This is a genomic window from Spirosoma horti (assembly GCF_054776595.1).
The window spans coordinates 1-57,022 of record NZ_BAAHBQ010000008.1 but is presented as its reverse complement, the minus strand read 5'-3'; the positions used below and the strand labels follow the sequence as shown (position 1 = coordinate 57,022).

General features: G+C 49.5%; 55 protein-coding genes and 1 rRNA gene (1 of these 56 cut by a window edge). 27 read left to right on the top strand and 29 right to left on the bottom strand.

Going from position 1 to position 57,022, the window contains the following annotated elements; translation table 11 throughout:
• The 5 genes from ACYVAM_RS23955 to ACYVAM_RS23935 all read left to right on the top strand — a co-directional run.
• A protein-coding gene (locus ACYVAM_RS23955; RefSeq protein WP_461071799.1) for a hypothetical protein crosses the window boundary here: on the top strand, positions 1-996 show its 3' portion. Its footprint begins 495 nt before the window's first position; the window shows 996 of its 1,491 coding nt (coding positions 496-1,491); the start codon falls outside the window, past its left edge; its stop codon occupies positions 994-996.
• Positions 997-1,097: 101 nt separating this feature from the next.
• Positions 1,098-4,532, top strand: a complete 3,435-nt coding sequence (locus ACYVAM_RS23950; protein WP_461071797.1) for a hypothetical protein — start codon at positions 1,098-1,100, stop codon at positions 4,530-4,532.
• 32 nt (positions 4,533-4,564) lie between these two features.
• Positions 4,565-5,932, top strand: a complete 1,368-nt coding sequence (locus tag ACYVAM_RS23945) for a hypothetical protein (RefSeq protein ID WP_461071795.1) — start codon at positions 4,565-4,567, stop codon at positions 5,930-5,932.
• Positions 5,925-6,500 (top strand): retropepsin-like aspartic protease family protein, encoded by a 576-nt coding sequence (locus ACYVAM_RS23940; RefSeq protein ID WP_461071793.1) that lies wholly within the window; start codon positions 5,925-5,927, stop codon positions 6,498-6,500. Before ACYVAM_RS23945 ends, ACYVAM_RS23940 begins: the two co-directional genes overlap by 8 nt.
• A gap of 81 nt (positions 6,501-6,581) precedes the next feature.
• Positions 6,582-8,015, top strand: coding sequence for a WG repeat-containing protein (locus ACYVAM_RS23935; RefSeq protein ID WP_461071791.1), 1,434 nt, complete (start codon positions 6,582-6,584; stop codon positions 8,013-8,015).
• A 305-nt stretch (positions 8,016-8,320) separates the two neighbouring features.
• On the opposite strand, the gene ACYVAM_RS23930 is transcribed toward ACYVAM_RS23935, so the two are convergent.
• The 3 genes from ACYVAM_RS23930 to ACYVAM_RS23920 are packed head-to-tail and all read right to left on the bottom strand — an operon-like array spanning position 8,321 to position 10,673.
• Positions 8,321-9,169, bottom strand: coding sequence for a hypothetical protein (locus ACYVAM_RS23930; protein ID WP_461071789.1), 849 nt, complete (start codon positions 9,167-9,169; stop codon positions 8,321-8,323).
• 55 nt (positions 9,170-9,224) lie between these two features.
• Positions 9,225-10,331 carry a hypothetical protein gene (locus tag ACYVAM_RS23925; RefSeq protein ID WP_461071787.1) on the bottom strand — a complete coding sequence of 369 codons (1,107 nt, stop codon included), beginning with the start codon at positions 10,329-10,331 and terminating at the stop codon, positions 9,225-9,227.
• A gap of 6 nt (positions 10,332-10,337) precedes the next feature.
• Positions 10,338-10,673 (bottom strand): PKD domain-containing protein, encoded by a 336-nt coding sequence (locus tag ACYVAM_RS23920; protein ID WP_461071785.1) that lies wholly within the window; start codon positions 10,671-10,673, stop codon positions 10,338-10,340.
• Between the two features lie 247 nt (positions 10,674-10,920).
• Here ACYVAM_RS23920 and ACYVAM_RS23915 point away from each other — a divergent pair, with 247 nt between their 5' ends.
• Positions 10,921-14,601, top strand: a complete 3,681-nt coding sequence (locus ACYVAM_RS23915) for a PAS domain S-box protein (protein ID WP_461071783.1) — start codon at positions 10,921-10,923, stop codon at positions 14,599-14,601.
• 112 nt (positions 14,602-14,713) lie between these two features.
• On the opposite strand, the gene ACYVAM_RS23910 is transcribed toward ACYVAM_RS23915, so the two are convergent.
• The gene (locus ACYVAM_RS23910; RefSeq protein ID WP_461071781.1) at positions 14,714-15,247 is read right to left on the bottom strand and encodes a collagen-like triple helix repeat-containing protein; all 534 of its coding nucleotides are present in this window, start codon (positions 15,245-15,247) and stop codon (positions 14,714-14,716) included.
• Between the two features lie 457 nt (positions 15,248-15,704).
• Between ACYVAM_RS23910 and ACYVAM_RS23905 the strand changes: the two genes are divergently transcribed.
• The 3 genes from ACYVAM_RS23905 to ACYVAM_RS23895 are packed head-to-tail and all read left to right on the top strand — an operon-like array spanning position 15,705 to position 19,140.
• On the top strand, positions 15,705-16,031 hold the full coding sequence (locus tag ACYVAM_RS23905) for a PadR family transcriptional regulator (protein ID WP_461071779.1): 327 nt from the start codon (positions 15,705-15,707) through the stop codon (positions 16,029-16,031).
• A 3-nt stretch (positions 16,032-16,034) separates the two neighbouring features.
• Entirely contained in the window at positions 16,035-18,758 is a 2,724-nt protein-coding gene (locus ACYVAM_RS23900; protein WP_461071777.1) for an ABC transporter permease, read from the top strand.
• A 16-nt stretch (positions 18,759-18,774) separates the two neighbouring features.
• Positions 18,775-19,140, top strand: coding sequence for a hypothetical protein (locus ACYVAM_RS23895; protein ID WP_461071775.1), 366 nt, complete (start codon positions 18,775-18,777; stop codon positions 19,138-19,140).
• Positions 19,141-19,228: 88 nt separating this feature from the next.
• Here ACYVAM_RS23895 and ypfJ read toward each other — a convergent pair whose 3' ends face one another.
• Positions 19,229-20,080, bottom strand: a complete 852-nt coding sequence (ypfJ, locus tag ACYVAM_RS23890) for a KPN_02809 family neutral zinc metallopeptidase (RefSeq protein ID WP_461071773.1) — start codon at positions 20,078-20,080, stop codon at positions 19,229-19,231.
• Between the two features lie 93 nt (positions 20,081-20,173).
• Positions 20,174-21,244 carry an NADPH dehydrogenase NamA gene (gene namA / locus ACYVAM_RS23885; protein WP_461071771.1) on the bottom strand — a complete coding sequence of 357 codons (1,071 nt, stop codon included), beginning with the start codon at positions 21,242-21,244 and terminating at the stop codon, positions 20,174-20,176.
• Positions 21,245-21,325: 81 nt separating this feature from the next.
• On the opposite strand from namA, the gene ACYVAM_RS23880 reads away from it, so the two are divergent.
• A complete protein-coding gene (locus ACYVAM_RS23880; protein WP_461071769.1) occupies positions 21,326-21,583 on the top strand; it encodes a DUF6582 domain-containing protein in 258 nt (85 codons plus the stop codon).
• Positions 21,584-21,654: 71 nt separating this feature from the next.
• On the opposite strand, the gene ACYVAM_RS23875 is transcribed toward ACYVAM_RS23880, so the two are convergent.
• The gene (locus ACYVAM_RS23875) at positions 21,655-21,939 is read right to left on the bottom strand and encodes a hypothetical protein (protein WP_461071767.1); all 285 of its coding nucleotides are present in this window, start codon (positions 21,937-21,939) and stop codon (positions 21,655-21,657) included.
• Positions 21,940-22,064: 125 nt separating this feature from the next.
• Positions 22,065-23,120, bottom strand: a complete 1,056-nt coding sequence (locus ACYVAM_RS23870) for an SDR family NAD(P)-dependent oxidoreductase (protein WP_461071765.1) — start codon at positions 23,118-23,120, stop codon at positions 22,065-22,067.
• A gap of 153 nt (positions 23,121-23,273) precedes the next feature.
• Here ACYVAM_RS23870 and ACYVAM_RS23865 point away from each other — a divergent pair, with 153 nt between their 5' ends.
• Both ACYVAM_RS23865 and ACYVAM_RS23860 read left to right on the top strand, forming a co-directional pair.
• The gene (locus ACYVAM_RS23865) at positions 23,274-24,575 is read left to right on the top strand and encodes a T9SS type A sorting domain-containing protein (RefSeq protein WP_461071763.1); all 1,302 of its coding nucleotides are present in this window, start codon (positions 23,274-23,276) and stop codon (positions 24,573-24,575) included.
• Between the two features lie 152 nt (positions 24,576-24,727).
• Positions 24,728-25,495 carry a cupin domain-containing protein gene (locus tag ACYVAM_RS23860; RefSeq protein ID WP_461071761.1) on the top strand — a complete coding sequence of 256 codons (768 nt, stop codon included), beginning with the start codon at positions 24,728-24,730 and terminating at the stop codon, positions 25,493-25,495.
• A gap of 39 nt (positions 25,496-25,534) precedes the next feature.
• Here the strand turns inward: ACYVAM_RS23860 and ACYVAM_RS23855 are convergent, their stop codons facing one another.
• The 3 genes from ACYVAM_RS23855 to ACYVAM_RS23845 form a co-directional block, all read right to left on the bottom strand.
• Entirely contained in the window at positions 25,535-26,446 is a 912-nt protein-coding gene (locus ACYVAM_RS23855) for an alpha/beta hydrolase (RefSeq protein WP_461071758.1), read from the bottom strand.
• Positions 26,447-26,581: 135 nt separating this feature from the next.
• Positions 26,582-27,037, bottom strand: a complete 456-nt coding sequence (locus tag ACYVAM_RS23850) for a YybH family protein (protein WP_461071756.1) — start codon at positions 27,035-27,037, stop codon at positions 26,582-26,584.
• Between the two features lie 108 nt (positions 27,038-27,145).
• Positions 27,146-27,838, bottom strand: a complete 693-nt coding sequence (locus ACYVAM_RS23845; protein ID WP_461071754.1) for a YMGG-like glycine zipper-containing protein — start codon at positions 27,836-27,838, stop codon at positions 27,146-27,148.
• Positions 27,839-28,122: 284 nt separating this feature from the next.
• On the opposite strand from ACYVAM_RS23845, the gene ACYVAM_RS23840 reads away from it, so the two are divergent.
• Positions 28,123-28,620 (top strand): DinB family protein, encoded by a 498-nt coding sequence (locus ACYVAM_RS23840; protein WP_461071752.1) that lies wholly within the window; start codon positions 28,123-28,125, stop codon positions 28,618-28,620.
• 109 nt (positions 28,621-28,729) lie between these two features.
• Here the strand turns inward: ACYVAM_RS23840 and ACYVAM_RS23835 are convergent, their stop codons facing one another.
• The 3 genes from ACYVAM_RS23835 to ACYVAM_RS23825 all read right to left on the bottom strand — a co-directional run bounded on the left by ACYVAM_RS23835 (position 28,730) and on the right by ACYVAM_RS23825 (position 32,603).
• Positions 28,730-29,887, bottom strand: a complete 1,158-nt coding sequence (locus ACYVAM_RS23835; protein WP_461071750.1) for a T9SS type A sorting domain-containing protein — start codon at positions 29,885-29,887, stop codon at positions 28,730-28,732.
• A gap of 134 nt (positions 29,888-30,021) precedes the next feature.
• On the bottom strand, positions 30,022-31,164 hold the full coding sequence (locus tag ACYVAM_RS23830; RefSeq protein WP_461071748.1) for a DEAD/DEAH box helicase: 1,143 nt from the start codon (positions 31,162-31,164) through the stop codon (positions 30,022-30,024).
• A gap of 101 nt (positions 31,165-31,265) precedes the next feature.
• Positions 31,266-32,603 (bottom strand): DEAD/DEAH box helicase, encoded by a 1,338-nt coding sequence (locus ACYVAM_RS23825; RefSeq protein ID WP_461071746.1) that lies wholly within the window; start codon positions 32,601-32,603, stop codon positions 31,266-31,268.
• Between the two features lie 76 nt (positions 32,604-32,679).
• Here ACYVAM_RS23825 and ACYVAM_RS23820 point away from each other — a divergent pair, with 76 nt between their 5' ends.
• From ACYVAM_RS23820 to ACYVAM_RS23805, 4 genes are all read left to right on the top strand, one after another.
• Positions 32,680-34,005 (top strand): DEAD/DEAH box helicase, encoded by a 1,326-nt coding sequence (locus tag ACYVAM_RS23820; RefSeq protein WP_461071744.1) that lies wholly within the window; start codon positions 32,680-32,682, stop codon positions 34,003-34,005.
• 187 nt (positions 34,006-34,192) lie between these two features.
• The gene (locus ACYVAM_RS23815; RefSeq protein ID WP_461071742.1) at positions 34,193-35,374 is read left to right on the top strand and encodes a cystathionine gamma-synthase family protein; all 1,182 of its coding nucleotides are present in this window, start codon (positions 34,193-34,195) and stop codon (positions 35,372-35,374) included.
• 28 nt (positions 35,375-35,402) lie between these two features.
• Positions 35,403-36,452: a class A beta-lactamase gene (gene bla, locus ACYVAM_RS23810; protein ID WP_461071740.1), complete on the top strand. Its 1,050-nt coding sequence runs from the start codon at positions 35,403-35,405 to the stop codon at positions 36,450-36,452.
• 45 nt (positions 36,453-36,497) lie between these two features.
• Positions 36,498-36,776 carry a hypothetical protein gene (locus ACYVAM_RS23805; RefSeq protein ID WP_461071738.1) on the top strand — a complete coding sequence of 93 codons (279 nt, stop codon included), beginning with the start codon at positions 36,498-36,500 and terminating at the stop codon, positions 36,774-36,776.
• Positions 36,777-36,888: 112 nt separating this feature from the next.
• Here ACYVAM_RS23805 and ACYVAM_RS23800 read toward each other — a convergent pair whose 3' ends face one another.
• The 9 genes from ACYVAM_RS23800 to ACYVAM_RS23760 all read right to left on the bottom strand — a co-directional run bounded on the left by ACYVAM_RS23800 (position 36,889) and on the right by ACYVAM_RS23760 (position 43,468).
• Complete coding sequence (locus tag ACYVAM_RS23800) at positions 36,889-37,575, bottom strand: hypothetical protein (protein ID WP_461071736.1); 687 nt, start codon at positions 37,573-37,575, stop codon at positions 36,889-36,891.
• Complete coding sequence (locus ACYVAM_RS23795; RefSeq protein ID WP_461071734.1) at positions 37,572-37,952, bottom strand: GntR family transcriptional regulator; 381 nt, start codon at positions 37,950-37,952, stop codon at positions 37,572-37,574. Before ACYVAM_RS23795 ends, ACYVAM_RS23800 begins: the two co-directional genes overlap by 4 nt.
• 2 nt (positions 37,953-37,954) lie before the next feature.
• Positions 37,955-38,791: a hypothetical protein gene (locus ACYVAM_RS23790; RefSeq protein WP_461071732.1), complete on the bottom strand. Its 837-nt coding sequence runs from the start codon at positions 38,789-38,791 to the stop codon at positions 37,955-37,957.
• On the bottom strand, positions 38,788-39,660 hold the full coding sequence (locus ACYVAM_RS23785) for an ABC transporter ATP-binding protein (protein ID WP_461071730.1): 873 nt from the start codon (positions 39,658-39,660) through the stop codon (positions 38,788-38,790). The genes ACYVAM_RS23790 and ACYVAM_RS23785 overlap by 4 nt, the downstream gene beginning before the upstream one ends.
• 161 nt (positions 39,661-39,821) lie before the next feature.
• Positions 39,822-40,043, bottom strand: a complete 222-nt coding sequence (locus tag ACYVAM_RS23780) for a hypothetical protein (protein WP_461071728.1) — start codon at positions 40,041-40,043, stop codon at positions 39,822-39,824.
• Between the two features lie 103 nt (positions 40,044-40,146).
• Positions 40,147-40,479 carry a hypothetical protein gene (locus tag ACYVAM_RS23775; RefSeq protein ID WP_461071726.1) on the bottom strand — a complete coding sequence of 111 codons (333 nt, stop codon included), beginning with the start codon at positions 40,477-40,479 and terminating at the stop codon, positions 40,147-40,149.
• A gap of 101 nt (positions 40,480-40,580) precedes the next feature.
• Positions 40,581-42,176: a peptide chain release factor 3 gene (locus ACYVAM_RS23770; RefSeq protein WP_461071724.1), complete on the bottom strand. Its 1,596-nt coding sequence runs from the start codon at positions 42,174-42,176 to the stop codon at positions 40,581-40,583.
• A gap of 118 nt (positions 42,177-42,294) precedes the next feature.
• A complete protein-coding gene (locus tag ACYVAM_RS23765; protein ID WP_461071722.1) occupies positions 42,295-42,672 on the bottom strand; it encodes a DUF423 domain-containing protein in 378 nt (125 codons plus the stop codon).
• Between the two features lie 136 nt (positions 42,673-42,808).
• Positions 42,809-43,468: a YggS family pyridoxal phosphate-dependent enzyme gene (locus ACYVAM_RS23760; RefSeq protein ID WP_461071720.1), complete on the bottom strand. Its 660-nt coding sequence runs from the start codon at positions 43,466-43,468 to the stop codon at positions 42,809-42,811.
• A gap of 180 nt (positions 43,469-43,648) precedes the next feature.
• Here ACYVAM_RS23760 and ACYVAM_RS23755 point away from each other — a divergent pair, with 180 nt between their 5' ends.
• From ACYVAM_RS23755 to ACYVAM_RS23715, 9 genes are all read left to right on the top strand, one after another.
• A complete protein-coding gene (locus ACYVAM_RS23755; protein WP_461071718.1) occupies positions 43,649-44,590 on the top strand; it encodes a hypothetical protein in 942 nt (313 codons plus the stop codon).
• A gap of 159 nt (positions 44,591-44,749) precedes the next feature.
• Entirely contained in the window at positions 44,750-45,124 is a 375-nt protein-coding gene (gene rpsF, locus ACYVAM_RS23750; protein ID WP_046575574.1) for a 30S ribosomal protein S6, read from the top strand.
• Between the two features lie 2 nt (positions 45,125-45,126).
• A complete protein-coding gene (rpsR, locus tag ACYVAM_RS23745) occupies positions 45,127-45,378 on the top strand; it encodes a 30S ribosomal protein S18 (protein ID WP_018620831.1) in 252 nt (83 codons plus the stop codon).
• Positions 45,379-45,468: 90 nt separating this feature from the next.
• On the top strand, positions 45,469-45,912 hold the full coding sequence (rplI, locus tag ACYVAM_RS23740; protein WP_046575577.1) for a 50S ribosomal protein L9: 444 nt from the start codon (positions 45,469-45,471) through the stop codon (positions 45,910-45,912).
• A 238-nt stretch (positions 45,913-46,150) separates the two neighbouring features.
• Positions 46,151-47,173 carry a GSCFA domain-containing protein gene (locus tag ACYVAM_RS23735; RefSeq protein WP_461071716.1) on the top strand — a complete coding sequence of 341 codons (1,023 nt, stop codon included), beginning with the start codon at positions 46,151-46,153 and terminating at the stop codon, positions 47,171-47,173.
• Positions 47,174-47,211: 38 nt separating this feature from the next.
• Positions 47,212-48,315, top strand: coding sequence for an Mrp/NBP35 family ATP-binding protein (locus tag ACYVAM_RS23730; RefSeq protein WP_461071714.1), 1,104 nt, complete (start codon positions 47,212-47,214; stop codon positions 48,313-48,315).
• Between the two features lie 41 nt (positions 48,316-48,356).
• A complete protein-coding gene (locus tag ACYVAM_RS23725; protein ID WP_461071712.1) occupies positions 48,357-48,623 on the top strand; it encodes a NifU family protein in 267 nt (88 codons plus the stop codon).
• Between the two features lie 106 nt (positions 48,624-48,729).
• Positions 48,730-48,870 (top strand): DUF433 domain-containing protein, encoded by a 141-nt coding sequence (locus tag ACYVAM_RS23720; protein WP_461071710.1) that lies wholly within the window; start codon positions 48,730-48,732, stop codon positions 48,868-48,870.
• Between the two features lie 231 nt (positions 48,871-49,101).
• Positions 49,102-50,754, top strand: coding sequence for a D-alanine--D-alanine ligase family protein (locus ACYVAM_RS23715; RefSeq protein ID WP_461071708.1), 1,653 nt, complete (start codon positions 49,102-49,104; stop codon positions 50,752-50,754).
• A gap of 65 nt (positions 50,755-50,819) precedes the next feature.
• Here the strand turns inward: ACYVAM_RS23715 and ACYVAM_RS23710 are convergent, their stop codons facing one another.
• Both ACYVAM_RS23710 and ACYVAM_RS23705 read right to left on the bottom strand, forming a co-directional pair.
• Positions 50,820-51,902, bottom strand: a complete 1,083-nt coding sequence (locus tag ACYVAM_RS23710) for a Gfo/Idh/MocA family protein (protein ID WP_461071706.1) — start codon at positions 51,900-51,902, stop codon at positions 50,820-50,822.
• Between the two features lie 92 nt (positions 51,903-51,994).
• Positions 51,995-53,122 carry a glycoside hydrolase family 43 protein gene (locus ACYVAM_RS23705; RefSeq protein WP_461071704.1) on the bottom strand — a complete coding sequence of 376 codons (1,128 nt, stop codon included), beginning with the start codon at positions 53,120-53,122 and terminating at the stop codon, positions 51,995-51,997.
• 257 nt (positions 53,123-53,379) lie between these two features.
• Here ACYVAM_RS23705 and ACYVAM_RS23700 point away from each other — a divergent pair, with 257 nt between their 5' ends.
• The gene (locus ACYVAM_RS23700; RefSeq protein ID WP_461071702.1) at positions 53,380-53,754 is read left to right on the top strand and encodes a DUF3244 domain-containing protein; all 375 of its coding nucleotides are present in this window, start codon (positions 53,380-53,382) and stop codon (positions 53,752-53,754) included.
• Between the two features lie 50 nt (positions 53,755-53,804).
• Here ACYVAM_RS23700 and ACYVAM_RS23695 read toward each other — a convergent pair whose 3' ends face one another.
• The 4 genes from ACYVAM_RS23695 to rrf form a co-directional block, all read right to left on the bottom strand.
• The gene (locus tag ACYVAM_RS23695; protein WP_461071700.1) at positions 53,805-54,101 is read right to left on the bottom strand and encodes an antibiotic biosynthesis monooxygenase family protein; all 297 of its coding nucleotides are present in this window, start codon (positions 54,099-54,101) and stop codon (positions 53,805-53,807) included.
• 53 nt (positions 54,102-54,154) lie between these two features.
• Entirely contained in the window at positions 54,155-56,299 is a 2,145-nt protein-coding gene (locus ACYVAM_RS23690) for a xanthine dehydrogenase family protein molybdopterin-binding subunit (RefSeq protein WP_461071698.1), read from the bottom strand.
• 2 nt (positions 56,300-56,301) lie between these two features.
• The gene (locus tag ACYVAM_RS23685; protein WP_461071696.1) at positions 56,302-56,796 is read right to left on the bottom strand and encodes a (2Fe-2S)-binding protein; all 495 of its coding nucleotides are present in this window, start codon (positions 56,794-56,796) and stop codon (positions 56,302-56,304) included.
• Between the two features lie 128 nt (positions 56,797-56,924).
• A 5S ribosomal RNA gene (gene rrf, locus ACYVAM_RS23680) occupies positions 56,925-57,022 on the bottom strand; the annotation flags it as partial.

Sequence of the window (57,022 nt, the reverse complement as noted above, 5' to 3'; positions counted from 1 at the left end):
TTTGCCGAGAACTTCGGTGCCAATGACCGCATCTTTATTGTCAGCTCCATTTTCGGAGGTACGGGGGCCGCTGGTTTCCCGATTTTGCTCAAAAACATCCGGGGAGCGCAGGCACTTGGCCAGATTCCTAATCCGGCCTTCCTGACGAATGCCAAAATTGGTGCCGTTACGGTGATGCCGTATTTCAGCCTGACCACCAACGAGAACAAACTGATCGACCCGGCTTCGTTTATTGCCAAAACAAAAGCCGCGCTGAATTATTACCAGAAAGGGGTTAACCCGTCGGTCAATGCGCTGTATTACATCGGCGACGACCAGACGAAAGCCTACACCTATGACCCCGGCGCGGGTGGCCAAAAGAACGAAGCCCACTTTGTAGAAATGGCATCGGCGCTGGCCATTGTCGATTTCATGAACACCGACGATAGCAGCCTGGCCGTGTCAAATGGCAAGCCGGTCAGCCCGGTTTACAAAGAATTTGGCATTGAACAGGATGGCCTGAGTATCCAGTTAGGCAACCTGGCCGGAGCCACGAAACAGATCATCAGCTTACCCCTTTCGAAGATGGCGCTGTTCAGCACCTACCTGAGTCAGCGGATTAAGCAGGCGGCTGGCACCGTGCAATGGTCCAAAGCCAACCCAACCATTTCGACATCGTTCCTGAACTCGGGCTTTTTCACCAGCGTCAAAAATTTCGATGCGTCGTTCCGGCAATGGCTTGGTGAGATGCGCAACAACAAACGGTCGTTTGAGCCCTTCCTGCTCGACGCGGCCAACCTGGGCCATACTGTGCGGGGGTTCGAACCCAAAAAGAAAGGCATTTTCGGGGGCGAATCGGATGTAAAACTCGACATCGTGGATGACCTGGACCAAACGCTCAACAAAACGGCCGAAGGCAAAGCCTACGGCAGCGAAGCCGATAAGTTCATACAGTTATTTTCAGAAGGCACCGAGCAGTTCGTCCGCGACCGGCTGCCGAAAGTGATGGATTATTAAGTTAAATGAGTTTGTCGTTTAACGTTTGTTAGTAGCTGGCATCAGAACAATCGTGCGTCAGCCAACGACAAACCACTAACCACAAACATCAAACTATACTCATGCCAACAACATTCAGCTTACATAACCCTACCCCCGGTCTGCACTGGTACGTCAGTAAACCCCTCGGCACCGACCAGATTGCGGCTATTCGTGACCCGCAGGGTGGTCAGACCGTGAAGCAGCCAACGTCTATTCCGAGCCCATTTGCCCGAATGGACCTGGTGCGGTCGGCCTTCCTGAACCTGGCCATCAAACCGGACCTCAGCGGCAGCATGAACGACCAGCGTATCGTTTCGGACTGCCTGGACGTGGGGGAATTGTTCTTCAATTACGACAAACTCAAAACGTTTGTTACCATTACGCCCTTCGATATTCGCACCGACCTCGAACGGCTGCGGCAATCGAGCAGCCAGGGGCACAAACGACTTGGTGACGCCCTGAAACTCTTTCTGGATCAGGATGCGGCCGAATACAATTTCAACGCCATCAATCGCCTGTTTGTCCTTAGTTACCGGGGACGGGTGGTGGGTGGCACATCGCCAAAAACATTGTTTTTCAGCTCGGGAAATGATCTGAGCTGGGTCGATGTGTCGATGGGGAACGACCGCCTGTTCGATGCGTCGGTTTGCCCGCTGCACCAGCGCGATATCGAATACCAGAAATTCTGGTACGCCATCAAGCTGTTCATGCCCAACTTCAGGGATCGGTTCCGGGAGGTCGATGACTACCTGAACCGCAGCCGGGCGCTATTGCAGCAGCAGAATCCGGCTATGTTCTACGAGCATATCGAATCCCATAACGGCCAGCCCCTACTGACCCGCGAGAAATTCGATCAGGATTTTGACGAGTTAACGACCGGACCGGGTGATGTCGTTGAAGTGCTGGGCTTCCCGCTGCGCAAGAAAAAGTCCGATGTCCGCGCCATCGATACGGTCAGCGACTTCATCATTAAGTCGGACAAATACGCGCGCCTGAACCCCAACCAGCCACGCCCGATGGCGTTGCAGAACCGGTTTTTCCGGCAGTTTACCTATGTGCCACAGGCGCAGTGGAACTCGAATACGCCGGTTCCCTACTACGCCCGCGAGTCATGGCGCGAGAACCAGCGGCCCTTGCCGGGTCAGCCGGGCAATTACCCCTGGCTCACGGTGAGCGATTTACTGGAGCCGTACCTGATCCGCTTGCCGTTTCCCACCGACCGGGGCCGGTTCTTCGACGGTAATCTGCAAACGTCGGCTACCGATAAAGGTTTTTTGCTGCCACTCAAGAAGGATTTCTTCGATTTCTTCGATGTAGAGGATCTGTTGCAGGGACGCGTACGGCTGAAAATGACCCCACAGGGTGGCGGCATCAACGTCACGCTCGACATTCCCGTTACGGCCCCGAATCAGCCAGGCAATCAGTTTGTGACGTTTGAGCGACTCTACAACCCAACTGTGGGAACGTCGAACGCACCAAACGAGACGACCAATGAAGGGATCATCGTCGAGAATTCGTTCACGGTCAATATTTATCCATTTGTGCGCTCGGGCGCGGTTTCGGTGCCCGCCGACTATCGGGTTCAGTTGATCGAATCCGGTTTTGACAGCCAGAATCAATACGAACTGACGTATTTCCGGCAACAGGCCAACGCCGAAATCAAACCCGAATCGAAACACCAGCGCACCGTTCGGCAGCAGAATACTGATGGATCGAGTGTCTATTACGTGTTGCGGGAAGAGTTCGATTACCTGCAAACGCACATCCGCGCCGACGGTCGGGATATGAACGGGATCATTCTTCCCCGCTGGCAGGAGTACAGCGGTGGCAGCAAACAGTTCGAGTTCTCGGTCGACTTCGGCACGACCAATACCCACGTCGAATACAAAGTTGATGGCGGATCGCCCCGGCCCTTCGATGTGGCCGAACTAACCCCACAAGTGGCAACGCTGGTGGCTCCGGCGCAGTACAATCCGGCCTTGTTCGAGCTGTTTCTGTTGTATGATCTGGAGTTTGTGCCGCCCACCATTGGCCCCGGCCGGCCGGATAGCTTCCCGACGCGCACGGCCATTGCCGAGCCCATGAACCTGAGTTACAACCAGCAGACGCAGGCACTCGCCGACTTCAATATTCCGTTCTATGTGGAACGGCAACCGGCGGGTTCCAACCGCATTACCACCAACCTGAAGTGGGCCAAAAATAACGACCAGACCGAACGGCGGGTAGAAGCTTTTCTGGAAGAATTGCTGATGCTGATTAAAAACAAAGTATTGACCGAAGGCGGCAACCTGACCCAAACGACCGTCTACTGGTTTTTCCCGGCCAGTATGACCCCCGGTCGGGTGAGCCAGCTTCGCACCGACTGGCAGGAGCTGTATGACCGCTACATCGGCGGGGCACCGGGTCGCCTGCGCGAAGTGTCAGAATCCGTGGCTCCGTTCTATTATTACAAACAAAATCCAACCTTAAGCGCGTCGGCCCGCCCCGTTATCAACGTCGATATTGGCGGAGGTACGTCCGATGTGGTGGTCTATGAACGGAATGAACCGAAGTTACTGACTTCGTTCCGGTTTGCGGGGAATGCCATTTATGGGGATGCCTTCAGTGAGTATGGAGCCGCCAGCCACAACGGGTTTATCCGTAAATATGCCGACCGGATTCAAACCTTACTTGAAAGCCAAAGCCTCGGCAACCTGAGCGATAACAACCGGCGAATGCTGGACACAAATCGGTCGGAAGATATTATGGCATTCTGGTTCTCCATTGAAAAGAGCAACGACGTGAAGGCCAAGAGCATGCTGTCGTTCAATGGCATGCTGGCCAAAGATGAGGACATGAAAATTGTCTTTGTGCTGTTCTATACGGCCCTGCTGTATCATATTGCCCGATTGATGAAGCACCGGGGCATCAACTTACCCGGTGCAATCACGTTCAGTGGAACGGGCTCAAAACTGCTCACGATCATCAGCACCGACGATCAGATGTTGGGGAAACTGGCGCGGGCCATTTTCGAGAAAGTCTATGAGCAGCAATATGATACGAGCGGGCTTACGCTCTTCTACGAACGAAAAGGACCGAAGGAAGTAACCTGCAAAGGGGCGCTGATGCAGCCGGCCAACAGCCGGCCTGTCGATACGGAAGCCATCAATTATGTGTATCCGGCTACGTTTAACGACGAATTCCCGACGCTGACCTATGCTGACCTGCGGAAACCGGAAGTGGTGGATTCGCTGCTGAAAGAAACCAACGAGTTTATCGATTTCTTCTTCGCCATCAACCAGCAGTTTAGTTTCGTCAGGAACTTAAACGTGTCTTCGCGGTCATTGGTGGTGGCGCAGCAGGAGTTGCGGACGCATCTGGACACCTCGCTCATGGATGGAATTCAACGAAAGGAAAGTGAAGTAGCGGCCGAATACAGCGGCATGATCGATACGCTTAGCTCGCCAATCGAGGAAACGCTGTTTTTCTACCCACTCATTGGCGCGATCAATAAACTGGCAAATGCCCTGGCGTAGTGCATGTTTTTCCCACCACTAAACCTACCCGTATGTCAAAAGTAGCCTACATAGGCGTTGTTTCTCTGTGCCTGTCGTCGTCGCTGACGCTGGCACAGAATGCCAATCAGGCAGCCGTTGATACGCTGACAAAAGATGTGGCAATTGCCGTTTTCGCGGGGATCAGCCAGCCGAAAGCGCAGGAAATTTATACGCAATTGCTGGACTGTGGCGATGGCTGTGATCCACAGCAGGTCATTCGTGGCGTGGGTAGCTGGGACCAGGTTGGCGCTAAAATGCAGGAGCTGGCTACGCTGAAAAATACGGCGGCTTTCGTAGGCATGTCGCCCGCTGATGCCAATGCAGCCATCCACAAACAACTGGCCCAGTTCTACGCGAAGTACAAGAGCGACAAAAACTATGGCAAACCCCTTAGCCCGGCCGTTCAGGCCCAGATACTCGCTAAAGTGGATGGCCTGCTCCCTCCTGCCGCTGCCCCTGAGCCATCAGCGCAAACTACGGACAAGCCTGACGCACCGGAAACGGTCACAGACGACGAAACGAGTATAACCCCGGAAGCCCTTCAGCTAAGTCAGTTGGAACGCCAGAAAAAAGAGGCAGAAGAAAAACAACTTTGGATGATGATATTAGGTGCACTCGCAGGACTCGTGGTTGGTGCCGGGGCCGTTTACCTGTTGGCCTATCGCGCCCTGAAAAATGAGGTAGATCGACTGACCGACGAGAATAATAAACTGAGCCGCCAAAATGATAGCTTATTACGCAGCAAGCCAGCGAACGAGCCCAAGCCAGCGAACGAACCACGGCAACCACAAGGGGATTTGCGGCAAAAGGCGAGCGCTTACGACGCCATCATCACTGAACTAGGCACCAACAGCCCGTTGGTTGCAATTCGGCAACTTAAACAACAAGCGGCTAAACCGACGCCCCCACCAGCGCCCATAGTCCGCTCAGGCGAACCAGTCATTGAGACGGGGTCGATTACGGACCCCATGCCTGTTCTGACGCAACCCATAGCGCCACCGGCAGCACCCCTTCCAGTGCAGGCGGCACCGGTAGAAGCGCCCGTTCCGGCCCGGTCAGAGGTAGTTTATTTTCCGCCCCCTGATCCAACGGGCCAGTTCGACAGCCAGCAAAAAAGCGGTACGCTTTCTCCCGAGTCGGCGTATCGGTTCAGTATAAACGCCAGTAATCCGTCCATTGCTTCCTTCCGTTTTGAAGCCGAACCGGGTCGGGTGGCGCGTTTCCTGACGTATCGCAATTACATGATCGAACCGGCCTGCGACAGCGAGAACAGCTACACAAGTACGCATACCCGCATCGTTATGCGCCGGGATGGGGAGGCCGTTTTGGAGAACGGCGTCTGGCGGGTGAAGACAAAAGCACTGATCCGGTATGAATAAAGTCCTTATTAGTCTGTTACTCATCGGTCTTTCATTTTACCTGTCCGGCTGCTCGGGCTGTTCCCGCTCGGGTAGTCATCAACCCCGCCGAAGCAAGCGTAGCACCGCCGATAAAACCGATTCATCTTCGACCCAAACGCCCATTCCGGCCTCTAAACCAACCCTGACCAAAATGGGAAGCGGGCCAACGGAAGTGGCGATGGAAAAGGCCAATGGCGTCTATAAAATACCCGTTACGATCAATGGAACACCCATGAAGTTTATTCTGGATACGGGAGCCAGCCTAATTTCGATAACTGCTACGGAAGCGGACTTTATGGAAAAGAACGGCACCATTACGGAGGACGATATTGTTGGGCAATCGCGGTTTCAGGATGCCAGCGGAGCCATTTCCCCCGGCGCGGTCATTCGGCTCAAGTCCGTACAGATTGGGGACCGCGTTCTCGAAAATGTCAACGCCAATGTTGTTGCCAATGCCAAAGCGCCCTTGTTGCTCGGCCAGTCGGCCTTATCCCAATTCGGTAAAATTTCGGTGGATTATCGACGTAATGTTGTGACGTTCGACTGAAATTCGGTGTTTCGTAAGTTGTAAAGGTAGTAAGTCGTCCTGTGACTTACTGTTTACAGCTTTTTTCTACAACCTGTCCCTATGACCGAAACAGAACTGACCGACCGCCTTCGTGAATCCATCGTACTCGACGGTCCGGACGTCTGGCGTACAAACGGGTATCTCGACGATGCCCGACAGGCCGGTCTGTCAGAAGCCGATGCGCAGAAACGGGCAGCCGCCATCAGCCAGGAAGTGGCCAACAACAACCTGCTGTTTCAGAACATACAGGCCCGCATTTCCCGGTTAGCGCAACCCTCCCGAATTCATCTATACGATCAGGATTTGAACCAGATCGTCAATGCAGCCAGTTCATTAAAACTATCGCCCGATTTTGTCCGGCATCAGTGGGTACCAACGGTTCTAAACCGGTTAGGGGGCGAATCGAAAGCCCAGCAGCTTCAACCGGTCGTTGAGCCTCCCGTTTCTACTCCCTCACCGATACCGATTGCCGAACCGGTTGCAAAACCAGTCGTCAATCCGGTTGTTGAGCAAATCCCGGAACTACCGAAACCCGCCGTTACCCCTCCCGAACCTGTCCGGCCTGGCAACCCGGTAGTCGAGTCACCGGTCTATGTGTCGCCACCACCGGCAGTACCCGTTGAGCGACCAATCAAGCCTCCTTCCCCACCAGAGCCTGCGCCGGTCGTTCGGTCATTTACGGCTACGCCTGCCCGTGTCAGCAAAGGCCAGCCGGTTACCCTGGCCTGGGAAGTGGACAATCTGCTGGCCGTAACGATCGATGATCTGGGTGAAGGCTTATCCCCTGCCAATCGGGGGTGGGTCAAGCCAACAAAAACAACGGAGTATACGCTCTTTGATGCCAACAACAACCCATTAAGTACGGTCCGTGTGGAAGTTATTAAGCCCGACCGCAGTGGCTTATACGGGGTGTTGTTTGCGCTGGCTTTACTGACTGTAATTTACTGGTTCATTAAGAGCACTAACAAAAACGACGATAGTTCAAGGGTTGATCGGAAAGCCGAACAGACAACGAGCGCTTCGGACGAGCGGACGTCAAGCCGAAAAAAAAAAGTAAGGCGGGAGAAACGCCCGCCAAAAACCGAGACAAGTGAAGCGGCATCCTCCTCCGCCAAACCAGCCAACGAGCCGGTAGTAACACGAGCGGAACCTACCAAAAAAGCGGAACTACCCGCCAGTAAACCAAGTGCGGAAGAAAAGACGGCTTCGGTTAAACCTGTTCCAAAACCAGCCACCCCCGCCGATGCGCGTCAGGGTAAATACGAAGAAGCGTTTGGCGATAAACCGTATGATAAAATTGAGCTGGGTGCCGATGAGCGCGGCTGGCGTCGGGCTCGCAGCAACGGACGGTGGGGCTACGTCAATGAGCATGACGAGTGGGTAATTCAGCCAGAGTTCGAGGCTGTCACTCCGTTTCGGGGGAATACGGCCGCCGTGTTCCTGAACGGGCAGCTTATGACCATCAATCGGTCAGGTGAACAAGTTAAAAAGTAGGGAGTTGACTACTTTTTAAAAACCTATAAGGTTTTAGAAACCTTATAGGTTTACATTGAATAAGAATAGACCACTACCCTTTCTTGGCTTTCTTTTCCCGCTTCTCCTCTTTTTTCTCTTTTGGAGTTTTTGCTGGTTCTTTCTTGGTGGTCTTCTTGGCGTCCTGACTCTTTGCCATAATACTCTATTTTTAGGAATTAGTTTTTCATTCTACTGTACTGGTTTCTCAAACCTGAGTCACCCCCGACAGGGAGCTACTGGGGTGACTTCTGGACTTGTAACGATTCATAACTTTTTTTATTTTCTTACGGTCCCAGCGTTACGGTGAGTTTCTGGAAGGATGTCCAGTAGCCTGAAGAAGTCATTCCGATCCCATTCCCCGCAAGCAGTTTGAACGGATAGGGGCTACTACGAATTTCCTGAGCGTTTACATAAAAATGTAATTCTTCACCTTTGCGCTGTATGCTGAGTCGATTACGGTTCTTTTCAACCGATACACCCGGCGAGAAAAAATCGGCAGGCATGTAATCGCTGAACGTTTTTCCATTCGATACACGTACCACCGAGACCTCTCCTTTCTCGTTCATGGTAAAGGCATTGTAATTCAGTGAATCGACGACGCCAAACAGCACGCCCCCCGTTGGAATACGGCCCGAATCCGCCAGTACGTCCACTTTTATAGTGAAAAAATTGGCGTTATTCAGGTTGATATCTCTGGGTAATTCAACCGCGCTGAACGCCACCTGCTGGGTATTTGTATTTCGCTTACGGATACTGTACCGACCCAGGCCAATCTGATAATAATAATCTCCTTTCGTACCGGCCTTCCAGCCATTTCGGTTGGTAGCAAAATCACCCGCGAAGGCTGGCCGATAATCAGCCGTGCTGTTCGCTAGCGTCGATGGGCGGGCCGGTATTACTGGCGTCGAGACGGTGCCTGTTCCTGTCCGTTCGGTAGAAGCAGCAGCCGTAGCCGGGCTAACGGGTATGCTTGCGGCCTGGCTGGTTTGTAAACGAGCTGTCGGCTTCAGTGTAACCTTCTGCCACTCGCTCGAAGCGGAATAAACAACCGACTTTTCCCGTCGTCCGGCCGGCTGGGCAAAGCTGCTCGCCAGAAAGAGCGTCATGAGGGCTATTGTCAAATATAAGCGCATCGTTAGTTTGCTAAATCCATTCGGCTTTTGAGGCCTGTTGGGGAGATTAAGGATGTTAAAACGAATACCGTACTAAAGCCGTGGGTTGTCCGGCCTGCAGACCTGGGCGGATCGTGACCGATTGATACCGTCGTGCCTCTCTTTGGCTCTGAACATTACGAACGCCTTTAATGAATGTCAGAATAACATCGGCCGCAGCCACGACAAGAGCGCCCCGGGTAGCCATGAAATAGGTATGATGATGATCGTTCGCTGTCTTATAATAGGGTTCGCCAGCTGTCATGTTTTTCTGCTGTTCATAAATTGCATAGGCATCGTTCGCTTTCTGTCGTTCCATAAATCCGTAAACTAGCAGGCCATAACACCCTACCGTAAGCAAAGGCCGTAACCCTATTTTCGGTTTGGGTGTTTGCACGAAAATATTGCCAATACCAGGCGCCACCACAGATACGAGGGCCCAGGCAGGCCCGACATAGCGTCGTCTGGCCGAACGAGGTTCGTTGCTGGGTTCCGTTACCGGGCTAGTGGGTGCTGATTGTACAGAAGGCTCGGTTCGTGGCGTTGTAACCTGTGGAACCGGAGTCGAAACAACGGCTGGAGCAGGCACCGCTGGCGAGGGTTGCCGGGAGGCAGAATCTGCCAGAACAACGGTGGGCCGCCCCCGCTTTGTTTTTTTGTATTGTGGAGCCGGTGATGACGGAGACTCCGTCACGGCTACAGATTCACGTTGGGCTGGTTTGGAAGCGGCCAACGTGGAAACGGGTGTTGTTACGGCTGGTTTTTGACTCACGATAGGTTCGGGCTCCGCTTGTTGGCCCGGCAACGGAGTAAGGCCGGTCTTCAAAAAAACCTTTGCCTGAATTTCCTCATTCAGCGAATACCCATTTGCCAGCGCATTCCAGATGATCCGACGATCGGAACCAGCCGTAATCCGAAAACCAAAATCGCCCCGAACGAATTCCGGTGAAATGCGCAGCGCACCGCGAACCCGGCTACGAACTTCAAAATAAACAGAATCGCCATACCGAGTATTGATCAGGTCATACCGAATTTCGAGCTGTGACGAGTCGGCCACCCGAATCCGGACATTCCGGACGCGCTCCTGCGCCCGGCCCGACAAGGCCATTGTAAAACAAACTAAAAGCGTAAAAACTAGGCGCATGGTGGGTTAGTTACTGACGGTAATTTGTTTGGTGGTGCTAAAATTGTCATCGCACGCGTTAGCCAGTGTCAGGGTAATGGTATAAGTCCCTGCCTTTTGGTAATTGTACGTTACACGCGTTCCAACGCGACTTTTGCCACTGCCATCGCCGGGGTCCCAGCCCACAGCCCCAATGTCGCCCTGCGGGTTTTCGAGGAAAAATGTGACATCTAAACGGCCGACTGCGTACCCGATACTGGCAGTCGGTTTAGCACAGGTCGGAAACGTTTTTTTTGTTAAGTCGAATGGTTCACAGGCCATCGTAGCCAGTAATACCAACAGATAAATAGACTGTTTACGCATACATCATTTAAAGATTCAGGATACTGGTCAACGGCATTAAGGCCCTACCTGCATGAGTCTACTACTTTCACAAAAGAACCGCAGCATGACAGACGAACGTCCCTGGATTGTTAGCAAAGTAAACAATACTTGGGAAACGAGCGAACGCGTTAAAAACTAAATCCGTTTCTTGCATTCATTTCGGCAGTAGCCAACATTTTTCGTAAATTTAAAGAGTCCAACGACACAACAACTCACCGACTTACCCATGCGCTGGTCTGCTAAAACCAAAGATGAACTAGTAGCCGAGATTCAACGGCTACAACTCGAACGCAGCGATGTAGCCGTAGCCGATACGCTACCTGCTTTCGATGTTCGGCATACGGTTGACCAACTGAATCTGGTTGGTCTCACCATCGAACGCGACGGAACGCTCAGTTACGCCAATCCGTATACCTACCGGGTAACGGCCTGGCAACCCGAGCATATCATCGGCAAAAACTTTTTCGACGTCTTTATTCTTCCCGCCGACCGCGCCAAACTTGAAAATGAGTTTGATGAGGCCGTGACAAAGGGGGGATTTCCCGAACAGAAAGAAATTGCCATTCTGGCCCGAAGTGGTGCCCTGCGCAGTGTACAGGTCAATTCATTCATTATAAATGGGACGGATGGGCACGTTTCTTCGTTCACCATCATTGGCGAAGACGTGACCAACAAACGGCGGGTTGCTTCGGCCCTGTCGAATACCAATGCGCAATTGCAGGATCTGGTGGATAATACCTCCGACCTGATTCAGTTGCTCACGCTCGACGGAAAATTCATATTCGTCAACCGGGCCTGGCGCGAAGCACTTGGCTACAGTTCCGAAGAAATTTCGGCCCTTAATCTGCGCGATGTTCTCCACCCCGACTATGCCGAAAGTACACTTGGCCTCCTCAAACGCATTCAGGAAGGTGATAAGCTTCCTTACGTAGAGACCGTTTTCCGGGACAAGTCCGGGAAGACGCTATTCCTGTCGGGTAGCGTAAACTGCCGCTTCGACAACGGCCGCCCTACAGCATTTCGCTGCATTCTGCACGACACAACGGGAAAAATCAGGGCCGAAAAATCGCAGAAACTTTATTACAGCATTGCCAACTGGACCATCAATACGCCTAATCTCGGCGAATTGTATCACAAGATTCACGAAGAGCTGGGCAACATTATGGACGCCCGCAATTTTTTCATCGCTCTCTACGACGCCAGCAAAACTTACCTGTCGTTTCCGTACTATGTCGATGAATACTTTGGCGGCAACATGCGGTTTACGAAACGAAAACTGGGTAATGGCCTGATCGAATACACGATTCTGGCCAACAAACCCTTGTTTTTGTATGAAAAAGACATTCGAAAACTGGCCGACCACGAACACGTTGATCTGTATGGCCAGCTTCAGCCGCAGGTAATGCTAACGGCCCCCCTTCGCATTGGCGATGAGATTACGGGTATTATTGGCGTAAAGTCCTACGACGACGCCCAGACCTATGGCCCTCGCGACCTCGAACTGCTGGAATTTATTTCGGGACAGGTGGCGCTGGCAATTGCCCGGAAGCAATCGGAAGCACGGCTGGATAAACAAAACGCCCGTCTGAATGCTATTTTCGACAGTAGTACCTACCTGATCTGGTCGGTTAACAAGGCGTTGAAATTGACGTCCTTCAATAAAAATTACGTCCGGCTGATGGAGTACCAGCTGAACGAAGCGCCATCTCTTCAGACCAGTGCTCCCGATCTGGGCTGGCGGATGATTGGCGTTGACAACCGAAAGCACCTGGAAGAACGGTATCGGCAGGCATTCCGGGGCTTTGCCCAGAACTTCGAGTTGTTTTTCGAGACGCCCAAGGGAGAAACGTATCTCGAATTCCACCTGAACCCAATTTTGCTGGCCGGGGGCGTTATCGAAGAGGTGTCGGGCATTGCGCGCGACATTACCAACCGTAAACGAGCCGAAATTGCTACGCGCCAGAGTGAAGAGAAATTCCGGGGTATCTTCGAAAACCTGCAGGACATTTATGCCCGTGTCGATCGGAAAGGGCGTATTACGATGATCAGTCCATCTGTTTTCAAACGGATGGGCTACACGCCCGACGAAGTGCTGGGGCAGGATATAACTCAGTATTTCATCGACGCCAACGAAATTCGCCATGCCATGTTCAAGCTGGCCCGCAACCGCAGCCTTCGGAATTTTGAAGCCAGCATGCGCCGTAAGGACGGCAGTGAACGCCAGTTCATGTTTAACATGCTGATGCTCAACGATGGTCCGGGCAGCGACTCGGTGGTGGCTGTGCTTGCCCGCGACATTACGGAGTTGAAACGGCAATCGGCGGAGCTGGTAAAAGCGAAGAACGAGGCCGAGCGATCTCTGAAAGTAAAAGAGCAGTTTCTGGCCAATATGAGCCATGAGATTCGAACACCGATGAACGGAATCATCGGCATGATCGACCTGCTGAACGACACGCAGTTAGACGAAGAACAGCGTAGTTATGTCAAAACCGTCAAACGGTCGTCGGAGACACTCCTGAATATTCTGAACGACATTCTGGATTTGTCCAAAATCGAGGCTGGCAAAATGGTGCTCCATGAGTCGCCGGTGGCCTTCAAGGAGATTTTCGAGAAGCTGATTGCGCTCTTTGGGCAACAGGCCAACTCGAAGAACAATGAACTGACCTACCATCTCGGGGCTGACCTTCCCACCTACGTTATAGCCGACCAGACCCGACTGCTGCAGGTGCTGTCCAATCTGACCTCGAATGCGATCAAATTCACCGAAAACGGCACCATTCGGGTTGAAGCAACGCTACTCAGCAAACATGGGAAATTCAACCGAATTCGGGTGGCGGTGAACGATTCAGGCATCGGCATCTCTCCGCAAAACATCAACCTGCTCTTCAACTCATTTAGTCAGGTGGATACCTCTTCCCGCAAATCGTTTGGGGGAACCGGTCTGGGATTAGCCATCTCAAAAGAACTGGCGACGCTGATGAAAGGCGAAATTGGGGTCGACTCCACCGTAGGGATGGGCAGTTCCTTCTGGTTCACCATTGAACTGAAAGAAACCAGCATTAGTCCCACCCAACAGACGACGGAGGTTGCCGAAATTGCCCTTGCCAACTTCTTTAGTGATTACCATCCAAAGGTCCTGCTCGTAGACGACAACGCCGTGAACCGTAAAGTGGCCAGCGAAATTCTGCGCAAATCGGGGTGCATCGTGACGACGGCCGATAGTGGGCCAGCCGCCATCAGTGAAGTCCAGAAAACATATGACAGTGAAGCCGAAGCGGGTTTCGATGTCATCTTTATGGATATTCAGATGCCTGATATGGATGGTGTGGAAACAACCAGTAATCTGCGCAAACTATTTGGCAATCAGCTGCCAACAATTGTCGCCATGACGGCCTATTCCATGCGTGAAGACCGCGAGCGCTTCATTAGTCAGGGCCTCGACGATTACATTGCCAAGCCGATTCGCGCTCAAAGCCTGATCGCTAAAGTAAAGGAGCTCACCGATACGAAGCGGGCGAAAGAAGACATAACGCCTGCGAAGCCAGCAAAACCTGCACAGGCTGCCATGGACCCTAAAATACCCGTTATCGATGAAGAGATTATTGGGCAGCTTCGCGATATTGGTGGACAGGAACTGGTTGACAGTATTATGGAAGAGTTCGTGACAGAAGCTACCGACCTGGTGAATGGCGCCTTGGCGGCTTACGATCTCGGCGATATTCCTACGGTGAAGAGTCATCTGCACACGTTAAAAGGAAGTGCAGGTACCATTGGTGTAGCCCGTGTGGCCGACATTGCCCGAACGGCCGAAGGAAAACTAAAGGTCAATGATACCAGTGGTCTTTTAGACGCGCTCCATGCGCTGGAAAAGTCCTTCAAGGAGTTTCTGACGACCTGGAAAAGCTGATGGATTAGTTCGTCCGGCGCCTTCACCCGATCCAGCCAGCGACCAGTAATTGATTTGATTTAAACGGCCCTGTATCCAATTAGTAAACAATGGGATACAGGGCCGTTTAACTTTAATCAGGAATATTGAACGCCTTCCGAACCGCCTGATAATCGGAATAATCAATGGCAGCCACACGACCGCTAACGGCTACTGCACCTGGTATAATGACATACCTGAATTGTTGGGTAGTAAGCGCATATGAGGCTCTGAGCTCAATACGCCCTACATAAATTCGTTGGTGAACCGTAAAGGTAGTGGTGCCAAAGGTCTCCGCGTATGGCAGGCTTAATATACGGCCACCTTCATTCCAATACACCCGAACATCGGCCTTATCCAGGGCGGCCTGTGTGATGGGGGTCGCCGTTATATTAGCCGTAAACAACGTGCCACTTCCCGAGAATGTAACACTGATCCAGGGCGAATACTGCACATTAGCCGTGCCTGTTGGGCCCTGCGGGCCAGTAGCGCCCGTTGGTCCAGCGGGCCCGGTTGCGCCCGTATCTCCCTTCGGGCCGGGGTCCCCTGCTTTTGGCTGACATTGTTGAAAACAAAAAGAAACGACAAGGAGAGAGGCAGCAACGAATGCAACTTGTAAACGATTCATAAAGCTAGTGATTAGTAGTTTGACCTTGATTTGTAGAGGGGAAGGTCGAAAGTCTCCTGTTTTTTGTCAACAAATACCCCTTGAATTGAGTAGTAATACGTTCATTTCCAGTAGTATTTACATCCTTCCTGACCGTTAACTCGGCCTTGGCATTGTTGGTGGGCTTTATTCCGATGGATTTCCTTCGCTAAGGCGATTAGCGCTATAATTTCTTTTAGCAGCTATTTCACCATCGCAGACCAGCTTGTCGGGCGAGGCATTGACAATGGGAGAAACACGGTTACTCTTCTTGGTTGGCTGTCCACAAACGTACTCTGACTGTCCGAATCTGGACAGTCAATGAGCTTTATAAACGAGACCATAGGCGTCTATTGACTGGAATCAGCCATTTCCTTCTTTGGCAGGGCATTTGTTTAGCAAATAACAAGGAAATACGAATGGCACGTAACTAACTGCGATGAACAGAGCCTATTTGGGTGAATTCGAAGAACTGGTTTTACTGACAGTTGCTGTACTGGAAGGGCAGGCCTATGGTGTAACGGTTGCCGCTGAACTAAAGCAGCGCACCAGTCGGATCATCAGCCTGAGTGGCGTCCATATCGCGTTGTACCGTCTGGAAGAGAAAGGTTTCGTGCTTTCTGAACTGGGGGGCGCCACCAATGAACGAGGTGGCCGTCGGAAACGATTCTTTACCGTTACCGCTACGGGAAAACAAACGCTGAGCGAGATGAGGGACGTACGCAACCAACTCTGGGAATCCATTCCAACGACTTCTCTAATTTGAACGATGGCAAACCCCACTCCTACTCCCCCCGTCTGGGCCGATCGGCTGCTTACCTGGCTCTGCCCGCCTGCGTTGCTGGAAGAGCTATTGGGTGATCTGCATGAGCAATTTGCCGATCAGACGGCCCAGGTTGGTGAACGAAAAGCCCGTCAGTTATACAGCTTGGAAGTACTCCGTTTTATACGTCCTTACTTCCTTCGTCGGCGAGCCGCCAGCTTTTCAAAACCATTAACTCAAACGAAATCGACCCGTACGTCCCGCTACAGATCTAGCGAATATTCTCAACCTTCATTTCTTCATCCTGCTATGCTCAGTAACTATATCAAGATCGCTTTTCGCAACCTCTGGAAAAATAAAGGCTATGCGGCTATCAACGTGGTTGGCTTGTCGATCGCCTTCGTGATCAGCATCTTTCTCTTTCTAACCACTTATTTTCAACTCAGCTACGATTCATTTCATCAGGATGGCGACCGTGTTTACAGGGCTAATCTTTTCTTCAATGATCCCGAAAAGGCAACCTATTCCGGGACGTTACCTTTACCTTTCACACCAGCCTTAAAAGCAGAATATCCCGAAATAGAAGCCGCAGCGCGACTAATGAACGGCAGCAATGTGGTCGGGTACAAGGGGAAATTTTTTGATAAAAATGTCATGTTTACCGATCCTGACTTTTTAAAAATATTTTCATTTCCCCTGCTTAAAGGTAACCGGGCAACCGCACTCAATGACCAGAGCAGCATCATTATTAGTCAGAACATGGCAAAGGCCGTCTTCGGCAATGAAGACCCATTGGGAAAACGGGTACTGCTGGGCCGGGATAACAACGCAAAACAATTCACGGTCAGTGGCGTGCTGACGGATTTTCCAGACAATTCAACCATTCAGTACGATGCCTTCATTCAGATAACTAACGCAGCCAATTATCAGACAGATAAAAATAAGTGGGATGCCATGTCGCATGCGGCCTACGTTAAATTATCCCCCAAGGTGAGCCAAGCAACGGCCGAAGCCCGATTGAAATCCTTTGCCACTAAATATTTCTCAGGCGACATCGAGAAGCTCAAAAAGAAAGGAGCCAAGCCTGATGAGCGGGGTGATTTGTTTGCCATACGGTTACAGCACTTATCCGATATTCATTTCGGTACAGAAATAGGTGGTAAATCGGGTTCATCCATCACCCTGGTATACGCTCTGGCTGGTATTGGCTTTTTCATTCTTCTGATCGCGTGTATCAACTTCATTAACCTGAGTATTGCCCGGTCGTTTATCCGGGCCAAAGAAGTGGGCGTTCGCAAGTCGCTGGGAGCGCTCAAAACGCAGTTATTCGTGCAGATTTGGGGTGAAGCGGCTCTCATTTGCTTTGTTGGTTTTGCGGTTGGGCTAATCCTCACCTACCTTCTTTTACCTGCTTTCAATACAACATTCCAGGGTAAGATCACTCTCGACTATATGCTGCAACCTGACAAACTGGCGATCATACTAGGCCTATTGGGCCTGGTAACGTTGGTAGCGGGTGGGTACCCGGCCTGGCAAATGTCGAAGTTCAACGCCGTCGAGGTATTGAAAGGGAAAATAACTATCAAACGGCCAGGACTCCTGCGTAACTCGCTCATTGTTACCCAGTTTACTTTGTCAACTTTGCTCATTTGCTGTACCATAATAGCCGTGCAGCAAGTACGCCACATGCGTGAGCAACCGCTCGGCTTTCAGAAAGAGGAAGTCATCAGCATTCCGGTGGGCAACCAGGAAGATGGCCAGCAGGTTCTCAGACGCATGCGCAATCGGCTGGCCAGCGACCCGACCATTATTGCTATAACCGGCAGCGGTGTTAACCTCGGCCTTGGCAAGGATAGAAGCACATCCAGATCGGTTATGGGCTTCACATACAAGGAAAAAGAAATTTCGACCGACTGGCTGCAAGTCGATTACGACTACCTTAAAACCCTCAATATCAAACTACTGTCGGGCCGTGAGTTTAGTCCAGCTTATCCGTCAGATACGCTGGACCGGGTGGTTATCACGGAAAGTATGGCCAAAATGATCGGCGAGAAAGATCCGGTAGGCAAGTATTTTCAGACCGATACCGCTGGTGTAAAATACCAGATAATCGGCCTGATTCCTGACTTCCATTTGTATTCGTCGAAAAGCGAGAAAAAGCCAATTACTATGTACCTGGCTCATTCACAGCCCGTTAGTTACATTTTCGTTCGGGTGGCTCCCCGGAGCCTTGCGGGTTCGATGGACAAACTGAAGGCGGTGTGGAAAGAAGTGGCACCCAAGTCAGAGTTTATTGGGTCGTTTATGGACGAGAATACCAATGCCTGGTATAAAGGAGAAGAACAGCTCTCGAAAATTTTCAGCCTTGCTTCGAGCATAGCCATTCTGCTCTCCTGCCTGGGTCTTTTTGCCGTTGCGCTGATGGTGATCGAGCAACGGACCAAAGAGATTGGCGTTCGTAAAGTGCTGGGGGCCAGCATCCCGAATATCGTTTTCATTCTCTCGCAGGACTTTGTGAAGCTCGTCGTTCTAGCCATCGTTATTGCAACACCGCTGGCCTGGTTCTTTATGCAAAAATGGCTGGATGGCTATTCCTACCGCATCGAAATAAGCGCCTGGGTATTCATTCTGGTTGGTATGGCCGCCATTTTAATTGCTCTCGCTACGGTCAGCTTTCATAGTATCAAAGCGGCCCTGATGAACCCTGTCAAGAGTTTACGAAGTGAATAATTAAATCCGGTTTACTATGAAACACCTACTCATTGGCCTGCTTATCTGCATTGGCTTATCCGCAATGCCCCATCGTTCAGTAGCCTCAACCCTGCGAACACGGATTTCTGACGATAACAGAACCCTTTCCATTCAACTGGATGGCAACCAGGATGGGCGTAAAATTCATTTTAGCCAGACGTTCGATGTTGCGGGAATGAATCCTGTTCAGAAAGAACTGCTCACCTATCGCGCCTTCAGATCGGTTGGCGTTCCTGTGCCCATTCACGAGATGCCGTGGCTGGTTTTTGGCCCACTTTGCCTGATCGTTTTTAGTGCAACACTTCTCATCGCGCGTTATCAGGCTAAGCAACGTAGGTTGACCAGAATCAGACTGGCGTAGAGTTCGCATCAACCTGCACTCCATTTACGATGCCCACGAAAAAAGCCGGGCCTGATCAGGCCCGGCTTCACTAAAAGAGCATTTTTATCTACTGTAAATTAGCGTCTTCACGGCTATTGAACGTATCGCCCTGATTGATATCACCCGTTTTGAATCCCTTCGAAAACCAGTAGACCCGCTGGGCTGATGTACCATGCGTAAACGCATCGGGGACCACCGTTCCGCGTGTTTCTTTTTGGATACGATCATCGCCAATGGCATTGGCTGCCGTTAAGGCACTCTCGATATCATTTTTATCCAGTTCAATCGTTTTACCCTGTGCCTTATTGGCCCATACACCAGCAAAAAAATCGGCCTGTAATTCCAGACGAACCGACAGCTTGTTTTGATCCCGCTCACTCAGCTGACCTCTTAGTCCATCCACTTTATCCATAATACCCAGTTGCTTCTGCACGTGGTGACCGATCTCATGGGCAATAACATAGGACATAGCAAAGTCGCCAGGGACCTTGAACCGATCCCGTAGTTCATTGTAGAACGACAGGTCAATGTATACTTTTTGGTCGGCCGGGCAGTAAAATGGGCCCGATGCTTCAGAAGCCGTACCACAGCCCGACGTGGTTGCGCGGTCAAACATAACCAGCGTTGGCTTTTGGTACTGCGACCCCTGATCGGCAAAAACTTTAGTCCAGACGTCTTCCGTGCTGGCTAACGTTTTCCGGGTAAAGCTGGCGGCCTCTCCCTCAGCCTGCTGATCGGCAGGGGATGTTGCCTGACTGGGCGCAGCCTGATTCAACACTTCCGTAGGGTCGCCACCCAACAGCATGACGATCACCGCAATGACAACCGAGCCAATGCCCCCCCCGACAAGTAAGCCGCCACCACCGCTTCCCCGGCGATCTTCGACATTATCACTTTCACGTCCTCCTAACCAACGCATGATTTCCTTTAGTTAAATGGTGACTTTGCAAATTGACTTCTGCTGGCAAGATTACTGTTTCCAGCGGTAAAATGTTTAACCTACGTTGAGTATTTATCGGGGTTTGGCCCGTTCATACTGTACAGGCCACGCTAGTTCGTCGCCTAAATTATGCGCAGCATGCAGCGGAAAATACGGATCGCGCAGAAACTCACGCGCCAGTAGAATTAAATCGGCCTGTCCAGTTGTCAGGATTTCCTCCGCTTGGCTAGCCGTTGTTATCATTCCAACGGCCGCGGTCTTTATGTTGGTTTCTCGCTTGATCCGCTCGGCAAAAGACACCTGATAGCCTGGGCCAACCGGAATTTTTGCGTGCGCTACATTGCCCCCCGTCGAGGCATCGATCACATCGACGCCTTTCTCTTTAAGAAAACCCGACAACTTCACGGAATCGTCAATTGTCCAGCCGCCTTCGGTCCAGTCCGTGGCCGATAGGCGAACAAACAGCGGTAATGTTGATGGCCACACCGATTGGACGCGCTCAATGACCTCGAGTAACAACCGAATACGATTTTCGAATGGCCCTCCATAGGCATCAGTTCGCTGATTACTCAACGGCGACAGGAATTGGTGGAGCAAATATCCATGGGCTGCGTGAAGTTCAATAACCTGAAAACCAGCGTCTATCGATCGTTTTGCAGCAGCCGCAAAATCGGCCCGCACTTTTTCGAGACCTTCTTCGGTGAGGGCCAGCGGCTCGGGCGCATCGGCCACGAACGGAATGGCGCTGGGCGCCACGGTCTGCCAGCCATTTCCTTCGTTCGGAAAAATCGCCTTTCCTCCTTCCCAGGGGCGTTGGGTACTGGCCTTACGACCCGCATGAGCCAGTTGAATACCAGCAACGGAGCCATTTTGCTGAATGAACTGAGTAATTCGCTTCAGTCCGGCAATGTGCTCATCTTTCCAGATACCCAGGTCATTGGGCGAAATTCGCCCTTCGGGTGATATGGCCGCAGCTTCGGTTATGATTAGCCCGGCTCCCCCAACAGCGCGGCTGCCTAAATGCACCAGGTGCCAGTCGGTGGAGAATCCATCCTCGCTGGAATATTGGCACATAGGTGAGACAACAAGGCGGTTTTTGAGCTGGATACTACGGATAGAAAGCGGACTAAACAGAGCAGACATACTAGTTTTGAAAGATGTTACTCCCTATAAACATTCATTCGCGATTATCGTTAAAAATAGCACAACAAAACCTCGACAAGGATGGCTACTGATTCAAAAATTGACCGGCGGGATGATGTCAACCCAAAAGAAGGTGAGCATAAATATGGCGATGTTGATTTCGCCGACCGCACCAACAAAAAATACCCTATCGATACACCCGAGCATATTCGGGCTGCGTGGAATTACATCAATCATAAAGACAATGCGGCCAAGTATGACGCCGATGAGGTGAACGTGATCAAAGACCGTATCAAGAAGGCGGCTAAAAAACATGACGTAACCATTAACGAAGATTAATTTTTCTGGTGCAACAAAAAACGCCCAACTTGCGCAAGTTGGGCGTTTTTATTTCTGAAGAGCAAGACTAGTTAGATCTTCTCTTTTACGACTTTAACGTCTTTTTTGGCGCGGTCTTTCATCAGTTCGCCTTCTTTTTTCACCCGGTCTTTCCGAGCTGCTTTCAGGGCGTCCTTATCACCGCTCATTTTAGCGGCTTCCCGTTCTGCTTTATTTGCTTTCAGTGCGGCTTTGTCGCCGGCAACTTCTGCTTTCGCTTCAACGACGTCTGCCTTCTTTTTCATTTTACTATCCTGCGCCTGAGCAACGCTAATGGTCAAGGCAAGTGCAGCGAATGCAATAAGTACTTTTTTCATAATCGTAGTGGCTTGTGGCCTTTAGTGAGTGATTATCCCAGGTAGTTGCTGATGCTAACCAAGAATATACTACTTAACCGCGAATGAGTAGTCTTGTTTAACTCGACCGGTTCTTTAATCGAACCTTAATCTATCAACTCATTGTTTCGTTCGGCAGCCTGGTCGGTGAGGGTCGTCAATACCGACTCCGAAAGGGCTGTTTCACTATCTTTTCCCAGGGCCCGTTTTTCGCCGATGCCACCGGGGTCAGGCAACATCCCGTTCACAACCGCCATTGTCTCCGCAACCAGGTTGGGAGCCAGTCCCTGAAGGGCAGCGCCTACTTTAGCGGGTAGGGTGATGATGCGCTCCGCTTCACCATACCGGCAGGCTTCTATAATTTCGCGGGCGGCCTCCGCTGAACCCATCGTCAGAAACGGAATAGAATCCCCAATTTTAAAGGCTGCGTATTCTTTTTCATTCTGACCTTTAAAAATTGCATTTCGGGGGCTACCTGTTCGCATCAGGCCGGGCGAGACGGTTGTTACATAAATCCCTTTGTTCTGCAACTCGGCCCGCAGCCCTTCCGAATAGCCCACCTGCGCAAATTTACTGGTCGAGTAGGGCATCAAATGAGGCACTGCGACCTTTCCCCCAATCGAGGCAATATTCACAATACGGCCTGCGGATGTTGATTCGCCAGGTTGCCCGGCACGAGCCAGCATTTGTGGCAACACGGCATTAGTCATATAAAAAGTCGCCCAGAAATGGGTATCCATCGCATACCGGAAATCATCTTCCGTTGCGTGCTCATAGGGCGTCACGATGATTGTCCCTGCGTTGTTAATGAGCACATCGACCGGTCCAATAGCCTGCCGGACGTTTTCAGCGAAATGTTCAACCTGTATTTTGTTCGTAACGTCGCAGACCTCCGTGTAAACGGTAACGCCGAGTTGAACCAGTTCATCCTCGGCCCGGTCGAGTTCATCGGCATCACGGGAACAGATCGCCAGATTGGCCCCTTCCTTTGCCAGAAGCCTGGCCAGTTCAAGGCCCAGCCCCCTCGACCCGCCGGTGATGAGGACGGTCTTGTTGCGGAAATCGATTTTACGTTTCTGAGCTAGTACGGCTTTAATGGCCGTCCACGCGCCTATACCGGCGAGTCCCCAAAGTAAGGCTTTCGTTTGAATTGATGCATTCATGATTCGTCACTATCGTTGAACTACCATAACTGCAGTTTGGTCAGAAGGTTATGCTTGAAAGGCAACATCTGTTTTATTAAACATTTTAATAAATTTTACAACTAACTATATCTACAAAATTTAGTTTTTTGTTTATTAAACTTAAAATGAAGTATGAAACATATTTTTCTTTCCATTTTTATTATCTTTCTTCTCTTTACTAGCCAGACAGTCGTCTTTGGCCAGTGCTCGGTACCATCCTTACCCAGCTGTGCAGGCTGCTCCAACCTTACTGGCAGCAACCTGAACATCAGTTCCGGGACTTATTGTGTAACTACCTCGATCAGTAACCTTAACCTGAGCGGATCGGCGGTGATCTGCGTATCGGGAGCGGGCCAGATTAACGGAGGGAATGTGAATGGGGGCACCATTATTTATAACGGTAGCTCGGCTACGAACCCACTGAACGTTAATATTGGAGGGGGCACGCTACGAATTCGAAGCAGCATCACACTGACAAATCTGACCTCGATAAACGCGTCGTCGTCTGTTATTGTTGAAAACAGCGCTACCCTGACTGTTAGCAATTTAGACATCAATGGTGCGCTATACGTTGACCAGGGGTCAACCCTGTATTCAAATGGGAATTTTGGCATCAATGGCAACGGAAGTGTGTGTCTGAACAATGGTATTGTCAACGCAAACCAGTTTACTAAAAATGATCAAGCCAACTCCACCACCACGTCCAGCAGAGGGTGTTATACCATTCGCGGCAGCGTTGGCAATTTCAATCAGGTACTGACAAACAACAGCAACATAAGCGTCTGTCTACCCGGAGCGGCTCCCACCCCCAGTAAGTTTGGTAGCGCTACGGTCAATCCTTCTTGTTCAAGTTCGTCGGCGGGTGGAGGTTGTTTCGCGGCATTACCTGTACGTCTGATATCCTTTCTGGCGCAATCGTTTGGTGAAGGAGTACGCCTGAACTGGACCAGCTCACTGGAGCAAAACTTTGATTATTATCAGGTTGAGCGTAGCACCAACGCTGTTGATTTTGAAGCCATAAGCTCCCATATTGTCTCTCTTGCCGAACAGCCTGGTGCCCGTCGATATGAATGGACAGATATTGATGCCCGACAGGGGACGTTTTATTATCGCCTGAAACAGGTTGATCTGGATAAGACGTATACCTATTCAAAAATTGTTAGTGTTGCCTTTGCCAGCGAAGATGAAGTAGCCAGCCTAAAACCCAACCCGTTTTCCGATGAGCTGATCATTACCCTTAGTACGCCGACAAATGGACCGTATGCAATTGAGCTGTACTCGGCCGAAGGAAAATTATACTCATCGCTTTCGGGCGAAAAAAACGAGCCTACACTTGTTCGCACGATCGCTACGGTCAGTTTCCCAACGGGCTTTTATTTTACCAATATTCACATTGGCGATCAACATTTTATGCGTAAAGTAATCAAACAATAGTGGCTAAAAACAGCCTGGGCCGCCCGACCCCGGCACAACTTACATTTCGCTGTTGATTCGAACTACGGATGGGCAAAGGTCATGACGAAACGGGCAAGGAGTATTGATTTAAAATCCCTTGCTTTAACCGGTTAGTGTCAACAAGTTTCGTCATGACCTTACGCATTACCTGTCTCATTATTCTTGGGCTGACAGCCCGATTCACCTTTGCGCAATCGATCGAGTCGGGTGTGTATACCTGGACGCAGGCACTGGTAACGAAGAAGCCTACCTCCGAACAACGGGCTATCCTCGAAGGGACATCGACCGATTTTAGCCACATTAATATTCATGCGACAACGCTTCCACCCAGGCAGGCCCCTCATCCCGCCCATAAGCACGATGATGAAGAATTGATCATTGTAAAAGAGGGGAAGTTAACGGTAACTATTGCCGGGAGATCGAAAACGCTGGGCGCGGGAAGCGTTGCGCTTTTTATGCCGGGAGATGAGCATGGTTTCGAAAATAAAGGAGACGCCCCGGCAACCTACTACGTGATGCGTTACTCGGCTAAAGAACCGGTGGATAGAGAGCGGGGCCAAAAGGCGGGTGGTTCATTCTGGATCGAGTGGAACGATGTGGTTTTTCAACCACACGACAAAGGCGGCATTCGGCGAATGTTCGACCGGGCAACGGCCATGACAAAACGTTTTGAGATGCATGTGACAACGCTTAACAGGGACTTGTGGAGCCACCCACCGCATACGCACCGGGCGGCCGAAATCTTACTGATGATCGATAACTCGGCTCAGGAAAGCATCGATGGCAAGCTGTACCCGGCAACCGTTGGCGACCTTATTTTCCTTGAATCGAATGTTCCGCACGCGATTCAGAATACGAGCCGGGGAAGCTGCACTTATTTTGCCTTTCAGTTTGAGTGAAAAAGCATGTGGGCCAACACAGCACTCAAAATCAACCAATTACCTTTTTTCGACACCAACAAAGTCCAGTAACTCACGGTAGATAAGATTGTGTTGCCAAAATAACTGGGTAACCATCGCGATGTGCTTCTTATCAGGCAAAACCTTGTATTCATGTTTTACCTGATGCTTTAGAAGCAATTGGTGAAACCGCTGCGAACTGCTACTGATACTCGGATACGTGCGTCCGCCCGAATACATCAGCATAGGGGGCGTCTGGTCATTGACATAATACATGGGCGAAACGGCCCGCCAAATGGCCGGATCTTTTCCATACGGAATCAGGTACTGCTGATCGTTTGGATACTCCATTTTGGTCAGGTAATCGAACATGTCTAACCCGGCAGCATCATCCAGAATAGCTCCTTTTAACGGATTATTGGTCAGGCCAAGCTTAGTGAATAGCCGATTATCAGTAGCCAGCAAGGCCGCCAGTCCACCACCCGCCGAATGGCCCATCACGAAAATACGATTCGGGTCTCCGCCGAACCCGGCAATGTGTTGGCTAACCCAATAGACAGCCTGGGCACAATCGTCGGCCATGGCAGGCACCAATACTGCGGGCGAAAGCTGATAGTTGATAATGACTGCTACAACGCCCTGCTTCGCCAACCGACGCCCAATAAAGGCGTAAAGATTTTTATTGCCGCTATTCCAGTTGCCTCCGTGAATAAACACAACCACAGGTAGTTTGGCCGAAGCAGCTATTTTTTTCGGCGCGTAAACATCCAACAAATGCCGTTCGGGATCGGTACCCGGTGCGTTTGTTGTCACATAGGAGATATTTTTGGTTCGTCGGCTGGGGCGAGCCGTGGCATACTCATTAACGAGCAGTAGAACCGCAACGACCAGAATTAAACCGGTTGGGATCTGCCAGAGCAGTCGAAGAAACAGCATGGTGGAAAACCTCATCTGTGAGGTAGTAAGCTAGACGGTTGTAAACAGAATTAATGTTAGGCAATTTAGCCTTTACGAGCGGGACAGAAATAGAAAAACCTGCGTTCCCACAGGTTTTCTCTCTATACGCGCCAACAATTTGCTGACTCTTTAATTTTTCACCTGGACGGGCAGGTCTTCTAACTGTGCGTAGCTGAGTTTCCACGTACCATCGTCCCCTTTTTTCCAGAGAAGAATAAAATTTCCTTCGCCAAAGCCGCGCGGCTGATTGGGCACATCCGTGATTACATCGACGGCGAATGTACCTGCCTCATAAGCGGTGTGCGTGTCGGTGGTCGAACTGATAATGTTGGTTTTCAGATTGGCTAATGTCGGCAACGTGGCCTGTACCCATTGTTTTGCTACGTCGGACTTCCCTTTGTAATGAACGTTTCCCTGAAGAAAATCGACATCTTCGGCCAGCAGAGCCGTTATTTTATCAGCATTTTTATTATTCCAGGCATCGATAAATTGACGGTCAAGATCCTGAACATTAACGGCTTCGCCGGAGGGTGAGCATGCACTAAAGAGCACAGAAACGAGTGCTATTCCAACTAAGGATTTCATAAATGTAGTTATTAACGTTGGTGAGAGAAAAAGGGCTAGCTACCGGGCAGCGTATTTATAATTACGCTGCCCGGCAACTAGTAAAAAACTTGTTTACTGGCTGATTACTTACCAGCTTTTGCGCCTGTATTCAGACGTACCATACGGAGCAGAAGGATCACCGTAGGTTTCGTTTTCCAGATAGCCCGCACTGATCGTAGCGGCTGCCATGTTTGGGTGAGCGGCTAGCATCGCTACCGGCTGCACAACGCTCGGCTCTTTGACAGCGGTTGCCCCAACGGAGGTTGCACCAGCTGATGTTGACGCAACAGCTGGCTTATTATCAGCTACTCTTGCCTGTCCGGCGGCTCTGGCAGCGGCATTACGTTCAGCCTCGGCTCTGTTAGCCGCGGCAATTCGGGCGGCCTCTTTGTTTTTGTTGTCTTTGATCTTACCGATGGCATAACCAGCCGCGCCACCGGCTACTCCGCCAATCACACCACCAACTACGCGGTTTCGTTTGTTGATGATTGCTCCGGCTGCGCCACCAACGCCCGCGCCAATAGCCGTGCCTTTTGCCTGTGGGCTCCAGCGCTTTTTGCCTTGTTTACCAATGGCATAGCCGCCGGCTCCTCCTATTACGCCACCGATCACACCGCCGACGGCCCGGTTACGTTTATTGATAATAGCCCCCACGGCAGCACCGGTACCCGCTCCGATAACAACTCCCTTTGTTTGTGGGCTCCATGATTGTGCGTGCACTGACTGGCCAAGTATACTAGTCAATAAGATCAGTAAGGCCATATTTCGGTTCGTTTTCATAGCGTCATTTTTTTGGTGAGAAATGTACGTATATACATCTTGCAATCAACTTAGCTTGTTAAGCTATTGTTTGTTCTCAGACTAATCTGTAGGTATTTAGTTTAATTTATCAGGTAATTCCAGTCCCTATTTTGCCTTGGCACATGGCGCAAAATCCCTCTGTAAAGCTCCCTAGAGCAGTTTTTTTCCAACAGGCAGAACAGCAAAATTTTGCAAAATACTACTGACATAGGGCTGTCAGTACATGGCCTTTACTTTGTATCATCAACCAAAACCAATAGGCTATGTCACTGATTCAAATGCTGGTAAAAGAAATGCAACAGGAAGCGCAAACAACTCGAAAAATGCTCGAAAGGGTGCCAAATGACAAGTATGACTGGCAGCCACATCCTAAAAGCATGACCATTCGGCAACTAACAACCCACATCGCCGAATTACCTTCCTGGGTCACATTGGCATTGACAACCGATGAGCTCGATTTTGCGACGAGCCCCTATTCTCCCAAAATTATCAACAATACAACCGAATTGCTCGACCTGTTCGAAGAGTCGCTGGCCGACGGCCAATCGGCTCTTAGTCAGGCTACAGATGATCAATTGGAGCCTATCTGGACACTCCGCAATGGCGATGAAATTTACAGTCAGACAACCAAAGGCGAAATGATCAGAATGACTTTTTCACAGATTGTCCATCACCGGGCACAGTTGGGCGTTGACCTGCGTTTGCTTGATATTCCGATTCCAGGAAGCTATGGCCCCAGTGCCGACGAGGCAAATTTTTAATACGACCATTCGGATACACTTCTGAAAAGCGAAATGCGTGCTATAGGCTCTAACTATAGCACGCATTTCGCTCTTCAGGAAACCTCAGTAACAACAGTAACAGCCAACCCTAGAAGCCATTGCCGTCAATCAGGACTTTTATTTTTCTTACCTCATTTGAACCGTCGACAATCAGGAAATAAATTCCCAGCGGCAAAAAAGTCTTCACCCGGATGTTCAGTTTTTGACCACTTTCCGTTTCGCCTATCTGGATAGGTACTTCTGCGCCGGAGGGTGTATAAAGATGGATATCAGCCTTGTCTAAATCGTTTCCAGAAACGGTAAACACGCCCTGGTTTGGGTTAGGGAAGATGGCGAGTCTTGCCTCCTGCTCATCGGCCCACACGCGAACGCCTACTAGTTTAGATGTACTTGTCCCTCCACTAAAATCTTTTTGTTTCAGCCGGTAATAGTATGTTAGGCCCGGCACCACATGTTGATCGGTGAACTCGTAAACAACCTGTGTTTTCGAACTATTCTTTCCATCGACAAAACCAGCCCCTTCGAAGCTTTGAGCGTCCGTACTTTTCTCTATCTCAAAGCCCTGATTTTCTTCTTCCCAAGCCGTAACCCAGGTTAAGATAACGCCGTTTTTGCTGGATTTGCCCGCAAAGGAAACCAGGTTGACTGGCAGCGGAGATGTTCCCGTTAACGTTACATTATCGACACTGAACGTGCCCGTTGTACCCGAAGCCGCACCAGCACCCAGATCAGCGCGCTGTGTGCCATAAGGATAAAAACGAAAGGTCAGCGTGGTGCCGCCGGGCACCGAGAAATCAGCAAAGTCCCATGTTGTCGATGCACCTGTTGTCGGGGTATTTGGGGCCGCGCCCCAACTGGTCGATGTAGCAAATCCATCTGTACTATACCGAACTTCCAACCGATTGGGGGCACTGTTGCTGGCGTCACGAACAAAACTCAAAGAGGCAACATTTAATTGAGAACCAGCATTGGCAGTTACGGAAAATTCGATGTAGGATGAGTTATTGATGCTGGCGGTATTATTGAGGGTTGCGGAATTGAACACCCCGGTAAAAGCAGTACAGGTTACTGTACTTCGGGTAAAGGGTGTACCCGTTGCGTTGGCTGATACAACGGGCGTATTACCCTGCGTTGGGCAGGCACTGGCACCCGTAAAGGTATTGCTGTAGATAACCTGACTAAAACTTACCGCTGGCCCAGTCAGTGACAGCCCCAATAAAACCCAGATTTTGTAGAATAGTCTCATGCTCACCAAGAAAACAAGTTACATTAAACACGATTTAGTGTAATAATATGAAACTCGTTTTAGTAATCAAAAGACAAGTGGTATTTCTAAGAGCCTGATGGTATTAATTTTTCGGCCCTTCTGGCTGCAACCGGCTAGTACCCCATCAAATCCAGTTCTTCCGTATCGAGTATCTCCACTCGCTTCCCCATTTTTTTCTGGATAATTTTAAAGTGGTGTTCATCGTCTGGACAGATCAGCGAAATAGCTTCGCCCTCGGCTTCAGCCCGGCCGGTTCGGCCAATCCGGTGAATGTAATCTTTGGGAGATCGAGGCAACTCAAAGTTGATCACATGCGGTAATAGCTGTATATCTATACCCCTGGAAATCAGATCAGTAGCAACGAGAACGGTTAACTTACCCGCTTTGAACTTCGTTAGGGCATCCGTTCGGGCTCCCTGCGTTCTGCCGCTGTGGATAGCGGCTGCCTGAATACCATTTTTAGTCAGTTTGACGACAACGTTATCCGCCGTTCGGGTAGACGAGACAAACACCAGCACCTGCTTCATTTGTCCCGATTTGATCAGGTAGCGCAGGAGTGGGCCTTTGCGTTCCGGGGAAACCCGGTAAGCGATCTGCTTGATCAGATCCAGATTCTGCTCTTCCTCGACAACCTCAATTTTGACGGGATTCCGCAGCAAAGCCGCGTTGATGTCCTGAATGGCATCGCCTAATGTCGCTGAGAATAGGATCGTCTGCCGATGACGCGGTAAGCGATCAAAAATGCGCTCCATTTCCTCCTCGAAACCAAGGTCCAGCATTTTATCGGCTTCGTCCAGCACAAGAATATCGACCTCCGTCAATTGCAGCGCGTTGGATGCCATCAGGTCCAGCAGGCGGCCGGGCGTAGCCACCACGATTTCGGCATTTCGCAAGGCCATCATCTGTGGGTTAATAGATACGCCACCATAAACCGCCACCGTTTTTACCGGCCGGGGCAACGTCTCGCCAAAAACGTGAAAAACCTCAGCAACCTGAACGGCTAACTCACGCGTTGGCACGAGTATAAGTGCGTTGACAAACCGATTCCGACCGGCACTTTTCCGCTGAAACAGCTCCAGAATTGGCCATACGAAGCTCGCTGTTTTACCGGAACCCGTCTTGGCAATACCCAGAATATCTTTACCCTGCAAAATAGCCGGTATAGCCTCTGTCTGAATAGGATAAGGTTTTTCGTATTTCTGGGCGGAGATTGCTTTCAGAAGCGGCTTCGACAAACCGAGTGATGAAAATGGCATATAAAATAGACTGGATTACAGAGCCGCATCAGCGACAAATTGCACGCAATAAAAGATGAGTTAGCCGAATACCTTATGACTTCGGCCGTTGTATTTCTGGCCTAGTCCCGCTTCTTTTTGCCACTCCGCTTGATGGGACGGCCGTATTTCAGCATTTTTTCGGCAGCAATGTCGCGCCGGACATTGACCTTTTTGTTCTTGTCGATCTTCTCATGAAAAGCCGGTCCCACATCTTCGCGACGGGGTGGTTTAGCCTCGATGGTCTTCATGTAAACCTTGGGCTTTTCGTCGGCCGTCAGCTCATCAGAAATAACCAGATTCTCGGGTAAAGGCAGCATAGGAATCGGCCGATTCATCAGTTGCTCGATAGCCGCCTGCTGTTCGCTGGCACTCTCGGTAATGAACGAAATCGCAAGGCCGGTTCGGTCGGCGCGCCCTGTTCGCCCAATGCGGTGAATGTAATTCTCGGGCACGTCGGGCAGGTCGAAGTTGATTACGTGAGACACATCGGCCACATCGATACCTCGGGCAATAATGTCGGTAGCAACCAGAATGCGGTAGGCCCCGGCTTTGAATTTATTGACCGTCTCGAAGCGGTAATTCTGCGCTTTGTTGGAGTGAATAACGCCCACCTGATCGGGAAAGCCTGATTCCAGTTGCTCGTACAGTTGATCGGCCAATTGCTTGGTGGCTACAAAAACCAGCACTTTGGTCATCACCGCATTCCGATTCAGAAGATTCGTGAGCAGGTTGATTTTCGTGTAGAAGTTAGGGACCTGGTAAGCCGACTGGTCGATATTATCCAGTGGAGTGCCCGTTGGCGCGGCCTCTACCCGAACGGGTCGGTTAAAATAGGCATTCACCAATTGATCGACATCATCCGTAAGCGTAGCCGAGAACAGCAGGTTTTGCCGCTTAGGCGGCAATAAGTCCAGAATGACTTTCAGCTGTGTCCGAAAGCCCAGATTCAGCATTTCATCGAATTCATCGATGACCAGTTTCTTGATCGCTTTAGTTTTTAGTATCCCATTCAGCATCAAATCAGCCAGTCGGCCGGGGGTCGCCACCAGCACGTCCAGGCCTTGCTGAACCTCCACCGTCTGGGCCTTCATATTTACCCCACCATACACACCCACGACGGTCAAATTCATGTAGGTCGTGAGTTTCTTGACGGCTTCGACCACCTGTACGACCAGTTCCCGCGTGGGCACAATAATGAGCAGTTGGGGCAATCGGTCTTTGGAAAACTGAAACTGCCGGAGGGCGGGCAGCAGATAGGCAAATGTTTTTCCTGTGCCGGTTTGCGCAATGCCACACACATCCTGACCGGACATGACGACCGAGAATACCTTTTGCTGAATAGTCGTGGGCGCTGTATAACCCAGATCAGTCAATGCATTCAGCAGGGGTTTATTTAAATTCAGTTCGTCAAATGTCATAGCCTTTCCAGTCAAATAGACTACGAAGGTAAGGCTAAGTTTAGTAGCCCCCCGCATTTTGAGCTACTTTTACAGGATGATAAGCCCTCAGCAACAAGCCCAAATTCTGACAAGCCTCGGCATTTCGGCGTTGAATCCCATGCAGGAAGCCGCGCAAAAAGCGATCCGGCAGGACAATGATACCTTTTTGATTGCACCTACCGGGTCAGGTAAAACGGTGGGATTCCTGCTGCCCCTACTCGATCTGCTCAAACCCGACCAGACAAAGGTGCAATGCCTGATTCTGGCCCCTTCGCGCGAATTGGCGATACAGATTGAGCAGGTATGGAAAAAAATGGCGACGGGCTATAAAGTGAATGTATGCTATGGCGGGCACCCGGTAGAAACCGAAATCAAAAATCTAAGTAATCCGCCCGCCGTTCTGATCGGTACGCCCGGCCGCATTGCCGATCACATTACCCGACGTAGCTTTTCACTGGAAGGGATTCATACGCTGGTGCTGGACGAATTCGATAAATCGTTGGCGCTTGGCTTCCATGATGAGATGGATTTTATTGTTCACGGTTTACGCAATCTCCGCAAACGCGTGCTCGTCTCGGCTACCTCGGGCGTCAGCATTCCCGAGTTTATCCGGCTCAAGTCGCCCACCCGGCTAACGTTTGCGGCAGAAGCGGATGAAGAAGCCGGGCTGACGACAAAACTGGTTTATTCGGAGTCGAAGGATAAAATCGACACCCTCTTTACGCTCCTTTGTTCACTGAATTCGGAGTCTGCCCTGATTTTTTGTAATCACCGGGACGCATCCGAGCGCACCAGTGAGCTACTGGCCGAACGGGGTATTCACTCGCTCGTGTATCATGGCGGCATGGAACAGGCCGACCGGGAACGGGCCCTGATTCAATTTCGGAATGGCAGTACGCGCTATCTGGTCACGACAGATTTGGCCGCCCGTGGGCTGGACATTCCCGAAATGAAGCATGTCATTCACTATCATTTGCCGTTGCAGGAACACGAGTTTACGCATCGCAATGGCCGAACAGCCCGCATGCACGCCACCGGAACAGCCTATGTCATTCTGTCCCGCGATGAAGCGCCACCGGCCTATCTGGCGGCTGACTCGCTCGAAGAACTTCATCTGTCAGCCAAAACCAACCTGCCCGAGCCACCTGATTTTGTGACCCTGTACATTAGTGGCGGCAAGAAAAACAAGCTGAATAAAGTCGATATTGTTGGCTTCTTTGCCCAGAAAGGCGGTTTGGAGAAAGGCGATCTGGGGCGTATCGACGTACAGGATTTTATCTCCTTTGCCGCCGTAAAGCAGGAGAAAGTTCAGTCGTTACTGGGCAAAATCAGTCAGGAAAAGATGAAAGGCAAGAAGTATAAGATTGAGGTTGCCCGCTGAAGGAAAACGTCATGTTACGCCCTTCTTACGAGAGACTTGCTTCACATATGAACAAATCCATATAAATTAGACAGGTATTGCCCCGTTCACGATGCGGCTGATCGTCTTTTTCTGTAATATTACCTTCTTGTCAATTTCTGGCCTTAGCGCAACAAGTTATGCGCCAACAACCTACATACAACCTATAATGGATTTTTCAGCTTACAAAAAAAGCACAGCCTCGGTATGGGCTGGTGAAACCGATCACTACAATGACGGTGCCGTCACAACACCTATTGTAAAGAGCGTCGCCTTTGCCTACGATGATCTGGACGAATGGCACAACGTGGCCACCGGGAAAGCAGAAGGCTACATTTACAGTCGTAATACCAACCCTACCGTACACGTACTCGAAGAGAAAATCCGTATTCTGGAAAACGCTGAAGCGGCTACGTCCTTCGCCACGGGCATGGGTGCCATCAGCAATACACTGTTCGCGCTGCTGGGACCGGGCAAACGGGTGGTGTCGCTCAATGATACCTACGGCGGTACCAGTCGGCTCTTCCTCGACTTTCTTCCCCGCTATCAGGTAAACGTCACGCTCTGCAATACGACCGACTTCGACCAGCTCGAAACCGAAATCGCGAAGGGTTGCGACGTGCTTTATCTGGAAACGCCAACTAATCCTACCCTGAAAATTGTCGACATAGCGCGCTTAGCAGCCGCAGCCAAAAAAGTGGGCGCCATAACGGTAGTCGATAACACCTTTGCCACGCCCATTAACCAGAATCCCCTGGCGCTGGGAGCCGATTTGGTGGTGCACAGCGCGACCAAATTTCTGGGGGGCCACTCTGATGCCATGGGCGGTGTGTTATGCGGCAGTAAAGCACTGGTCGAGAAGGTGTTCCAGTTCCGGGAAATTAACGGAGCCAGCCTACAGGCCGATGCGGCTTACATGATTGCCCGAGGCATGAAAACTTTGGAATTACGGATCGAGCGGCAGAACGCATCGGCCCTCACTATTGCCAGACACTTGAAAGCACATCCAAAAGTGAGCGATGTTTTTTACCCTGGCCTGGAGACTCACCCCGGACATGCTATTGCCAAAGCGCAGATGTCGGGCTTCGGTGGCATCATGAGCTTTTCACTGCATGGCAGCTATGATAACGTCAAGAAATTCCTGCCCAAACTTCAGTTCGTGCATCTGGCCGCTAGTCTGGGCTCCGTCAGTACGCTGGCCGGGCCACCAAGAACCACCAGCCATGTGGAGTTAACCGAAGAACAGCGCAAACAACTTGGTATACCTGAAAGCCTGATTCGGTATTCCGTCGGCATTGAGAATGTCAGCGATCTTCTTACTGATCTAGATAATGCATTGGCCATTTTGTAAAACTCCCTCAGCTTTCGTGAACCAATCGATGAAATCAATTCTCTCAACTCTCTTCCTCCTCTTCATCGGGCTTTCGCTGTTTATTAACCAGTCAGCAACTGCCCAAACCAATACAACCTCGAAACCGGATTTGGCTACACAACGACTGCAGCAGGAACTGGAGCGTATTGCCGGGCTGGCCAAGGGAAAAGTGGGCATTTGCGCCCTCCATCTCGAATCGGGCAGGCAGGTTAGTATGAATCTGCAGGAACGCTTTCCAATGGCAAGCACCATCAAAGTGGCCATTGCCGTACAACTCTTTACGATGATCGAGAAGGGGCAGCTTTCCCTCATGACCATGGTCGATTTGCAACCGTCGGACCTGCATCCGGGTAGCGGTACATTGGACGTACTGTTCGCCAAACCCGGTGTTCAGCTATCCGTTCAGAATCTGCTGGAATTGATGATGGTTATCAGCGACAACTCCGCCACGGACATTTTACTCCGGTTGGTGGGTGGCACACAGGCTGTTCAGAATCGAGTGAAAGCGCTGGGCATTCAGGGTATGTCCGTTGACCGTACCATCATCCAATTGCTGGCCGACCTCGACGGTATTACCCTTCCGCCATCCGATAAATGGACACTTGGTTTTTACGCGAAATTAGACAGTGCGACCACACCGGAAATGAAACGGGCGGCCGCCATCAAACTCAAAACTGATCCGCGCGACACGTCGACTCCTGAGGCCATGGTCAATCTGTTGACGCAAATCTACCGGGGAACGGCGCTCAAGCCCGAAAGCCGGGCCTTGTTGCTGGGCGTTATGGAACGGTGCCGGGGTGGAGCTGCCCGCCTGAAAGGCTATTTACCACCGGCTACGGTTATTGCTCACAAAACGGGTTCGCTGGATGGTAGCGCAACAGATGATGTGGGTATCATTACTCTGCCCGATAACGCCGGTCACATTGCTATTGCCGTGTTTGTGGGTGATTCGCCCATGCCCCTGGCCGAACGCGAGCAAACGATAGCGCATGCCGCCCGAAGCATTTATGACTACTTCCTGTACCAATCACCAGCCATCGCAAACTCAGTCCGGTAACATATGAAATGATCTTTTGTTACTCTTAACAAAAGATCATTTCATATGAGACAAGTGCAATGGTTTATGGGCCTGATGTACATCATTATGGCTGTAGCAATCGTCGTTCATACGGGTGGCCTGACGGATAGCAGTGGATCAAGTGCGTCACTTGTTCTGTTATTGATCTGCGGCATTGTGGTTCTCCCTCCCCTAACAGACCGTTTGCCCTTTCTGAAATGGCTGATATGGTTCGCCTTTATCGGTGGCTTTTTTTTCATGCTGGGTGCTTATCCAAACGGAAAAGAGGAGCCACAATTGAAATCAACGACACGCCATTTCTGACCTTACTTCATGCAAAACAAACGCAAGCCTTACCCAAATCAGAACGCCGATGTGGGTAGGGCTTGCGTGATTACTTGAAATGGCTCATTTAAAAATAAGTCCTTACCCTATTTTATTTGAGCCATTTCAGAGCCTGCCCTTCTAACTGTATTCCGGCCTTTGGCGAGATGATTTTGGTGAAAGCATCGACCCGACTGTTGTTAAGTTGCATCCCGCTCGAATCGGCCACTACGGCCTGCAACGATTTGTATTGATCGTTTCCCAACATGGCAAAACTATTTTGAGTTACCTTCAACTTAAATTGCGCTGAAACAGCGACGTTATGCGTTCGCAAACGACTTTGAGCTAACGAGACCGTGAGCGAATCGGTTGACAAACCAGACAACGTAAGCCGTGCGTTTTCAACGGTCAATGTCTGAAAACCTGGCAATCTCAATACCAACTGAACGCCCAATTCACGGCCTGCGTCATCTTGTGGCGAATTACGGTAGCCGCTATAATCGGGCGTAAACGACACAAATGCGGTATCGCCCTGCAGCCGGACCCGATAAAACTTGACTTCATCCGGTGCTATCAATGCCTGCGGCTTATCTACCGTTTTCATCACGATAACTTCATTGGTTGGCGTACCGGAAACTACCCAATGGCGGGCATTCGGCAAATCTTGCTTCTTAAAGTCCTGATACGTATTACGCCAGTCGATTTTATCATATTGCTCCTTGAGCAACAGATCGGTCGCCACCATTCCGGATAAGGTGACTACCGTAATTAGCGCGAGTAAAATATGGCTTGTCTTCATGATTTTGGCTGATAGTGGTCTGCAATAAACTGTTCGTAACGCGTCTCTATTTCCGACAACTCGATACCCAACAGGTACAGGTTTTTGAAGAAAACTGGCAAATCGTTTTCCAGAAACTGTTCGCGACGGTATAGCTTGATTTGGTCCGAAGCCCCGTCGGTTGGGAAATAGCCGATGCCTCGTTTGTTGCTGATGACGCCTTTCTGACTCAGGAAATCGTAGGTCCGCATCACTGTATTGGGGTTCACTTCCAGCTCAGCGGCCAGTTCCCGTACCGACGGAATCTTCTCCCCCACTGGCCACCGTCCCAATAGTACCTGTTCGCTGACATGCTCGGCAATTTGTAGGTATATGGCTTGTTTATCTCGAAAATCCATCGTTATACCTCCCGTTCTTTAAGCCGAAAATAGGCCATGATGTATAAAAAGACCACGACCATCCCCCCCACTGCATAGCTAATTTGATTACCGATCGGCTGAGTCATTCTAATTTTTCGATAGTGGTACTGATCCATGGGTGACTGGGCGAAAGCATCCGAAAAAGGTGTATTACTCCGAATACTGCTGGAATCGGTCAATACTTGTAAAAAATAGTTGTTGGCCAGGAAGCCAAAGATTAGCAGAGCAAAGGCTATTATAACCACCAATGGCATTGTATACCGACGAATAAACAAGGCAAACGATAGTGTGAACGGATGTAGCAGGGCCGTAAATACCCATAACTGGGTCGGGGTGCTACCAATATTCTTTTCACTGAAAATCGATTGTAGTGCATGAAGGCCACCCTGCATTCGAATCATAGCGACTTGCTCTGGTGTCCAATGGCGATTATTAACAATCGATATTCCGATGGCATCTAGTACACCAAAAGCTGATAAATACACAACCACAAACCCAAGCCCTGAAATAAGCCAGATCAGCGCAATTTTTTCAACCTGTGATGCTGGTTGCATCAGATAAGTAATCGCTCGTTCTTTTTGATTCAACACCGCCGTTTGCTGTACGGTGAACATATACCAGCATGGCCAGACAACTAAAAAGAACAATAAATTACGCTGCCTGTCAACGGCAGCCGGGGAACCCTGATACGCAAATACACAGGCGACGAATAAAGCACTAACAAGCAACCCAAGGTTTGCCAGCAACTGCCCCCGATTGTCGGTAAAGTACGTTCGCAACAACCGCCCGAAACGGCTTACTGAAAAGGTCTGGTTCATACCTTTGAGAAAGTTGAGGTGGATGAAAACAATTGACTAATTCGTGCTGGCTCAGCCTGTACGGTGTTAAATAAGCGCTCCAGATCCAGTCGACTCGACTCTCCCAACGGATTTTCGGCGACGATCGCATAGCCGCCAACGGCTCGTTCAGAATATAGGATTGACTTGTTTTTCTCCAGTTCAGGCACCAGGCCAAACCACAGCCGGGCCGTAATTTCGTCAACACTGGCTTTGAGCGCCACGGTCATGTGGGAGCGCGAGCGCTCGGCCAGAATAACGATGGGATCGATCAGGGTTTCGAGATCACGAACCTGGTGGGTTGAAATTAGGACCGTGCGGTTCTCATCGACCGCACCGGCTACCATTCGCCGAAACTGGCTTTTTGAAGGAATGTCGAGCCCATTGGTTGGCTCATCCATCAGGAGTACGGCGGTGTTAGTGGCCAATCCAAACCCAATGAGGATTTTCTTTTTCTGACCATACGACAACTCGTTCAGCTTCTGATTGTCGGTCAGGCCAAACTCGTGAATATAGCCAGCCATTTGCTCGCGATCGAAGTGCGGGTAAAATGGCGCGTTTGATTCCACAAACTGCCGGATGCGTACCGGAGGCATGTAAAACTCTTCCGGTACCAGAAATAAATTTTCCAGAAAAGCAGGCTGACGATTTCCCGGAACATATGGCCCAACTTGAATCGATCCTGATTGGGGGTACAACAAACCAGATAGTAATCGCAGTAAGGTTGACTTACCAGCGCCATTTGGCCCCAGCAATCCATAAATAGAACCCGGCGTCAGCGTTAGGCTCAATCCTTCATACAGCGGCTTACCTCGCTGGTAGCCGAACGACACATCGCGAAACTCAATCATACAGGCATGGTATTATAGTGTATTAGATAAATAGTACACTGCAATAGTAGTAAGTTTAATAGATATGTGTCAAGCGTTTAACAGTTTTTAATTTTTGGGCATAAAAAAAACCTCCCACAAAGAGAGGTTCTTTACTGTACTAAAAACGAGCGTCGGAAAGGCTAGCTGTCTTTCTTTTTCATTGCCTTAGCGTCTTTCTTCATGTCTTTAGCCGCATCGGCTTTCATGTCGTCGCCTGTACTTTTGGCTTCTTTCTTCATCATTTTAGCATCGTGCTTCATCTTCTTATGCTCCGCTTTGGCATCTTTCTTCATGTCATCCTGAGCAAAGGCGGCACCTGACATCAACAGGGCAGCAACGGCAGCAATCAGTAGTTTTTTCATTGGTCTAGCTAGTTTATTCCTTTTTATACCAATGAGAACCACGCTCATCTCCAGAAGTTATTAAACGTACATTAAATCAATGAGTTAGCCTGATTCAGCTCACTTACTGATTACCATCTTTAGGCGCTTTTTTCTTAGCCTTCACGTTCGAGGGGCCGGTTCTAACGCTACTTTCAGCATCTACTTTGGTCGTGCCGCGATTCGGCGAACTACCATTTGCCTGATACTGATCATTCGTTAGACCGGTTCCGGTAGATGCCCCGTTTGTTCCGTCGTGGGTATTGGCCGCCGATGGATTTGAACGAGCGGCATCGGTGGAAGATATGGTACCGCTGGTCGATTTTTTCGTTGTCGAGCGGCTGGGTTGTTTCTGTTGAGCAGTTGCGGTTCCGGCGAGTGCCAGAAGCAAGCCAAAGGTTGCGAGTGAGTTAATCATTAGTTGTCTCGTTAACGTGAGTTTATACTAACCATAACTCACTCGCTGCCTATGAGTTTTCGATATATCAACTTTTCTACATAAATAGAAAGCCGAAGGTACTAAACGGCTACCTTGAACTCCGACGTGAGGTGGAAGGTAACATCGGGATTGTTCTGCTCATTCATGCGCAGCATCCAATCCGATTCGGCCAGAAACACGGGGTTCTGATCTTTATCGTACGCAATCTGATTACCTTTCAACCGGATGAACTCAGCCAGCTTAACCGGATTTTCGGCTGTAATCCAGCAGGCTTTCGTGTAATTCAGGGGCACCCAGCGGCATTTGGCGCCATATTCATTTTCTAATCGGTACTGGATAACTTCAAACTGAAGCTCACCAACCGTACCAACAATTTTCCGGTTGCCCAGTTCAAGCGTGAATAACTGAGCAACGCCCTCATCGGTCAACTGCTGAATACCCTTATCCAGTTGCTTCGACTTCATCGGATCGAGGTTGACCAGTTCTTTAAAGATTTCCGGTGAAAAACTCGGAATTCCCTGGAACTGCAAGTCTTCTCCTTCCGTCAGCGTGTCGCCAATTTTAAACGTGCCGGTATCATAAAGACCCACTACATCGCCGGGGAAGCCTTCTTCTACCACGCTCTTGCTATCAGCCATGAAGCTGAATGGACTGGCAAACCGCACGTTTTTGTCCAGCCGCGTGTGGTGATAGAATTTATTTCGCTCAAACACGCCCGAACAAATCCGCAAAAACGCAATCCGGTCGCGGTGGCGCGGGTCGAGGTTGGCGTGAATTTTAAAGACAAACCCACTGAAGTTTTTCTCACCGGGCTCCACCTCCCGCTTATCGGTAGGCCGCGCAATGGGCTCCGGCGATATATCGCAAAAACCTTCGAGCAATTCTTTTACGCCAAAGTTATTGACCGCCGACCCAAAAAATACGGGTGCCAGCTTGCCATCCAGATATGCCTGCCGGTCAAAGCTGTCATACACACCGTCGATCAATTCGACATCTTCCCGAAGCTGGGCCGCATCACGTGCGCCAACTTTGGTATCGAGCAAATCATCGGCCAGGTCGATAGGCAGCACATCGGCCTCCACCTTCGTTTTGTTGGCTTTGAAGAAATATAATTTTTTCTCGATCAGGCTATAAACGCCTTTAAAGTCGGAGCCCATGTTAACGGGCCACGTCATCGGCCGAACGCGAATGTTCAGTTTTTCTTCCAGTTCATCCAGCAGGTCGAATGGATTTCGGCCTTCGCGGTCGAGTTTATTGATAAAAATAATGACCGGTGTATCGCGCATCCGGCAAACTTCCATCAACCGCTCAGTTTGTTCCTCCACGCCTTTCACGCAGTCGATTACCAGAATAACACTATCGACAGCCGTAAGTGTCCGATATGTATCTTCCGCAAAATCTTTGTGACCAGGTGTATCGAGGATATTGATTTTCAGGTTATCGTACTCGAACGTCATCACGGAGGTGGCCACCGAGATACCCCGTTGCTTTTCAATTTCCATAAAATCGGACGTAGCCGTCTTCTTGATTTTATTGGATTTGACAGCACCCGCCGTTTGAATGGCACCCCCAAAAAGCAGCAGTTTTTCAGTCAGCGTCGTTTTACCAGCATCGGGGTGACTAATGATGGCGAACGTCCGTCGACGGGCCGTTTCGGCCTGTATATTCGTTTGCATTATTCTCAGAATCAAGGTACAAAGATACGGATTCAATGATGAATTATAAATGATGAGTGATGAATAAGCTTATGGAAGGGCTTCGCTATTCTTCACTTATAATTCATCATTCTTCACCCTACAAAAACGCCCAAAGCAGTAAGGCCCAGCCTGCAATCATACCCAGTCCGCCGAGGGGTGTAATGGCACCAAGCCAGGTGATACCGGTAAAGCACAATACATAAAGTGAGCCCGAAAAGACGAGTACTCCACCCAAAAATGAGTAACCCGACCAGCTGAGTAACTTCACGATAGTAGGATTGCTCCCAAACAAATGCATCAGTATACCAACCAAGATGAGGGCAACAGCGTGGTAAAACTGGTACTTAACGGCGGTTTCGAAGGTAGCCGCCCGCCCGGACGCGTCGAGCATAGCCCGTAAGGCATGTGCACCAAAGGCCCCAATGGCCACGCCCAGCAAGCCTAAAACAGCCCCGGATTGAATAAAGAATTTCATTGTGTCTGAACCGACGGATAGCCCCGCAGGATTTGGTTTTTTGATTAATTTGAAAAACGACTCACTACTATTTGGTTGAAGCTAGTTGCCATCCTGATTGACGCGGTGCAGCTTTAGGGCGCCTAAATCATTTAGTTCAGACACGGCTTCCGAAAATAGCGCTCCCAACCCGAACCATCGTACTACCCTCTTCCACGGCAATCCGATAATCACCACTCATTCCCATAGATAGCTCCTGAAAGTGAATCATAGGCCGTTGAATTGCTCCCAGTTGATCGTATAAAAGCTTAAGTCCCCTAAATTCCTGCCGAATCTGCGACTCATCTTCAGTATTGGTGGCCAGCCCCATCAAACCCACAATACGCACGTGGGGCAAGTCGTCCAGCTCAGGTGCGTTGAGCAGCGCTTCAGCTTCGTCGGCCGAGAGGCCAAATTTGGTTTCTTCATCGGCAATATAAATTTGCAGAAGGCAGTCAATAACCCGGTTATGCTTGGCGGCCTGTTTATTTATTTCCTGCAGAAGCTTCAGGCTATCGACCGAATGAATCATCGCCACAAACGATGCGATGTACTTCACTTTATTGCTCTGTAAATGCCCGATCAGATGCCACTCGATATCGGGTGGTAGCTGCGGATATTTATCGGCCATTTCCTGAACTTTATTCTCACCAAACCGTCGACAACCAGCGTCATACGCTTCGCGCAACAACTCGACAGGTTTTGTTTTAGTCACAGCAATTAGCTTAGCTTTATTCTGTAATTCACTCTCAATCAGGCGAATTGATTCAGCAATCATACTATCTTATGGAGTTGTCTTCTACCAACGGTTTGCTAATATTGTACAAATATAGGTTTGATAACTGCGTCGGAAGCCGTAGTTTTTGGCCATAAACCAGATAATGGAGACAATAAATAACTCTTTGGTTTAGTTTTGGTAAGGATTTTAACCTTTACTCTTCAGCCTAACATGACCCCAATGGAACCCAGACCACAACCCAAGAATAACAGTCGTAGCTACTTATTGGCTGCCTTACTAATTCTGGCTGCCCTCAATGTACTGCTGTTATACTTCTATTACCAGGAGCGGCAGGACAATAAAACAAAAGATGCGACCATTGCGGCAAAGACGGAAGAAGTCCTTATAGCTAAAACAAAACTCGACTCCATTTCAGCACAACTTGACACTAAAATTGCTGAAATTCAGCGATTGGGGGGAAGCATCGATTCATTGATGAAAGTAAAAGCTCAATTAGAGGTCGATAAGCGGGAGCTGAAAAATGTTAGTTCGTTCGACAGTAAGAAGTACGATCAGAAGATCAGGAACTACCAGGCCATTCTGGTGCAGAAAGATCAGGAAATCGCCCGGCTGAAAGAAGAAAATGGCGTATTGTCTCAGCAAAATGAATCGCTTACGCAGGAGAACAATGGTCTCAAAGCCGAAAAGCAGTCGTTAAGTGACTCGGTCGTATCGGTTACTATCAAAAACCAGGAGTTAGCCGAAAAAGTGACCATCGCTGCTGCCTTACACGCCGAATCTGTTACGATCAATGGTGTGAATGCCAAAGGAAAAGAAACCGATGGCGGTACATACAAGGCCAAAAGAACCGATAAAATTCACATATCGATACAGCTGTCTCCCAACGGATTAGCGAAGAAAGACGAAAAGCTAATTTATGTACGGGTCATTGACCCTTCGGGAGCCGTTGTCTCCGATCTAGCGACAGGATCGGGTGAGTTTATGTATAACAATCAGGGTATGATCTATACCGCTATGCAAAAATTCACCTTCGACAATAGTCGCCAACGGCTTGACTTCTTTTATGGACGGGGTGGCCAGCCATTTAAAGAAGGAAAACACGATGTAGAGGTCTACTGTGAAGGTTTCCGAATCGGTGAAGGTGAATTTACCATCAAGTAAGCCTTACTGACGCCTTCGCGATAAAAAGTGAGTGCCGCTTTCCAGCCGGGAGCGGCACTTACTTTTTATCGCTTACTTACGTTTATTCACTCGTTTACCTTTGCGATTATCAGTTTATTTCTTACCTTTGCGGCCTCATTTCAAACAAATTACAAAAAAATGTTTCCTAATAACTACGAAACGGTGTTCATTTTAACTCCCGTTTTATCTGATGCTCAGATGAAGGACGCCGTTGACAAGTTTCGCAAAGTGCTGACCGATAACGGTGCGGAACTGGTCCATGAAGACCACATGGGTCTGCGCAAGCTGGCCTATCCAATTCAGCATAAGAACACGGGTTACTACCAACTCTTCGAGTTTAAGGCCCCCGGCACGATCATCGAGAAACTCAACACCGAGTATCTCCGTGACGAGCGCATCATCCGTCACCTGACGGTTTCGCTCGACAAGCACGCTGTTGCCTACAACGATCGTAAGCGCAATGGCTTAGTGGGTAAGAAAAAACAAACCGAAAACGCCGGGGAGGCCAAGTAATCATGAGTTTGCAAAACGAATCAGTCTCGAAAACCGAGAACCGCAAAAAATACGACCGCTTTAAAAAAGCCGGTATCAAATACATCGATTACAAGGACGGTAACTTCCTGCTGAAACTGCTGAACGAGCAAGGTAAAATCCTGCCACGGCGGTTAACCGGAACAACCCTTAAAAACCAGCGCAAAGTGGCCCAGGCTGTCAAACGCGCTCGTCATCTGGCCATCCTGCCTTACGTAGGCGATTCACTGAAATAAAGTTTGTAGTTCGTTGTCTGTAGTTGCTGAACGTTGTTTTCAGAAGAAACTACAAACCGCAAACCACAAACTACAAACCTTTTTCAAAAAATGGATATCATTTTAAAAACCGATATTGCCGGCCTAGGCTATAAGAACGACACCGTTGCGGTGAAGCCCGGTTACGGTCGCAATTACCTGATTCCTCAGGGATTTGCTATGATGGCAACCGATTCTAACAAGAAGATCGTTGCTGAAAACATTCGTCAGGCAGCTCACAAAGCCGAAAAAATCAAAACCGAAGCCCAAACTATTGCGGATGGCATCGGCGACATGACGTTGACCATCCCAGCGAAAGCAGGTGACAGCGGCAAGATTTTTGGCCGGGTAACCAACACCCAGGTTGCTGAAGCGCTGCGTGAGAAAGGCTTCGACATCGACCGGAAGAAAATTACGGTTGAAGATGTTAAAGTACTTGGTACTTACGAAGCTTCGCTCGACCTGCACAAGGATGTGAAGCACAAAGTAAAATTCGAAGTAGTTTCGGCTGAGTAGCCCCTCCTATTTCCTGAGAAATCGACCGGCACGTTGCATGACGAGGCTGGTCGATTTTTTGTTATACCGGGTTCAAAACGATCAACTGGTGAGTGGCATCTTAACGCATTCTTTACCTAATTAATAGCCTACCACGAATACATAAAAAGCCTACTCTCCACTTCATAATCAGGCAATTAGCTAAGGAAATCTTTTACTTGAAGCGGACCTAATCAGCCCCGTTTTTTGTTGATTAAGTATGCAGTTTCATACCGAATTTTCGCCCGAATCACTACCCCATCGCCTGGGTCTGAACAGCCGGATCGTAACCATCGGATCGTGCTTTGCCGATGTTATGGGACGTCGGTTAGCTGATTGTAAATTGCCGGTATTGATCAATCCATTCGGAACGATCTTCAATCCGGTTTCCATCGCCAAATTAATAACGATGGCACTTCGGAGCCTTTCTCCTGATGAAGACGGCTATGTTGAGCGCAATGGCATATGGTTTCATTATGACTTCCATTCGTCTCTCTGGGCCAAAAGTCAGGATGAATTACGTAATAAGCTTACGGCCTGCCTGACGCTCACGGCGGATGCCATTCGCAAGGCCGATTTTCTGTTTATTACGCTCGGTTCTGCTGTTGTCTACCGGCATATTGAAACGGGTAACGTAGTCGCCAATTGCCATAAAATGCCCGGTTCCTTCTTCGAAAAATACCTGTATCAAATCGATCATTTACGCGACGACCTGGCCCGTCTGTTGAAAACACTACGGCGAGCCAACCCGAAACTAAATGTATTACTGACGGTTAGCCCGGTGCGCCATACCCGCGATACGTTACCACTGAATAGCGTAAGTAAGTCTACATTGCGGGTAGTTTCGCACGAGCTGACCACCTGGAATGATTGGGTCGCTTACTTTCCCGCCTACGAGATGATGATGGATGATCTGCGCGATTATCGTTTCTACGAAGCCGACATGATTCATCCCAACGCACAGGCTCATGAGTACATTTTTGGCAAATTTGCGGAGTGTGCGTTTGACAACGAACTTCGTACCTTTGTGGCCGAATGGTCACAAATCAGTAAATCGTTAGCCCATCGGCCCCTTTATGGAACCGACAGCCCGGCGCATTTTCAGTTTCTGACAAAATTAATGGCACAACTGGACGCTATCGCTCAACACACAGATGTGTCAGCGGAACTGGCAGAGGTGCGAAGTCGTTTAAAACAGGGAGAACTGGTTGAACGGCAGGAGGGCGAAAAAGAGTTCGCTTAAGTTTACCTTTCCTTCTCCCGCTCTCTTTTCTCATTTTTATGTCTGATTACCGATTATCTAAAGAAGCTGTTCTACGGGCATTGAGCACCGTTGAAGAACCCGATTTAAAGCGCGACATTGTTTCGCTGAATATGGTGAAGGATGTCGTGCTGGGCATTGGCTCTGTGCGTTTCACTGTCGTCTTAACGACACCAGCCTGTCCACTGAAGGAAGTTATTCGCAAACGCTGCGAAGACGCCATTCATGCACATATAGGGGCCGATATTCTGATTACGATCGACATGACGTCGGACGTAACGTCGACACGGGTTAATGCGCCCACGCTGCCAGGTGTAAAAAACATTATTGCTGTTTCATCGGGAAAAGGTGGCGTCGGCAAGTCTACGGTAACGGCTAACCTGGCCATTGCGCTTCACAAATCCGGTGCAAAAGTGGGCATTATCGACGCGGATATTTATGGTCCTTCCATGCCAACGATGTTCGGTGCTGAAAACATTCAGCCACGCATTTTCCAGGTGGATGGACAAACCCGCATGGAACCCATTCAACAGTTTGGCATCAAACTGTTGTCGATGGGTTTCCTGGTGGCTCCGGGTCAGGCCATTATCTGGCGGGGCACCATGGCTGGCCGGGCCTTGCAACAGTTTTTTTCGGATGCTGATTGGGGCGAATTGGATTACCTGCTCATCGATCTCCCACCAGGCACCGGTGACATTCATTTAACGCTTGTACAGACGGTACCGGTTACGGGCGCAATCATCGTGACAACACCCCAGAAAGTAGCGCTGGCCGATGCAACAAAAGGGCTGGCCATGTTTCGTCAGCCGCAAATCAACGTGCCGGTGTTGGGGGTGATTGAGAACATGTCGTATTTCACTCCAGCCGAATTACCCGACCACAAGTATTATATATTTGGTAAGGGGGGCGGTCAGTCACTGGCTGATCAGTTCAATGTACCGATGCTGGGACAGATTCCGCTGGTACAAAGCATTCGTGAAGCAGGCGACGAAGGTCGGCCCGCCATCAGTGTCGGTGAACCGGTTGCATCGGAAGCCTTTCAGGCAGCCGCCGAGGCTCTCGCTCAGCAGGTAGCGATCCGCAATGCCAGCCTTGACCGCACGGAGCGTGTTCAGGTTGCATAAACAACGTAGAAAGTATAAATTTACCGTAAATCAATCAATCAATGGAGACGGTAGTCAATAACGACCAGCTGATAAGTAAAATAGAAAGGGCTCTCGACAGTATGCGACCTTATCTGGCAGCCGATGGCGGCAATGTGAAGATACTGGAAGTTACAGGCGATAAAACCGTTCGGCTCGAACTGATGGGCTCCTGTGGTTCCTGTCCTATGTCGGCTATGACCTTCAAGGGTGGTCTGGAAGAAGCGATTCTGAAAGCCGTACCCGAGATCACAAAAGTTGAGGCAGTGAATATCACACCTGCGTTTTAATTGGTAATAGTGTGCTACCAGATGTTATTTCAATAAGTTCAAAAGTGATGGGAGGTACCCCGTTTTTAAAGGAACGAGGGTACCTGTTCAGTCGTTATTCGACCATTTGGAATTAGGCATTTCAGTAGACGATTTTTTAGATGATTTCCCTACAGTATCGAAGGAACAAGTTGTTGCTACTTTAAAAATAGCGGAACGTCTCTTGAAAGCTACAAACCTCGATTTAATATATGAGGCTGTTGCTTGATGAAAACATAAAATATCCTACACCAATTATTGTGTTAGATACGTACACGGATGCATACCCTATTTTACAGTCTGTAATTCCTCGATTGTTAGAAACGCTTGACTATCCACTAGAGCCAGGAGCGACAATAGTCAAACCTTAAAATACAATCGTCGCCAGTTTCTCAGCCATTAAAAACGCCGAATCAGGCGTTTTTTTGTTTCTTTGCAGTTCGTATTATTCCTCAATTCAGTGAAAATAGGCATTTTCTTCGGTGGACCAGCGCGGGAGCGGGAGGTTTCGTTTGCCGGTGGGCGTACCGCCCTGGCTAATTTAGATAAAGGGTTGTTCGAGCCAGTTCTGGTGTTTGTCGATGGCCGTGGGCGATTTCGGCTTGTCGAGCCCAGCTTTCTTCAGTCGCCTTCGTTGCGTGAAGCTTTACCACAGGATAATTCCGGCTTTTCGGTTTACGATGAGTCACTACCTATCGACGCACTTGATGCAACCCTGCCTGAATTACGCCCGGAACAGTTTCGTGACCATTTTGACCTGGCATTTCTGGCCATGCACGGCCCCGACTGCGAAGATGGCGCCATTCAGGGTTTATTGGAGTGGCACAAAATGCCTTATACGGGACCAGGGCTGGTTGGCTCGGCAGTGGGTATCAATAAAATCCTGCAAAATGAGTTGATTGCGCTGGCCAATGGTCAGCAGAAAAAAACGGCTACCATTAGCCGGGATGCCTACGAACAGGCCGATAAAGCCCAATTCTTCAACTCTCTGGTTGAGCATCTGGGGCTGCCAATCGTTGTGAAGGCTCCTCATCAGGGCTCCTCCATCGGCGTAGCTATCGTTCGTGAAGCAGACCTAGCTCTATTTTGCCGCTCCGTGGAGCAATGTTTCTTCACGATGAGCGTACAACCGGATGGCTGGAGCAAATTAAGTGAATGGTCGAGCCTGTCAACGGACGAAAAAAACGAATTGGCTCAAAAAATGGTAAGTCTGGACTCTGGTATCAGCTTTCCTGTCGTTATTGAGCAAACGGGCGAAATAATCAGCCACCCAGCCGATTTTGTTACGAAGCTGAATGCCATCACCCAAGAGGGCCAGCCGGTGTCGTTGGCCTCGTTGAACGCTGAAGATGAAGTTCTATTTGAGGAATTCATTACGGGTCAGGAGTTTTCTTGTGGCGTCATTCAGGACGATGACCAGGTGGCTATCGCTTTGCCACCTACGGAGATTTATAATGTCACGAGCTTCGATTTCGACTCGAAGTACAAGCTGAATACAACCAAAAAGCGGATACCGGTTGACACAAGCCTGGAAAACAACCGAAAAATTCAGTTGGCCGTGGCAGAGGTATTCAGTCGGTTGGGCATCAATGTTTATTCGCGAATTGACGGCTTCCTGACTCCTGCGGGAGATGTCCTTTTGCACGACCCAAATACCATTCCGGGTATGTCGCCCTCATCGCTGATTTTTAAGCAGATGGCTGAAATCGGGTTGAACTTATCCAATTCCCTAACCTATCTTATTCGCCAGTCGCTACGGGAACGCATTCGTACGGGCAAAGACACCTTTCATCTTAAACGTCTGCTGGCCTCTTTGGATGCACAGTTGGCCGCCCGAAAAGCCAATCCATTACCCGAACGAGTCGTTTCGTTTGGTCCTACTGATGAAGAATTCATTGCCGCTAAGCAACAGTACAATGAGCTGGCGGCTTCGGCTACAGTACTGCCCTCGTTAATGTACATCAAGAGCAAACTGGAATCGCATGAGATTCCGGTCAACTTACTTTTTAAAGATACGATTGCTGAGTTGGAGACAGCCTTAAGCCAGCCGCGCCATCCTCTGTTGGTTGAGACAGCCGAGCGGGCCCGACACATTACCGAACGTTACGTATAATGTTCAAAAGCAGAAAGGCGTACTAGGATTGAGACCCTAGCACGCCTTTCTGTTTTTAGGGTAAATTATAACATAACCGGCTGCCCCGTCCGAACGGATTCATCACAGGCGAAGGCAATCTCCAGACTGCTTACGGCATCCTGCATGTGATCCGTCAAGTCGCGATCTTCCCGAATAGATTCCAGGAAATAGCGTTGTTCGCGGTTGCAGAGCTCCTGGTGATCTGGCTCATCCTGCATATCGATCCAGGTGTCGGACTCTACAAATTGATCGTTTGCATCGAGTGCGGCCCGGTGGACGCGCAGCGATTCTGTTTTCGTGTGCGAGTCTACATTATCCGACTTCCCGGCAGCTCCCGCATTTTTAGCGACGATAGACACGCAGCCGTCCGGCCCGATGACGTCTTTTACGAAAAAAGCCGTTTCGCTCATCATAGGCCCCCAACCGGCTTCATACCAGCCTACAGAACCGTCTTCAAACCGAATCTGCAATTGACCGTAGTTGTAATTACCAACGGGAATATCATTGGTCAGGCGAGCGCCAATAGCGTTGACCTGCAGTGGTTTCGAGCGGGTCATCTGGCACATGACATCAATGTAATGTACCCCACAATCGACAATCGGGCTAAGACTTTTCATCAGATTCCGGTGAACAGTCCACATGGTGCCATGGCTTTGCTGATTGAGGTTCATCCGCATCACCAGCGGCTTACCTAACCCCTGGGCTACCTCAACGAATTTAGCCCAGGACGGATGATGCCGTAAAATGTAGCCGATAACCAGTTTCCGGTTTGCTTTCTGAGCGGCTGCCATGACGTGCTTCGCTCCTTCAACCGTGTCGGCAATCGGTTTTTCCATAAATACGTGACACCCTTGTTCAAAGGCCATCAGGGCAAAAGCTTCATGGGTATCGGGGTACGTGGAGATACAAACGGCATCGGGCTTTGTTTCTGTCAACGCTTTTGCATAGTCACTAAATAAGGCATAGCCTCCGCCCAGGCGTTCATTCAGAACGACTTTACTGTTTCCGGTCGAGACAATACCACAAATTTCGAATCCGTCAATTGACTGGTAGGCAATAGCGTGTGATGCGCCCATGTTGCCACATCCAACAACAAGTACCCGTATGGGTTGAATAGTGCTTGACATACTTAATTTGATACAGATTTAAGCGTAGTCTGAATTCAGTTGAGTAATCGATTCAGACCACAAACTTAACACATACAATTAGGACTGTGTACTTACATTTTCTTAGCAGGATACGGATTAATGGGCTCAATGGTTCCGTCAGCTTTATGAACTAGTTCAGCTACCTTGATATTCCGCAGGTGCGTTTTGCCCGACAGTTCGGTATCGTGATAAAAAATGTACCATTTCCCCTTGAATTCCACAATCGAGTGGTGGGTTGTCCAGCCTTTTACGGGCGTCATAAAAGCACCCTGGTATGTAAATGGGCCCTCCGGCGAATTACCCATAGCATAGGCCAGAAAATGCGTATCGCCAGTTGAATAGGAGAAATAATACTTGCCATTGTATTTATGCATCCAGCCACCTTCAAAAAACCGCCGGTCGTGATCGCCAGTCAATAGCGGTTTCCCATCTTTATCCAGGATTTTCACGTCCCTGGCAGGAGCGTCGAAGTGCAGCATGTCTTTGCTCATTCGGGCAACCTTAGGAGCCAGGGCTGGCTCTTTATCGTTACCGGAATCTGTTTTAGACCCATTAGCTGCGTATTTACCGGTCGCCCAACGCTGTAACTGACCACCCCAAATACCACCGAAATACATGTAGGATTGGCCATCAGTATCCGTAAAAACAGCTGGATCTATGCTAAAGCTGCCTTCTATCGGCGTCGGCTCTGCTTTAAAGGGGCCGCTTGGCGATTTGCTAGTCGCAACGCCCATTCGAAACACGTCCTTCTTATCCTTGACCGGGAAGTACAGATAATAAGTACCATTTTTAAAAGCCGCATCGGGTGCCCAAAGTTGACGACCCGCCCAGGGAATATTTTTGATATCCAGCCCTACGCCATGATCCGTAACTTTGCCATTGATACTATCCATTGATAGAATATGATAGTCGCGCATGGCAAAGTGGGCGCCTTCATCGTCTTCTTTTATGCCAGCATCAATGTCATGAGACGGATAGATGTAAATTTTACCATCAAAAACATGGGCCGATGGATCGGCAGTATAAATATGGCTCACCAATGGCTTCGAGAGTGGCTGCGCACTGGCCGTTGAGTCAGTAGCTATACTACTTTTCTCGTCGTTATCCTGTTTGTCCTTGTTACTTTGGCAAGCACCGAGGTACACGCCCGCTACCAGGCATACCAGCATCAGATTCCTGAGCTTACTGAAATTTATCATCCTTATTTGAGTGTATTTCTGTCAAACACAGAAAAGATAATGCCGTCCTTATTTTACTGAATTGGTAAACAGGGCAACAGCTTTTCACTCATTAACTACCCTGTTATTTTGTCCGCAAGTGAACAAAGTATGTCCAGATACGGACAAGAAAAAGGCATAAATCTCCTGTCAACTTATTGATAATCAGATAATTTAAATAACTGGCACGTCCTTTGGCCTATTGTGAATGAACAGTAAACAACTAAACAACTACTACCATGTTTTCACTACTAAGCAATTTGACGGTTTCTCTTCTTTTAAGCGCCACAACGTTAACAAACCCAACTCACCCCAAGGCGTTGTCCTTCGATGCCAGTGCCTATGTCACGGTTGATAAGCGAATACGGGTATCTGTTCAAAAAACGACTGATGTACGGGTGCTTGTTCTGCTCCGAGATAAAGACAATGAAGTCTTGTTCCGGCAGTACATCAGCAAAAAAGAGTCGAAGTATATGGTGAAATTGAATGTCAATGAGTTAAGCGATGGGCAGTATGACCTAGAATTTTCATCAAAAGATGGGAGCATACGGAAACAGGTAAGCCTGTCAACCGCTCTTAAAGACGAAACAAGCCGTATTATTGCAATGCAATAGGAGAGTCATTAAAAAGATGGGGTCCAGCCTTACAGCTGGACCCCATCTTTTTATGCTACCTGAACGTTCACTTCGTAGTAATCAACCGTTGGCGGACCATCAAAATAGCTACCCATATGTTTCAGAATATCATTTAGAAAACCGCTCGATTCAGCGGCCTGCCGTTGCGCTTCTGATGCCCATATGGTTACCATAAGCCCCCGATTAGTCGTTGAGTTGGTCAGCATACGACTATTCTTAAACCCATCAAGTTCCTTAAGCGCTGGTCCAACCGTATCCTGAAAATAATTGATTGCATCCGTAATATGTTCAGCCTTTAAGGGGAATTGAATCACGCGAGCATACATAGTGTAAACTAGTTAGGGTGTAAATAATTGAATTACAATCAAAAACCTGTATTCTACGAGACGCCCTTAAATTCTTCCTGCTCCACAAATGGCTGACTTCTTAATCGTTTACCCGTTGCTTTAAAGATAGCATTGGCAACGGCTCCACCGGCTGGCGGTAGCGAAGGTTCTCCCAAACCGGTTGGATCGATTTCATTCTGAACAAAATGGACATCGATTTCAGGAATTTCGTTGAGTCGGATCAGGCGGTATTCGTTAAAGTTTTTTTGTTGAGGCACGCCTTCTTTAAACGTGATATTACCATACATGGCATGCCCAATACCATCCACAATGCAGCCTCTTACTTGTTGCTGCGATCCACTTTGGTTTATAACCACACCACAATCAGCGGCTGAATACACTTTCTGCAAAACGGGTTTACCTTTCACCACGACAACTTCGCCTACCTGAGCTACATAAGAGCGATGGGAAAAATAGACGCTGAAACCCTGTGCTACGGGCTTTCCACTGGCGTCTTTCTTTTTGCCCCAACCTGATTTTTCAACAGCCAGATTGATAACGCCTTTCATGCGGTCAATATCATACTTGATTGCTCCAGTTGGCTTTTGCTTCGCTTTATCCAACAAGTCCAGCCTAAACTGAACGGGGTCTTTGCCAGCCGCCTGCGCAACTTCATCAATGAACGACTGTTCAGCAAAAGCCAGGAAGTTTGTGATGGGTGCTCGCCAGGGGCCAGTTGTAATTGGCGATTTATGGTCTACACTATCGATCAGTAGGTTATCGACAGCACCCGCCGGAAAGTTATCTTCCCTTGTCGAATTACCAGCATTAATACTAGCACCCCGAAGTTTATAACCAATCATATTGCCCTGCGCATCCAGAGCAGCCTCAAAACGGTATCGTACGGCTGGACGATAACTTCCACCCGTCATATCGTCTTCACGGGACCAGATCACTTTCACGGGTGCATTCACCAGTTTAGACACCTGAACAGCTTCCACAACATAATCGGCTTTTAACCGACGACCAAATCCACCACCCATCCGGGTTAACTGCACAGATACTTTATCCGGAGCGATCCCAAGCAGTTTGGCGGTTTCATTCCGAGCTAGTTCGGGAGTTTGGGTAGGGCCCACTAATTCTACTCCATCTGGCCGGACATGGGCAAAAAAGTTCATTGGCTCCATGGGAGCGTGAGAAAGAAACGGACATTGATATTCCGCCTTAACTACCTTGGCGGCATTTTTAAACGCTGTATCAACGTCACCATCTTTCCGACGTACTGTTGCGTCAGAGCCATCCAATAATTCTTTAAATAACCGGTTGTGATCGGCTGTACTTTCTAGAGCATCTGCTTTCTCCCAGTCAATTTTAAGGGCATCTTTTGCTTTTTTCACCTGCCAGGTCGACTTGCCAACCACAGCTACACTGTTTTCAAACGTCACCACATTAACGATGCCCGGCATTGCTTTTGCGGCATCAGCATTCAGCGACTTCAACTTATAGCCGAATGCCGGACGCTGAATCATGGCAAATAACATGCCCTCGCGATAGAAATCGAGCCCAAACAACGGCTTCCCTGTTATGATTTTGGGATTATCGACGTTCTTAATTGAACTGCCAATAAGTTTGAAGTCTTTTACTGCCTTTAATTTAACGTTATTGGGAACTGACAATTGGGATGCTTCAGTGGCCAACTCTCCATAACTCAGCTTGCGGCTACTCGCTGAATGCAGCACAAATCCATTACTAGTTGTGCACTCCGTTGCGGGCACATTCCACCGCTTTGCTCCAGCTTCCAGTAACATCTGACGGGCCGTAGCGCCTGCTTTGCGCAAGCGTTCCCAGGAATGTGGAATAGAGCCGCTGCCACCGGCAACCTGACGTTCAAATTTTTTCGTATCAAGTGATGCCTGCTCAACGACAACCTTTGTCCAATCAGCATCTAACTCTTCCGCTACAATAATTGGAAACGCTGTTTTTATACCTTGTCCTACCTCAGGATTCGGAGATAATATGGTAATAATTCCTTGTGGATTGATCGATAAGTAGCTATTAAAATCAACGCCAGTGGGAGCAATACCGGCGGCTGTTGCCGCTTCGGAGTCGACCCAATTAAACCCTAATACGAGCCCCCCACTAGCCGTTGCCACTATCTTCAGAAAGTTTCTTCGGCTCGAATTCGCTACTGTCTGCATCGCTATTTCGTTTTTGAGGTTTTAGCTGTTCCGGCTGGTGTAGTCGATGTAGAGGCTAGTTTCACGGCCTCCCGAATGCGGTGATAAGTGCCGCACCGGCAAATATTGCCCGTCATTGTTTCATCAATTTCGGATGATGACGGTTTAGGATTACGCTTTAGTAATGCAGCCGCTGTCATGATCTGGCCAGCCTGACAATAACCACACTGCGGCACATCCATTTTATCCCATGCCTGTTGAACGGGATGATTTCCAGTAGCCGATAAACCTTCAATTGTCGTCACTTTAGATTTACCTACTGACGAAACAGGTAATACACAGGCACGAACAGCCTCGCCGTTCAGGTGTATGGTACAAGCGCCACACTGGGCAATACCACAACCGTATTTCGTGCCAACCAGTCCAAAATTATCGCGTAGTACCCATAAAAGAGGAGTATCAGGATCTACATCTGCCTGATAAGTACGCCCGTTGATTTGAAGTTTATAAATAGCCATTTATAAAGCTGGAAGAGATGAAGAATCTAATATACGGAAAGCCGGCATTATGATTATTCTACCACTTAAAAGCTTATTAAACGCAAAAAAGCCTGTCCTTTTTGGGACAGGCCTTCTGTGGTTTCAATAGGTGGCATCTTCCTACTCTCCCGCTTGTGACAGCAGTACCATCGGCAGTACGGGGCTTAACGACTCTGTTCGAAATGGAAGAGGTGAACACCCGCCT

What these genes read in the sequence shown, in the direction of transcription:
- ACYVAM_RS23930 (WP_461071789.1), bottom strand. Translation starts at nt 9,169, where the DNA reads ATGCGCTTATATTTGACAATAGCCCTCATGACGCTCTTTCTGGCGAGC.
- ACYVAM_RS23895 (WP_461071775.1), top strand. Translation starts at nt 18,775, where the DNA reads ATGAAACACCTACTCATTGGCCTGCTTATCTGCATTGGCTTATCCGCA.
- ACYVAM_RS23865 (WP_461071763.1), top strand. Translation starts at nt 23,274, where the DNA reads ATGAAACATATTTTTCTTTCCATTTTTATTATCTTTCTTCTCTTTACT.
- ACYVAM_RS23860 (WP_461071761.1), top strand. Translation starts at nt 24,728, where the DNA reads ATGACCTTACGCATTACCTGTCTCATTATTCTTGGGCTGACAGCCCGA.
- ACYVAM_RS23815 (WP_461071742.1), top strand. Translation starts at nt 34,193, where the DNA reads ATGGATTTTTCAGCTTACAAAAAAAGCACAGCCTCGGTATGGGCTGGT.
- ACYVAM_RS23770 (WP_461071724.1), bottom strand. Translation starts at nt 42,176, where the DNA reads ATGCAAACGAATATACAGGCCGAAACGGCCCGTCGACGGACGTTCGCC.
- ACYVAM_RS23840 (WP_461071752.1), top strand. Translation starts at nt 28,123, where the DNA reads ATGTCACTGATTCAAATGCTGGTAAAAGAAATGCAACAGGAAGCGCAA.
- ACYVAM_RS23685 (WP_461071696.1), bottom strand. Translation starts at nt 56,796, where the DNA reads ATGGCTATTTATAAACTTCAAATCAACGGGCGTACTTATCAGGCAGAT.
- ACYVAM_RS23880 (WP_461071769.1), top strand. Translation starts at nt 21,326, where the DNA reads ATGGCTACTGATTCAAAAATTGACCGGCGGGATGATGTCAACCCAAAA.
- ACYVAM_RS23785 (WP_461071730.1), bottom strand. Translation starts at nt 39,660, where the DNA reads ATGATTGAGTTTCGCGATGTGTCGTTCGGCTACCAGCGAGGTAAGCCG.
- ACYVAM_RS23825 (WP_461071746.1), bottom strand. Translation starts at nt 32,603, where the DNA reads ATGACATTTGACGAACTGAATTTAAATAAACCCCTGCTGAATGCATTG.
- ACYVAM_RS23920 (WP_461071785.1), bottom strand. Translation starts at nt 10,673, where the DNA reads ATGCGTAAACAGTCTATTTATCTGTTGGTATTACTGGCTACGATGGCC.
- ACYVAM_RS23875 (WP_461071767.1), bottom strand. Translation starts at nt 21,939, where the DNA reads ATGAAAAAAGTACTTATTGCATTCGCTGCACTTGCCTTGACCATTAGC.
- ACYVAM_RS23905 (WP_461071779.1), top strand. Translation starts at nt 15,705, where the DNA reads ATGAACAGAGCCTATTTGGGTGAATTCGAAGAACTGGTTTTACTGACA.
- ACYVAM_RS23830 (WP_461071748.1), bottom strand. Translation starts at nt 31,164, where the DNA reads ATGCCATTTTCATCACTCGGTTTGTCGAAGCCGCTTCTGAAAGCAATC.
- ACYVAM_RS23900 (WP_461071777.1), top strand. Translation starts at nt 16,035, where the DNA reads ATGGCAAACCCCACTCCTACTCCCCCCGTCTGGGCCGATCGGCTGCTT.
- ACYVAM_RS23755 (WP_461071718.1), top strand. Translation starts at nt 43,649, where the DNA reads ATGGAACCCAGACCACAACCCAAGAATAACAGTCGTAGCTACTTATTG.
- ACYVAM_RS23945 (WP_461071795.1), top strand. Translation starts at nt 4,565, where the DNA reads ATGTCAAAAGTAGCCTACATAGGCGTTGTTTCTCTGTGCCTGTCGTCG.
- ACYVAM_RS23765 (WP_461071722.1), bottom strand. Translation starts at nt 42,672, where the DNA reads ATGAAATTCTTTATTCAATCCGGGGCTGTTTTAGGCTTGCTGGGCGTG.
- ACYVAM_RS23820 (WP_461071744.1), top strand. Translation starts at nt 32,680, where the DNA reads ATGATAAGCCCTCAGCAACAAGCCCAAATTCTGACAAGCCTCGGCATT.
- ACYVAM_RS23780 (WP_461071728.1), bottom strand. Translation starts at nt 40,043, where the DNA reads ATGAAAAAACTACTGATTGCTGCCGTTGCTGCCCTGTTGATGTCAGGT.
- ACYVAM_RS23805 (WP_461071738.1), top strand. Translation starts at nt 36,498, where the DNA reads ATGAGACAAGTGCAATGGTTTATGGGCCTGATGTACATCATTATGGCT.
- ACYVAM_RS23790 (WP_461071732.1), bottom strand. Translation starts at nt 38,791, where the DNA reads ATGAACCAGACCTTTTCAGTAAGCCGTTTCGGGCGGTTGTTGCGAACG.
- ACYVAM_RS23925 (WP_461071787.1), bottom strand. Translation starts at nt 10,331, where the DNA reads ATGCGCCTAGTTTTTACGCTTTTAGTTTGTTTTACAATGGCCTTGTCG.
- ACYVAM_RS23910 (WP_461071781.1), bottom strand. Translation starts at nt 15,247, where the DNA reads ATGAATCGTTTACAAGTTGCATTCGTTGCTGCCTCTCTCCTTGTCGTT.
- ACYVAM_RS23835 (WP_461071750.1), bottom strand. Translation starts at nt 29,887, where the DNA reads ATGAGACTATTCTACAAAATCTGGGTTTTATTGGGGCTGTCACTGACT.
- ACYVAM_RS23690 (WP_461071698.1), bottom strand. Translation starts at nt 56,299, where the DNA reads ATGCAGACAGTAGCGAATTCGAGCCGAAGAAACTTTCTGAAGATAGTG.
- ACYVAM_RS23950 (WP_461071797.1), top strand. Translation starts at nt 1,098, where the DNA reads ATGCCAACAACATTCAGCTTACATAACCCTACCCCCGGTCTGCACTGG.
- ACYVAM_RS23730 (WP_461071714.1), top strand. Translation starts at nt 47,212, where the DNA reads ATGTCTGATTACCGATTATCTAAAGAAGCTGTTCTACGGGCATTGAGC.
- rpsF (WP_046575574.1), top strand. Translation starts at nt 44,750, where the DNA reads ATGTTTCCTAATAACTACGAAACGGTGTTCATTTTAACTCCCGTTTTA.
- ACYVAM_RS23760 (WP_461071720.1), bottom strand. Translation starts at nt 43,468, where the DNA reads ATGATTGCTGAATCAATTCGCCTGATTGAGAGTGAATTACAGAATAAA.
- ACYVAM_RS23705 (WP_461071704.1), bottom strand. Translation starts at nt 53,122, where the DNA reads ATGATAAATTTCAGTAAGCTCAGGAATCTGATGCTGGTATGCCTGGTA.
- ACYVAM_RS23800 (WP_461071736.1), bottom strand. Translation starts at nt 37,575, where the DNA reads ATGAAGACAAGCCATATTTTACTCGCGCTAATTACGGTAGTCACCTTA.
- ACYVAM_RS23735 (WP_461071716.1), top strand. Translation starts at nt 46,151, where the DNA reads ATGCAGTTTCATACCGAATTTTCGCCCGAATCACTACCCCATCGCCTG.
- ACYVAM_RS23710 (WP_461071706.1), bottom strand. Translation starts at nt 51,902, where the DNA reads ATGTCAAGCACTATTCAACCCATACGGGTACTTGTTGTTGGATGTGGC.
- ACYVAM_RS23850 (WP_461071756.1), bottom strand. Translation starts at nt 27,037, where the DNA reads ATGAAATCCTTAGTTGGAATAGCACTCGTTTCTGTGCTCTTTAGTGCA.
- ACYVAM_RS23845 (WP_461071754.1), bottom strand. Translation starts at nt 27,838, where the DNA reads ATGAAAACGAACCGAAATATGGCCTTACTGATCTTATTGACTAGTATA.
- ypfJ (WP_461071773.1), bottom strand. Translation starts at nt 20,080, where the DNA reads ATGCGTTGGTTAGGAGGACGTGAAAGTGATAATGTCGAAGATCGCCGG.
- rpsR (WP_018620831.1), top strand. Translation starts at nt 45,127, where the DNA reads ATGAGTTTGCAAAACGAATCAGTCTCGAAAACCGAGAACCGCAAAAAA.
- ACYVAM_RS23940 (WP_461071793.1), top strand. Translation starts at nt 5,925, where the DNA reads ATGAATAAAGTCCTTATTAGTCTGTTACTCATCGGTCTTTCATTTTAC.
- bla (WP_461071740.1), top strand. Translation starts at nt 35,403, where the DNA reads ATGAAATCAATTCTCTCAACTCTCTTCCTCCTCTTCATCGGGCTTTCG.
- ACYVAM_RS23700 (WP_461071702.1), top strand. Translation starts at nt 53,380, where the DNA reads ATGTTTTCACTACTAAGCAATTTGACGGTTTCTCTTCTTTTAAGCGCC.
- ACYVAM_RS23725 (WP_461071712.1), top strand. Translation starts at nt 48,357, where the DNA reads ATGGAGACGGTAGTCAATAACGACCAGCTGATAAGTAAAATAGAAAGG.
- ACYVAM_RS23855 (WP_461071758.1), bottom strand. Translation starts at nt 26,446, where the DNA reads ATGAGGTTTTCCACCATGCTGTTTCTTCGACTGCTCTGGCAGATCCCA.
- rplI (WP_046575577.1), top strand. Translation starts at nt 45,469, where the DNA reads ATGGATATCATTTTAAAAACCGATATTGCCGGCCTAGGCTATAAGAAC.
- ACYVAM_RS23915 (WP_461071783.1), top strand. Translation starts at nt 10,921, where the DNA reads ATGCGCTGGTCTGCTAAAACCAAAGATGAACTAGTAGCCGAGATTCAA.
- ACYVAM_RS23870 (WP_461071765.1), bottom strand. Translation starts at nt 23,120, where the DNA reads ATGAATGCATCAATTCAAACGAAAGCCTTACTTTGGGGACTCGCCGGT.
- ACYVAM_RS23795 (WP_461071734.1), bottom strand. Translation starts at nt 37,952, where the DNA reads ATGGATTTTCGAGATAAACAAGCCATATACCTACAAATTGCCGAGCAT.
- ACYVAM_RS23695 (WP_461071700.1), bottom strand. Translation starts at nt 54,101, where the DNA reads ATGTATGCTCGCGTGATTCAATTCCCCTTAAAGGCTGAACATATTACG.
- ACYVAM_RS23935 (WP_461071791.1), top strand. Translation starts at nt 6,582, where the DNA reads ATGACCGAAACAGAACTGACCGACCGCCTTCGTGAATCCATCGTACTC.
- namA (WP_461071771.1), bottom strand. Translation starts at nt 21,244, where the DNA reads ATGTCTGCTCTGTTTAGTCCGCTTTCTATCCGTAGTATCCAGCTCAAA.
- ACYVAM_RS23775 (WP_461071726.1), bottom strand. Translation starts at nt 40,479, where the DNA reads ATGATTAACTCACTCGCAACCTTTGGCTTGCTTCTGGCACTCGCCGGA.